This window comes from Streptomyces sp. WMMB 714, assembly GCF_900090125.1.
Taxonomy (GTDB): domain Bacteria; phylum Actinomycetota; class Actinomycetes; order Streptomycetales; family Streptomycetaceae; genus Streptomyces; species Streptomyces daqingensis.
The window spans coordinates 229630-286299 of the sequence record NZ_FMHJ01000003.1; the positions used below are offsets into that span (position 1 = coordinate 229630).

At 71.3% G+C, this 56670-nt stretch carries 48 protein-coding genes, 2 tRNA genes, 1 pseudogene and 1 riboswitch (1 of these 52 only partly in view); of the genes and pseudogenes, 33 read left to right on the plus strand and 18 right to left on the minus strand.

All coding sequences use genetic code 11. The annotated features are described in order from the left end of the window. Positions 1-151: the final stretch of an aldose epimerase family protein gene (locus tag H181DRAFT_RS06365; RefSeq protein WP_254666729.1), read on the plus strand. Its footprint begins 911 nt before the window's first position; 151 of the gene's 1062 nt are visible here — the last part of the coding sequence; its start codon lies off the left edge, out of view; its stop codon occupies positions 149-151. A gap of 155 nt (positions 152-306) precedes the next feature. On the opposite strand, the gene H181DRAFT_RS06370 is transcribed toward H181DRAFT_RS06365, so the two are convergent. Both H181DRAFT_RS06370 and H181DRAFT_RS06375 read right to left on the minus strand, forming a co-directional pair. Further along, entirely contained in the window at positions 307-735 is a 429-nt protein-coding gene (locus H181DRAFT_RS06370; RefSeq protein ID WP_045863247.1) for an organic hydroperoxide resistance protein, read from the minus strand. Positions 736-842: 107 nt separating this feature from the next. Continuing rightward, positions 843-1871, minus strand: a complete 1029-nt coding sequence (locus H181DRAFT_RS06375) for an NADP-dependent oxidoreductase (protein WP_045863248.1) — start codon at positions 1869-1871, stop codon at positions 843-845. Between the two features lie 94 nt (positions 1872-1965). On the opposite strand from H181DRAFT_RS06375, the gene H181DRAFT_RS06380 reads away from it, so the two are divergent. After that, entirely contained in the window at positions 1966-2454 is a 489-nt protein-coding gene (locus tag H181DRAFT_RS06380) for a MarR family winged helix-turn-helix transcriptional regulator (protein WP_045863249.1), read from the plus strand. Positions 2455-2616: 162 nt separating this feature from the next. Here the strand turns inward: H181DRAFT_RS06380 and H181DRAFT_RS06385 are convergent, their stop codons facing one another. The 3 genes from H181DRAFT_RS06385 to H181DRAFT_RS06395 all read right to left on the minus strand — a co-directional run bounded on the left by H181DRAFT_RS06385 (position 2617) and on the right by H181DRAFT_RS06395 (position 5701). After that, positions 2617-3483 carry an SMP-30/gluconolactonase/LRE family protein gene (locus tag H181DRAFT_RS06385; RefSeq protein WP_107068690.1) on the minus strand — a complete coding sequence of 289 codons (867 nt, stop codon included), beginning with the start codon at positions 3481-3483 and terminating at the stop codon, positions 2617-2619. Between the two features lie 74 nt (positions 3484-3557). After that, positions 3558-4331 (minus strand): IclR family transcriptional regulator, encoded by a 774-nt coding sequence (locus tag H181DRAFT_RS06390; RefSeq protein ID WP_045863250.1) that lies wholly within the window; start codon positions 4329-4331, stop codon positions 3558-3560. A 233-nt stretch (positions 4332-4564) separates the two neighbouring features. After that, on the minus strand, positions 4565-5701 hold the full coding sequence (locus H181DRAFT_RS06395; RefSeq protein WP_045863251.1) for a non-homologous end joining protein Ku: 1137 nt from the start codon (positions 5699-5701) through the stop codon (positions 4565-4567). 30 nt (positions 5702-5731) lie between these two features. Between H181DRAFT_RS06395 and ligD the strand changes: the two genes are divergently transcribed. After that, on the plus strand, positions 5732-6622 hold the full coding sequence (ligD, locus tag H181DRAFT_RS06400) for a non-homologous end-joining DNA ligase (RefSeq protein WP_045863252.1): 891 nt from the start codon (positions 5732-5734) through the stop codon (positions 6620-6622). Between the two features lie 140 nt (positions 6623-6762). On the opposite strand, the gene H181DRAFT_RS06405 is transcribed toward ligD, so the two are convergent. After that, positions 6763-7062: a YtxH domain-containing protein gene (locus tag H181DRAFT_RS06405; RefSeq protein ID WP_045863253.1), complete on the minus strand. Its 300-nt coding sequence runs from the start codon at positions 7060-7062 to the stop codon at positions 6763-6765. Positions 7063-7221: 159 nt separating this feature from the next. Here H181DRAFT_RS06405 and H181DRAFT_RS06410 point away from each other — a divergent pair. From H181DRAFT_RS06410 to H181DRAFT_RS06435, 7 genes and pseudogenes are all read left to right on the plus strand, one after another. Further along, positions 7222-7294, plus strand: a tRNA-Asn gene (locus H181DRAFT_RS06410). A 201-nt stretch (positions 7295-7495) separates the two neighbouring features. After that, a tRNA-Ile gene (locus H181DRAFT_RS06415) sits at positions 7496-7569 on the plus strand. A gap of 161 nt (positions 7570-7730) precedes the next feature. Beyond that, entirely contained in the window at positions 7731-7955 is a 225-nt protein-coding gene (locus tag H181DRAFT_RS06420; protein WP_045863254.1) for a hypothetical protein, read from the plus strand. 6 nt (positions 7956-7961) lie between these two features. After that, positions 7962-8066: pseudogene (locus H181DRAFT_RS30135) on the plus strand (Clp protease N-terminal domain-containing protein); the annotation flags it as partial. Next, on the plus strand, positions 8043-8615 hold the full coding sequence (locus H181DRAFT_RS06425; RefSeq protein WP_254666751.1) for a Clp protease N-terminal domain-containing protein: 573 nt from the start codon (positions 8043-8045) through the stop codon (positions 8613-8615). The pseudogene H181DRAFT_RS30135 and the gene H181DRAFT_RS06425, both read left to right, overlap by 24 nt. Before the next feature lie 180 nt (positions 8616-8795). Next, entirely contained in the window at positions 8796-9326 is a 531-nt protein-coding gene (locus tag H181DRAFT_RS06430; protein WP_045863256.1) for a hypothetical protein, read from the plus strand. A 334-nt stretch (positions 9327-9660) separates the two neighbouring features. Further along, positions 9661-10449 (plus strand): SAM-dependent methyltransferase, encoded by a 789-nt coding sequence (locus H181DRAFT_RS06435; protein WP_045863257.1) that lies wholly within the window; start codon positions 9661-9663, stop codon positions 10447-10449. Between the two features lie 157 nt (positions 10450-10606). Here the strand turns inward: H181DRAFT_RS06435 and H181DRAFT_RS06440 are convergent, their stop codons facing one another. Continuing rightward, entirely contained in the window at positions 10607-11785 is a 1179-nt protein-coding gene (locus H181DRAFT_RS06440; RefSeq protein WP_254666730.1) for a MalY/PatB family protein, read from the minus strand. A gap of 105 nt (positions 11786-11890) precedes the next feature. Between H181DRAFT_RS06440 and H181DRAFT_RS06445 the strand changes: the two genes are divergently transcribed. From H181DRAFT_RS06445 to H181DRAFT_RS06460, 4 genes are all read left to right on the plus strand, one after another. After that, positions 11891-13297: an FGGY family carbohydrate kinase gene (locus H181DRAFT_RS06445; RefSeq protein WP_045863259.1), complete on the plus strand. Its 1407-nt coding sequence runs from the start codon at positions 11891-11893 to the stop codon at positions 13295-13297. Between the two features lie 168 nt (positions 13298-13465). After that, the gene (locus tag H181DRAFT_RS06450; protein WP_045863260.1) at positions 13466-15199 is read left to right on the plus strand and encodes an ABC transporter ATP-binding protein; all 1734 of its coding nucleotides are present in this window, start codon (positions 13466-13468) and stop codon (positions 15197-15199) included. Continuing rightward, positions 15196-17118 (plus strand): ABC transporter ATP-binding protein, encoded by a 1923-nt coding sequence (locus H181DRAFT_RS06455; protein WP_045863261.1) that lies wholly within the window; start codon positions 15196-15198, stop codon positions 17116-17118. The genes H181DRAFT_RS06450 and H181DRAFT_RS06455 overlap by 4 nt, the downstream gene beginning before the upstream one ends. 39 nt (positions 17119-17157) lie before the next feature. Then, the gene (locus H181DRAFT_RS06460) at positions 17158-17661 is read left to right on the plus strand and encodes a DapH/DapD/GlmU-related protein (RefSeq protein WP_045863262.1); all 504 of its coding nucleotides are present in this window, start codon (positions 17158-17160) and stop codon (positions 17659-17661) included. Positions 17662-17664: 3 nt separating this feature from the next. Here the strand turns inward: H181DRAFT_RS06460 and H181DRAFT_RS06465 are convergent, their stop codons facing one another. The 5 genes from H181DRAFT_RS06465 to H181DRAFT_RS06485 form a co-directional block, all read right to left on the minus strand. Further along, complete coding sequence (locus H181DRAFT_RS06465; protein ID WP_074467763.1) at positions 17665-18873, minus strand: RNA polymerase sigma factor; 1209 nt, start codon at positions 18871-18873, stop codon at positions 17665-17667. A 241-nt stretch (positions 18874-19114) separates the two neighbouring features. After that, complete coding sequence (gene dnaG, locus H181DRAFT_RS06470; protein ID WP_045863264.1) at positions 19115-21040, minus strand: DNA primase; 1926 nt, start codon at positions 21038-21040, stop codon at positions 19115-19117. A gap of 129 nt (positions 21041-21169) precedes the next feature. Continuing rightward, entirely contained in the window at positions 21170-22501 is a 1332-nt protein-coding gene (locus tag H181DRAFT_RS06475) for an NAD(P)/FAD-dependent oxidoreductase (protein ID WP_045863265.1), read from the minus strand. Between the two features lie 181 nt (positions 22502-22682). Beyond that, the gene (locus H181DRAFT_RS06480) at positions 22683-23963 is read right to left on the minus strand and encodes a deoxyguanosinetriphosphate triphosphohydrolase (protein ID WP_254666752.1); all 1281 of its coding nucleotides are present in this window, start codon (positions 23961-23963) and stop codon (positions 22683-22685) included. A 179-nt stretch (positions 23964-24142) separates the two neighbouring features. Further along, positions 24143-25099, minus strand: coding sequence for a sirohydrochlorin chelatase (locus tag H181DRAFT_RS06485; protein WP_074467737.1), 957 nt, complete (start codon positions 25097-25099; stop codon positions 24143-24145). 341 nt (positions 25100-25440) lie between these two features. Between H181DRAFT_RS06485 and H181DRAFT_RS06490 the strand changes: the two genes are divergently transcribed. The 4 genes from H181DRAFT_RS06490 (at position 25441) to H181DRAFT_RS06505 (ending at position 29939) form a co-directional block, all read left to right on the plus strand. Continuing rightward, on the plus strand, positions 25441-27678 hold the full coding sequence (locus H181DRAFT_RS06490; protein ID WP_045863506.1) for a molybdopterin oxidoreductase family protein: 2238 nt from the start codon (positions 25441-25443) through the stop codon (positions 27676-27678). 104 nt (positions 27679-27782) lie between these two features. Continuing rightward, positions 27783-28526, plus strand: coding sequence for a SanA/YdcF family protein (locus H181DRAFT_RS06495; RefSeq protein ID WP_254666731.1), 744 nt, complete (start codon positions 27783-27785; stop codon positions 28524-28526). 74 nt (positions 28527-28600) lie between these two features. Continuing rightward, positions 28601-29353 (plus strand): SAM-dependent methyltransferase, encoded by a 753-nt coding sequence (locus H181DRAFT_RS06500; protein WP_045863267.1) that lies wholly within the window; start codon positions 28601-28603, stop codon positions 29351-29353. Between the two features lie 175 nt (positions 29354-29528). Further along, positions 29529-29939 carry a VOC family protein gene (locus tag H181DRAFT_RS06505; protein WP_045863268.1) on the plus strand — a complete coding sequence of 137 codons (411 nt, stop codon included), beginning with the start codon at positions 29529-29531 and terminating at the stop codon, positions 29937-29939. A 102-nt stretch (positions 29940-30041) separates the two neighbouring features. On the opposite strand, the gene cutA is transcribed toward H181DRAFT_RS06505, so the two are convergent. Next, entirely contained in the window at positions 30042-30380 is a 339-nt protein-coding gene (gene cutA, locus H181DRAFT_RS06510) for a divalent-cation tolerance protein CutA (protein WP_045863269.1), read from the minus strand. A 49-nt stretch (positions 30381-30429) separates the two neighbouring features. Further along, the gene (locus H181DRAFT_RS06515) at positions 30430-31926 is read right to left on the minus strand and encodes a short-chain fatty acid transporter (protein WP_074467764.1); all 1497 of its coding nucleotides are present in this window, start codon (positions 31924-31926) and stop codon (positions 30430-30432) included. 285 nt (positions 31927-32211) lie between these two features. On the opposite strand from H181DRAFT_RS06515, the gene H181DRAFT_RS06520 reads away from it, so the two are divergent. Further along, on the plus strand, positions 32212-32607 hold the full coding sequence (locus H181DRAFT_RS06520; protein WP_045863270.1) for a VOC family protein: 396 nt from the start codon (positions 32212-32214) through the stop codon (positions 32605-32607). Positions 32608-32619: 12 nt separating this feature from the next. On the opposite strand, the gene H181DRAFT_RS06525 is transcribed toward H181DRAFT_RS06520, so the two are convergent. Further along, positions 32620-33315 (minus strand): helix-turn-helix transcriptional regulator, encoded by a 696-nt coding sequence (locus H181DRAFT_RS06525; protein WP_045863509.1) that lies wholly within the window; start codon positions 33313-33315, stop codon positions 32620-32622. Positions 33316-33556: 241 nt separating this feature from the next. Here H181DRAFT_RS06525 and H181DRAFT_RS06530 point away from each other — a divergent pair, with 241 nt between their 5' ends. The 3 genes from H181DRAFT_RS06530 (at position 33557) to nirD (ending at position 38012) form a co-directional block, all read left to right on the plus strand. Further along, positions 33557-34867 (plus strand): NAD(P)/FAD-dependent oxidoreductase, encoded by a 1311-nt coding sequence (locus H181DRAFT_RS06530; protein WP_045863271.1) that lies wholly within the window; start codon positions 33557-33559, stop codon positions 34865-34867. Beyond that, entirely contained in the window at positions 34867-37545 is a 2679-nt protein-coding gene (gene nirB, locus H181DRAFT_RS06535) for a nitrite reductase large subunit NirB (protein WP_045863272.1), read from the plus strand. Before H181DRAFT_RS06530 ends, nirB begins: the two co-directional genes overlap by 1 nt. A gap of 155 nt (positions 37546-37700) precedes the next feature. Next, entirely contained in the window at positions 37701-38012 is a 312-nt protein-coding gene (gene nirD / locus H181DRAFT_RS06540; protein WP_045863510.1) for a nitrite reductase small subunit NirD, read from the plus strand. A gap of 44 nt (positions 38013-38056) precedes the next feature. On the opposite strand, the gene H181DRAFT_RS06545 is transcribed toward nirD, so the two are convergent. Further along, on the minus strand, positions 38057-38494 hold the full coding sequence (locus tag H181DRAFT_RS06545; protein WP_045863511.1) for a MarR family winged helix-turn-helix transcriptional regulator: 438 nt from the start codon (positions 38492-38494) through the stop codon (positions 38057-38059). A gap of 253 nt (positions 38495-38747) precedes the next feature. Here H181DRAFT_RS06545 and pcaH point away from each other — a divergent pair, with 253 nt between their 5' ends. From pcaH to H181DRAFT_RS06590, 7 genes are all read left to right on the plus strand, one after another. After that, positions 38748-39518 carry a protocatechuate 3,4-dioxygenase subunit beta gene (gene pcaH / locus H181DRAFT_RS06550; RefSeq protein WP_045863273.1) on the plus strand — a complete coding sequence of 257 codons (771 nt, stop codon included), beginning with the start codon at positions 38748-38750 and terminating at the stop codon, positions 39516-39518. Beyond that, entirely contained in the window at positions 39515-40099 is a 585-nt protein-coding gene (pcaG, locus tag H181DRAFT_RS06555) for a protocatechuate 3,4-dioxygenase subunit alpha (RefSeq protein ID WP_045863274.1), read from the plus strand. Before pcaH ends, pcaG begins: the two co-directional genes overlap by 4 nt. Before the next feature lie 139 nt (positions 40100-40238). Further along, complete coding sequence (locus H181DRAFT_RS28285; RefSeq protein ID WP_078895576.1) at positions 40239-41789, plus strand: lyase family protein; 1551 nt, start codon at positions 40239-40241, stop codon at positions 41787-41789. A 33-nt stretch (positions 41790-41822) separates the two neighbouring features. Next, the gene (locus H181DRAFT_RS06575; protein ID WP_045863275.1) at positions 41823-42662 is read left to right on the plus strand and encodes an alpha/beta fold hydrolase; all 840 of its coding nucleotides are present in this window, start codon (positions 41823-41825) and stop codon (positions 42660-42662) included. Positions 42663-42865: 203 nt separating this feature from the next. Further along, positions 42866-43783 (plus strand): oxidoreductase, encoded by a 918-nt coding sequence (locus H181DRAFT_RS06580; RefSeq protein ID WP_045863276.1) that lies wholly within the window; start codon positions 42866-42868, stop codon positions 43781-43783. A 288-nt stretch (positions 43784-44071) separates the two neighbouring features. Then, complete coding sequence (locus H181DRAFT_RS06585; protein WP_074467739.1) at positions 44072-44947, plus strand: response regulator; 876 nt, start codon at positions 44072-44074, stop codon at positions 44945-44947. Between the two features lie 229 nt (positions 44948-45176). Then, positions 45177-45354, plus strand: a riboswitch (cyclic di-AMP (ydaO/yuaA leader). A 5-nt stretch (positions 45355-45359) separates the two neighbouring features. Beyond that, on the plus strand, positions 45360-46562 hold the full coding sequence (locus tag H181DRAFT_RS06590) for a transglycosylase family protein (protein ID WP_045863277.1): 1203 nt from the start codon (positions 45360-45362) through the stop codon (positions 46560-46562). Positions 46563-46742: 180 nt separating this feature from the next. Here H181DRAFT_RS06590 and H181DRAFT_RS06595 read toward each other — a convergent pair whose 3' ends face one another. Beyond that, on the minus strand, positions 46743-48407 hold the full coding sequence (locus H181DRAFT_RS06595) for a thiamine pyrophosphate-dependent enzyme (protein WP_045863278.1): 1665 nt from the start codon (positions 48405-48407) through the stop codon (positions 46743-46745). A 107-nt stretch (positions 48408-48514) separates the two neighbouring features. Continuing rightward, a complete protein-coding gene (locus tag H181DRAFT_RS06600) occupies positions 48515-50014 on the minus strand; it encodes an MFS transporter (protein ID WP_078895539.1) in 1500 nt (499 codons plus the stop codon). A 131-nt stretch (positions 50015-50145) separates the two neighbouring features. On the opposite strand from H181DRAFT_RS06600, the gene H181DRAFT_RS06605 reads away from it, so the two are divergent. The 4 genes from H181DRAFT_RS06605 to H181DRAFT_RS28290 all read left to right on the plus strand — a co-directional run bounded on the left by H181DRAFT_RS06605 (position 50146) and on the right by H181DRAFT_RS28290 (position 56140). After that, positions 50146-50916 (plus strand): IclR family transcriptional regulator, encoded by a 771-nt coding sequence (locus tag H181DRAFT_RS06605; RefSeq protein ID WP_045863279.1) that lies wholly within the window; start codon positions 50146-50148, stop codon positions 50914-50916. 81 nt (positions 50917-50997) lie between these two features. Next, a complete protein-coding gene (locus tag H181DRAFT_RS06610) occupies positions 50998-51729 on the plus strand; it encodes a M23 family metallopeptidase (protein WP_045863515.1) in 732 nt (243 codons plus the stop codon). A 218-nt stretch (positions 51730-51947) separates the two neighbouring features. After that, complete coding sequence (locus H181DRAFT_RS06615) at positions 51948-52355, plus strand: hypothetical protein (protein ID WP_045863280.1); 408 nt, start codon at positions 51948-51950, stop codon at positions 52353-52355. A gap of 290 nt (positions 52356-52645) precedes the next feature. Beyond that, positions 52646-56140 carry a tetratricopeptide repeat protein gene (locus H181DRAFT_RS28290; protein WP_158715418.1) on the plus strand — a complete coding sequence of 1165 codons (3495 nt, stop codon included), beginning with the start codon at positions 52646-52648 and terminating at the stop codon, positions 56138-56140. The last annotated feature ends 530 nt before the right edge of the window (positions 56141-56670 follow it).

Sequence of the window (56670 nt, forward strand, 5' to 3'; positions counted from 1 at the left end):
CTCCGGCGCCGTCTACCGGCAGGGCGACGGATTCGCGCTGGAGACCCAGCACTTCCCCGACTCGCCCAACCAGCCGGCCTTCCCCTCGACGGTTCTGCGGCCAGGCGAGACGTACCGCAGCACCACTGTCCACGCCTTCGGCACGCACTGACGGCGCCGGGCGCCGGGCCGCATCCGCCGCACCCGCACTGCACCCGCGCTCCGCAGGGAGACGGCGAAGGGCCGCCCCGGCGCCTGTCTCGTGCCGGGACGGCCCTCTCGCTGCGCGACCGCGGCGACGCGGCTGACGCGCGGCCGCGCCTCCGCTCAGACGACGGCCAGGTCGACCTCGATGTTGCCGCGAGTGGCGTTGGAGTACGGGCACACCTGGTGCGCCTTCTCCAGCAGCTCCCTGGCGGTCGCCTCGTCGACGCCCGGTATGCGCGCCTCCAGCGCCACCTTGAGGCCGAAGCCGCCGTTCGCGAGGGCGCCGATGCCGACGCGGGCGGTCACCGTCGAACCGGTGATGTCCGCCTTCTCCTTGCGGGCCACCACGCCCAGGGCGCTCTGGAAGCAGGCGCTGTAGCCCGCGGCGAAGAGCTGCTCCGGGTTGGTGCCCTCGCCGCTTCCGCCCAGCTCCTTGGGCGCGTTGACGACGACGTCGAGCTTGCCGTCGTCGGTGGAGACGCGGCCGTCCCGGCCGTTCTCCGCGGTGGCGACGGCGGTGTACTTGACGTCGACGGACTGGATGGACATGGATTCTCCTGTTCGATGAAACGGTTCGAGCCGGGCCGGCCGGGCACTCCCGGCGGCCGGACGGCAGCCGCCGAACACGAGCGCCCGGCGGCAGTGGTGACGCGTCGTCAGTCGCCGAGGGAGACGATCATCTTGCCGGTGTTCTCGCCCTTGAGCAGGCCGAGGAAGGCGTCGGCGGCGTACTCGACGCCCTCGACCACCGTCTCCCGGTACTGCAGTTCACCGGAGCGGATCCAGGCGGAGACCTCTTCGAAGAACTTCGGCATCAGGTCCGCGTGGTCCATGACGAGCAGGCCCTGCAGGCGCAGCCGCTTGCCGATGACCATCGCGAGGTTGCGGGGTGCGGCCGGCGGCTCCGTCGCGTTGTACTGCGAGATCATCCCGCACACGGCGACACGGCCGTGGACGTTGAGCGCGGAGATGGCGGCTTCGAGGTGGTCGCCGCCGACGTTGTCGAAGTAGACGTCGATGCCGTTGGGCGCCGCCTCCTTCAGCTGACTCGCGACGGGGCCGGACTTGTAGTTGAAGGCCGTGTCGAATCCGTACTCCTCCGTGAGGAGGCGGACCTTCTCGTCCGAACCGGCGCTGCCGATCACGCGCGAAGCGCCCTTGAGCCTGGCGATCTGACCGACCTCGCTGCCCACGGCCCCGGCGGCCCCGGACACGAAGACGGCGTCGCCCTTCCGGAAGGACGCCACCTCCAGCAGCCCCGCGTACGCCGTGAGCCCCGGCATGCCCAGCACGCCGAGGTAGCTGCTCAGCGGCGCCAGTTCGGGGGAGATCTTGGTCGCGTACCGCGCCTTGAGCGTCGCCAACTCCCGCCAGCCGAGGTCGTGCAGGACGTGGTCGCCCGGCGCGAAGCCCTCCGCCTCGGAGGCCACGACGATGCCGACGGCGCCGCCCGTCATGGGCTCGTCGAGCTGGAAGGGCGGGACGTAGGACTTCACGTCGTTCATCCGCCCGCGCATGTACGGATCGACGGACAGGTGGAGGTTCCGCACGAGGATCTCGCCTTCCGCGGGGGCCGCCACCGGGCCTTCCCGCAGCGCGAAGTTCTCCGGGACCGGAAAGCCCTCCGGCCGGGAGACCAGGTGCCATTCGCGGCCGGTCGTGGGGAGGTCTTCGGGCGAACTCATGGTGTGGGCCTCTCAGACGGCAAGTGCTTCAGGTACTGAAACAATAGTGGTCCTTGATATTTCATGTTGTCAAGCAAAGCGCTAGACTCGGCCCATGGCGACCCGCTCCTCCACCGGCCCCACCCGGGGTACCCGCGAACCGGCACCCGACCCCGATCCCGTGACCCGGGAGGTGGTCGACCTGATCGGCACGGTCGTCGCCCGCTACCACGCCGAGTACGAACTCGCCGCCGCCGACCACTCGTTGACCGGCGCCCAGGCCCGCGTACTGGCGCTGCTGGCGCGGGAGCCGTCCCCGATGCGGAAGGTCGCGCGCAAGCTCAAGTGCGAGCCGTCGAACGTGACGGGGATCGTGGACCGCCTGGAGTCACGCGGCCTCGTGGAACGCCGGGCCGACCCCGCGGACCGGCGGGTGAAGCTGGCAGCGGCGACGGACGAGGGTGCCGAGACCGCGTCGCGGCTGCGTGCGGCGCTCGGCTTCGCGCGAGAGCCGCTGGCGGGGCTGACGCCCGACGAACGGACAGTCCTGCGCGACCTGTTGCAGCGCATGCTCGGCGAGGAGCCGCCGGAAGGCGAGAAGTGACGGCGAGCGGCCGCGAGGCACGCTGACAGCGCGGGACGCGGCGGCGAGATGTGAGGCGATGTGATGTGTGGCGGCGCGCCGTTGACGGCGCGCTGTTGACGGTGCGGGACGTACAGGGCACGCGGTTGCTGGTGCGGGACGCCGCGGGCGGGACCTCCCAGCTCAGCCGGCGAAGGCGGGCTGCGGGAGTCCCTGCCCCGCACCCGGCAGCACCAGCACGGAACCCGCCAGCGGATGAGCGGAGACGTCCGTGCCGACGCTGGCGGTGGTGACGTACAGGTCCCGCAGCTCTGCCCCGCCGAAGGCGCAGGCAGTCGGACGGGGCACCGGCACGGGCACGGTGAGGTCCAGCCGGCCGTCCGGCGTGTAGCGGCGGAGGGCTTCACCGTCCCAGAGGGCGACCCATACGCAGCCGTCGGCGTCCACGGTCAGCCCGTCGGGGAAGCCGGCGCCGTCCTCGATCTCCACGAGGGGCCTTCGGCCGGACACCGCGGCCCCGTCGCCGTCCTCCGGGGGCGGCACGTCGAAGACGTCGATGCGGCGGGTCGGCGTGTCGTTGTAGTACATGCGCCGCCCGTCGGGACTCCAGCCGATCCCGTTGCTGACCGTCACCTCCGGCAGCACCGTCGCCGCTGCCCCGTCGCCCGTGAGGCGCTTGAGGTCGCCGCCGCCGGAACGCTCGTCGTAGGCCATGGTCCCAGCCCACAACGCGCCGTCGGGGGCGACAGCCGCGTCGTTGCCGCGGCGGCCGGGCACCGCTTCCCGGTGCAGCCACGAGAAGGCCCCGTCCGCGCCGTAGAGCCCGACGCCGTCCCGCAGGTTGACGACGAGACCGCCGCCCGCCCGGGGCTTCGCCGCACCCACGTGCTGCCCGGTGGCCATGACCGTTCGGACGCCGGTGGACGGATCGTAGGTGTGGACGCGGGAGTTGAGGATGTCCACCCAGATCAGCACCTGCCTGCCGCCGTCCCACGTGGGGCCCTCACCGAGCCGGGCCCCGGCCGGTACGGCCACTTCCGCCCTCAGCACACCGCTCACTCCTACCTCACCCTCGTCACGTACCGCGCCGCGCCGCCAGGCCGCCGCCCGGGCGCACGGCCATGTCACGGGCTCCGGCGGTGCCCGAGCCTGTCCGACAGGTCGGCCGCTCCCTTGACCACCAGTTCCTCGAGCCCGGCCCGCCGCTCCTCACTCCACCGGATCATGGGCACCGAGATGCTGAGCGCGGCGACCACTTCCCCCGAGGAGTCCCGTACCGGCGCGGCGACGCAGCTCACGTCCGGGTTCGACTCGCGCTCCTCCACCGCGACGCCCCGTTCGCGGATCTCCCCGAGCTCGGTACGCAGCACATCGGGCGAAGTGATCGAGTGCGGTGTCAGGGCCGCGAGGGGTTCCGGGCCGCCGAGTCGTGCGTCCAGCTCGTCCTCGCTCAGCGAGGCGAGCAGCATCTTCCCGACGGACGTGCAGTGCGCGGGCAGCCGGCGCCCGGTCGCGGAGACCATGCGCACCGCGTGCGTGCTGTCGACCTTGGCGATGTAGATCACGTCCCGGCCTTCGAGGACGGCCACGTGGACGGTCTCGTCGCAGGTCTCCGCGATGCCACGCGCCACCTGGCGCCCCTCCGCGGCGAGGTCGAGCTGTTCGGCGTAGCGGCTTCCGAGCTGGTAGCCGCGGACGCCCAGCCGGTAGCGGCCGAGCTGGTCGGCGGGCTGCACCAGATAGTTGCGAGCGGTGAGCGTGGTCACGAGTTCGTGCACGGTGGTGCGGGGCAGCCCCAGCCTGCGGGTGATCTCGGGCGCGGAGAGGGTCCCGTCGGTCTCGAGGAAGAGCTCCAGGATGTCCAGGGCCCTGGTCACGGCCGGTACGAGTCGGCCCATCTCCCGCCCCTCCCCTCACTCGCCGCGACGCGCCGCACCGGACTCGGGGCTGCGCGGACGCTCTGCCAATGGTTCGAAATACCGGCACTTGGTCGGTATGGCGAACAGCCTAGTCACTGCACCGCCCGGCCGACAATGCCCGGACCGGGCCCGCCGAGTGCGCCACGCGCAAGGGCAGCGGGCCCGCGGAGATCCGAAGTCAGGCCCAGGTCCCAGGAAGACAGGTCCAGGTTCTAGGCGGTCTTGCGGGGGCGGGCCGTCTTCTTCGCCGCGGTCTTCCGCGCCGGCGTCTTCTGCGTCGTCTTCTTCGCGGCGGACTTCTTCGCCGCAGCCGTCTTCCCGCCCCCGGAGGTCTTCCTCGCAGAGGTCTTCGCGGTGCTCTTCCTCTCCGCGGCCGCCTTCTCGGTGCCCGGTTTCGCGGCCGTCTTCTTCGCCGCGGCCCGGCCGCCCCCGCCGCCCGCGGACTTCGTCCCCGCGCCCGAAGTCTTCTTCGCCGCACCGGACTTGGGCTTCTGCGCCGTCTTCTTCCCGCCCCGCAGCTGGTGCACGGTCGCGTCCTCCGCGGCGGGCGCGCCCTCTTCCCCTCGGGACTGCCGTGCCGCCTGCACGCTGCTCTCCAGTACGGCCATGAGGTCCACGACCTGGCCCTTCCCGGATGCGGCGGCCGCTTCCCTCCCGGCACCGGACGTGTCGACACCCTCCATCTTGGCCGTCACGAGCTGCTCGACGGCCGCCCTGTACTCGTCGTGCAGCTCCGACCAGTCCAGCTCTCCGAGCGTCTCCATCAGGGTGTCCGCGAGGTCCAGCTCCGCGTCCCGGATCGTGACGTCCTCCTCGGGTGCGACACCGCTCGCGGACCGGATCTCCTCCGGCCAGAGCATGGTGTGCAGGGCGAGGACGTCCTCGTAGACCCGCAGCAGCCCCAGGCTCTCCCGCCCCCGCATGGCCAGCTTCCCGACGGCCACCTTCCCGGAGCGCTTCAGCGCCTCCCGCAGCAGCGCGTACGGCTTGGCGGCGGACCTGCCGTCACCCGCCAGGTAGTACGAGCGGTCCAGCTGGATCGGATCGATGTCCTCGGCCGGGACGAAGCCCAGGATCTCCACCGTCTTCGCGGTGGGCAGCGGCAGGGCGGACAAGTCCGCGTCCGTGAGCTGGACGGTCGTACCGTCCCCGGTCTCGAATCCCTTGCCGATCTCCTCGCGCGGCACCTCCTTCTCCTCCAGCTCGCACACCTTCCGGTAGCGGATGCGTCCGCCGTCGGCCGTGTGCACCTGGTGGAAGGAGACGCTGTGGCTCTCGGTGGCCGAAACCACCTTGATGGGTATGGAGACCAGCCCGAAGGAAATGGACCCTTTCCAGATGGATCGCATGGTTCGTCCCTTCTATGGGACTCTCAGGGTATGCCGTTCACGGAGGTCGAGGGCCGCCGTCTGGCCCTCAGCAATCTCGACAAGGTGCTGTATCCGGCCACCGGCTTCACCAAGGGTGAAGCGCTGCACTACTACGTGAGCGTCGCCGAGGTGCTGCTGCCGCATCTCCGCGGTCGCCCGGTCTCCTTCCTGCGCTATCCGGACGGCGTCGACTCCACCGCCTTCTTCGCCAAGAATGTGCCGCCCGGCGCCCCCGACTGGGTGACCGTCCACGAGATCACCGAGGTCAGCAGCGCCCCGCTGCGGCAGGTACTGATCCACGACCTCGCCACTCTCGTCTGGGCGGCGAACCTCGCCGCCCTGGAGCTGCACACTCCGCAGTGGCGCGTCGAGCACGAGGTCCACGCGGACCGTCTCGTCTTCGACCTCGACCCGGGCCCCGGCGCCGGAGTTCTCGAGTGCCGGACCGTGGCGCTGTGGTTGCGCGAACGTCTCGCGGCCGACGACATCACCCTGCTCCCCAAGACTTCCGGAGGCAAGGGGCTGCACCTGCTCGCTCCGATCGAGGTCACGCCCTCCTCGGCGGCCTCCGCCTACGCGAAGAGGACGGCGCAGGAGGCCGAGAGGGCGATGCCGGAGCTCGCGCTCAGCCGGATGGCCAAGGCCCTCCGCCCCGGAAAGGTCTTCGTCGACCACTCGCAGAACGCGGCCGCCAAGACCACCGCCGCCCCCTACACCCTCCGCGCGAAGCGGCAGCCCACCGTCTCCGCCCCCCTCACGTGGGACGAGCTCGTGGCCGCCCGCCACCCCGACGAGCTGGTCTTCTCCGCGTCAGGCTTTCCCGACCGGGTGCGGCGCACCGGAGATCTGCTGGGGCCGCTGCTCGATGCCGGCCTCGCCCGTCCGCTTCCCGGCACCTGATCCGGCGGCAGGTCCGTCGGACGGAGCCGCGCCGTCCCGCACGGAGACGGTCCGCCTCAGCTCCACACGGGAACGGCGGTGCGCGGCCGGAGCGGATCCGGCACGCACACCGCCGCGGACACCGCGCGGAGCACGTAGTGCTACGAGTTGCTGGTGCCCCAGCCGTCGTCCATCGGCGTCCTGTGGTCGCGGAGCGCGCGAACCCTGTCGTTCACCGACTCGGGCAGCCGGTGCCCGATCTTCTCGGAGACCAGGCCGGCCGCCTTCGACGCGGCTTCCCGGCCGGACTGCGCGGCACTCTCGGTGGCGTTGCGCACGGCGGGGTTCTCGGCGAACCGCTGCGCGGACTGCCGGAGACGTTCGTAGCGTTCACGCCCGGCACGGGTGCCGAACACGTACCCGACGGCCACTCCGGCGACGAACGTGAGCCGATAGCGCATGGCTCCACCCTTCTCTCGGTTCTCTCGGATCGTTCGGCTTCTCGGTGGGCACGGGGCCGCACCGATACCGATTTCGGAGTACCCCCTGGCATGCGCTAATGTATTGCCCGCAGCGAGGGAACGCCGCCGACTCCATGTGGGCGCGTCCGAGCAGAGCAGTCCCGTGTAGCTCAATCGGCAGAGCAGCCGGCTGTTAACCGGCAGGTTACTGGTTCGAGTCCAGTCGCGGGAGCACCTGAAAGAGCCCCTGAGGGGGCTCTTTTCCTTTGCCGGTTTCCTTTGCCGGACAAGTCTGTTGGGACGCGTGGGAACCGAGCACCCCGTACTCGGAGTCCTCCATCCCGTACGTCTCCACCCGGCACGGGCGGGAGATCGTATGAGCAGCTATGCTGCGGCAGACGCGGCGCGCACAGATGTACGTTGCCCGTCGTACGGGGCGGTAGCTCAGCCGGTTAGAGCAACGGACTCATAATCCGTCGGCCGTGGGTTCGAGTCCCACCCGCCCCACCGTGCACAACAGTCCGGCAGCCCGGCTGCCGGCGAACAGGCCCGTCGCAGGGCCGGCCACAGGCGCAACCAGCGCCCTGTGGCCTCTTTTTTTGCCCGCGAACCCTCCTGGGTTGTCAATGTTGGTTGACAGAACCTGCTTGTCATCCTAAGTTGACAGCATGGCCGCATCGGACGCACGAGAAGCAGTGGACACCGCCGAGGCCGCTCTCGACAGCGATCCCCGTGTGGGGCTCAGAGCCGTCGCCGCGCTGCGGCGGCTGACCGAGCGCCTGGAGGCGCTGCAGGTCGACAGCGCCCGCACGCAGGGATGGTCCTGGGACGAGATCGGGGCAGCCCTCAGCGTGAGCAGGCAGGCCGTACACAAGAAGCACGCGAGGAGGTAGGCGAGGATGTTCGAGCGATTCACGAAGCCGGCCCGGCTGGTGGTCGTCGGGGCGCAGGAGGAAGCCCGGAGCCTGGGCCACGACTGGGTGGGCACGGAGCATCTGCTGCTCGCCGCGGTGGCGCGCCATGCGGAGGCGCCGGGCGCCGCGACCCTGGTACGCCTCGGAGTCACCGCCGGGAACTGCCGCGCGGCGGTCGCGAACGTGGTCAGCAGCGGCAGCGGCTCGCTGGGCCCTGAGGACGCCGAGGCGCTCAAGGCGCTCGGCATCGACCTCGACGAGATCCGGCGGCGGGCCGAGAACGCCTTCGGCGACGGGGCGTTGGACGCACCCCGGCCGCAGCCGGGTGGAGCCGCGGGCCGCCGGCGGCTTCGCTTCCCGCGGCGCCGGCTCCCCCGGAGCAAGGGGAGCCTCGGGCTGCCCTCGGAGGTGGAGACGCCGTCGGGGCACATCCGCTTCACCCAACGGGCCAAGAAGGCACTGGAGTTGTCGCTGCGAGAGGCGATCGCCCGCCGGGACAGGCACATCGGCGTCGAGCACATCGTGCTGGCCCTGCTGCGCGGGGACGACAAGATCTCGGCCGGCCTCTTCCAGCAACTCGGCGTCTCCCCGGGCGACATGCGAGACCTCGTGGTGGCGGACCTGCGTCCGGCGGCCTGAGTCCGCGGCGAACCCCCCGACGAGCGGGGCACGTTGGTCCTCGAACCGGACACCCCGTCAGAAACGGCCCACTCCCCGTACAACCTCTCAGTGCGGACACGTGTCTTCTTGGGAGCCGGAACTTTACGGGCAAGAACCGCAAGATTCGGCAGTCACCTTTTCTGACCACGAGGGGGAAAAATGCGCATTCGCCATGCCAAATCTCTGATCGCCGCGCTGACTTGCGCCGCGGTGGTGATCCCGGCGGGGGCCGCCTACGCGGGCAGCGGGCCGGCACCGAAGCCGTCGGAGCGGAGCGTCTCGAAGTCCACCGCGCCCTCGGCGAAGGGCAATCCGTCGAGCAAGGCCGCCGAGGCCGCCGGGGTGTGCGACGACGCGTACCAGATCGGCACCACCGGGTACGTCAAGCGGAACGGCACCACGATCGCCTCGGTCAAGCAGTTCTACTCGCCGGAGTGCCAGGAGAACTACGGCTACGTCTGGGTGTGGGACAGCTTCCACGGCACCGCCGGCGACTACGACGTGACCACCGGCGTCTACAGCTACTCGCAGGACAAGGTCCTCGGCCGCAAGGCGTGGACGGACACCACCAAGCAGGAGTTCTGGTCGAACGGCACGGCCACCGTGCAGGAGTGCACCGCGGCCGTGGGCTCCGTGCGCAAGGCGGGGGACCCGACTCCCAACAACGCCGCCTCGTCGAAGCGTTGCTGACTCCGCGGAACTGACGGCCGGGCGCTGAGGCTCCCCGCGCGGGCACCGACGCCGTGCGGGGAGCCTGCGCGTCGAGGGGCATCCGCGACGGGCAGCGACACCGGCGCTCCGCACCTGTCGGCCCGCGGCCCGGGACGCTCACGTCATGTGATCCCCGCCGCACAGCCTGATAGTTTCAACTTGACGGCAGCACACCGCAGTTGCCCTCGAAGACCGTACGATTCCCGTCCGTCAGTGCGCACTTCGCCCGCCCTTGGAGGTTGCCCGTGAACAGCCCGGGCCTCAGCTCGCTCCCGCCGGTCCCCGCCGCTCCCCACTCCTCCGAGGTGGCGCGATGACCGGCGAGGGAACCACCGAGATAGACACCAGCAGGCCGCACTCCGCCCGGATGTACGACTACTACCTCGGCGGCAAGGACTGGTACCCGGTGGACCAGGAGGCCGCCGAGAAGGTGCTCAAGGTCCTGCCGACCGCCAAGGCGAGCGCCCGGGGCAACCGCAGCTTCATGCACCGGGTCACCAAGTGCCTCGCCGGGGACCACGGGATCCGCCAGTTCATCGACATCGGCTCCGGCATTCCCACCGAGCCGAACCTGCACCAGGTCGCGCAGGGCGTCGACCCGCACTGCCGCGTGGTCTACGTCGACCACGACCCGGTGGTGCTCGAGTACGCCGACGCCCTCCTGGCAGGCACCCCCGAGGGCCGCACGACGTACGTGCAGGCGGACATCCGCCACGACGACGTCCTGAAGACACGGAACGTACGGGACACGCTCGACCTGGACCGGCCCGTCGCGCTCTCCCTCAACGCGCTGCTCCACTTCATCCCCGACGAGTACGGGCCCTACGAACTCGTCCGCTCCATGGTCGGCAGGCTCGCGCCCGGCAGCTTCCTGGTGCTCACCTACGGAAGCGCGGAGCTGGACCCCTCGATGAAGAAGGTCGAGGAGATCTACCGGGCGGAGGGCACCCCTCTGCAGATGCGGCCCAAGAGCGAGATCGCGCTCTTCTTCGAGGGGCTGGAGCTGATCGACCCCGGCCTGGTCCCCATCGGCGAGTGGCGTCCCGAGGCCGGCGAACTGAGCGCCCCGGGTTACGCGGGCGTCGCCCGCAAGCCCGCCTGACTCCCCCGCCGCGCTTTCGCCGCTTCCGCGGCCCGTGCCCCGGAACGACCGGTGACGGGCCGGCGGAGCGGCGAACGCGCAGGCAGACAGGCAAGGAGACAGGGAGCCAGACAGCCAGGCAGGCAGGGAGACGAGCGAACGGGCACGCGGGGAACCGTCAGACCGCGGAGGCCATCCGCCGCACCGCCTCTTCGAGGATCTCCGGGGACGTCGCGGTGTTGAGCCGGACGAAGCCCTCGCCGCCCGTGCCGAAGGCGGTACCGGGGACCAGGGCGACGCGGCCCCGCTCCAGGAACGCGGCGGCGGGATCGGCGAGGCCCAGCGCGCGGCAGTCGAGCCACGCGAGGAACGTGCCCTGCTGCTGCCGGTAGCGCACGTCCGGAAGGTGCTCCCGCAGAAGTCCGTCGAGCAGCTTCCTGTTCCCATCCAGTCCGGCCAGCAGCGCGTCCAGCCAGCCGGTCCCGTGCCGCAGGCCCGCGACGTGGCCGATCACGCCGAGGTGGCTCGGGCCGTGGCTGACCTCCTCCGGCATCAGCTTCAGCTCCGCGGCCGACTCGCTGCCCGCGACCGCCACCGCCGCCTTCAGCCCGGCCAGGTTCCACGCCTTCGACGCCGACATCAGGGAGAAGGCACGCTCCGTGCCCGGCAGCGACAGGTACGGCACGTGCCGGGCGCCGGACAGCACCAGGGGCGCGTGGATCTCGTCGGCGACGACGCGCACCCCCCATTCCGCCGCCAGCTCCGTCGCGGCGGCCAGCTCGCCGGCCGTGTGGACGGTGCCGGTGGGGTTGTGGGGGCTGCACAGCAGGTAGGCGGCACGGCGGTCCTCGCCCGACGGCTCTCCGGAGGAGCCGGACGCGGTGGCGGTGCGGAACGCCGAGGCCAGCGTGTCCGGATCGAGGCGGCCCTCCTCGTCGAGCGGCGCCTCCACGACGCGGCGGCCCATGTTGGAGACGAACTGGTAGAAGGGCGGGTAGACGGGCGGGTTGACCACGACCGCGTCTCCCGGCGAGGTGATCAGCTTCAGCACCTCGACGACGCCCATCATCACGTCGGGCACGATCGCCGCACGCTCGGGGTGCACACGCCAGCCCCAGCGCTCCGCGGCGAACGCGTCCAGAGCCGCGACGTACTCCTCCCCCATCGCGTATCCGGTGTCGCCCGCCTCGACCGCGGCGCGCACCGCCTCGACGACGGGCTCGGCCAGCGGCACGTCCATCTCCGCGATCCACAGAGGCAGCACGTCACCGGGGTGGACGCGCCACTTCGCGCTCGTACGACGGCGCAGCTCGTCCAGGGAGCACTGCTTCAGCGGGTTGCTCGTATATGTGTCCACCCGGACCACGCTAGGCCGTCACGCGCCGCCGCATCAGACCGCGAGGGCCGGAGGGCAGAGGGGGGCGGGCCACTCGCGGGGGCGGGTAGGGCATCATTCCGCTCCATGGGGATAGTCGCCGGTCTGGAAAGCTCAGCGGAGTACACACGCATCGTCGTCTGCGACGCGGACTCCGGTGCCGTCGTCAGGCACGGCTACGCCGACCACCCCGACCCGCGTGAGGACCCGCAGTCGTGGCTGATGTCGCTGGGCCGTGCGGCCGGTGGCGGGCAGTTCGCGGACGTCGAGGCGATCGGGGTGGCCGCGCAGCAGCAGGGCCTGATCGTGACCGACTCTGCCGGGGCGGCCCTGCGTCCGGCGCTGCTGGGCAACGACAGGCGGGTCCAGCCCGCGGCGGCCGACCTCGTCGACGCGCTGGGCGGGCGGGAGGCCTGGGCGCAGGCCGTCGGCGCGGTCCCCCAGGCCGCCCACCCCGTCTCCAAGCTGCGCTGGCTCGCCCGCAACGAACCGGAGAACGCCGCCAGGGTGGCCGGCGTGCTCCAGCCGCACGACTGGCTGGTGTGGCAGCTGCTGGGCCGGCCGCTGCGCCGTACCACCGACCGGGGCGACGCCTCGGGCACCGGCTACTGGTCGGCGTCGCTGGAGATGTACCGGCCCGACCTCGTGGAGCTGGCGCTCGGGCACCAGGTGGCGATGCCCGACGTCCTGGCCCCGGCGGAGCCGGCGGGGCGCACGCCGGAGGGCCTGCTGATCTCCGCCGGAACGGGCGAGACGATGGCCGCCGCGTTCGGCCTGGGCCTCGGCCTGGGCGACGCCGTGATCTCGCTCGGCGCGTCCGGTTCCGTCTTCGCCGTCCACCACGAGGCGCTCGCCGACCCGACGGGCACGATCACCTCGTACGCGGACGCCACCGGCATGCATCTTCCGGCCGTCCGGACGCTCAACGCGACGCGCGTGCTCCGCGGCACCGCGGAGCTGCTCGGCACCGATCTCGACGGGCTCTCCGAGCTGGCCCTGAAGTCCTCCCCCGGTGCGTACGGGCTGGTGCTGCTGCCCTATCTGGAGGGCGAGCACACCCCGGACCTCCCGCACACGGCCGGGTCCCTGCACGGGCTGAGACGCGAGAGCATGAAGCCGGAGCACATGGCCCGGGCAGCGGTCGAGGGAATGCTGTGCGGGCTCGCCGACGCCCTCGACGTACTGCGCGGGCGGGGCGTGCAGGTGCGGCGGCTGTTCCTGCTGGGGCAGGCCGCGGGCCTTCCCGCGGTGCAGGCGGTCGCACCCGCGCTGTTCGGGGCGCAGGTCGTCGTGCCCCGGCCCGCCGACTACACCGCCACGGGCGCCGCCCGGCAGGCGGCCTGGGCGATGAGCGGCACGGGAATGCCTCCGCGCTGGCCTGCCGCCGAGTGCCAGGTCTTCGACGCGGGCGAGGAGTTGGCCGCCGGGCAGGCGGTGCGCCAGCAGTACGAGGCCGTACGGGAAGAGACGCACCCGGGGGCCTTCAAACGCTGACGGGGCGCCGGGCCGGGAGCGGGTGGGCATGGGCGCTGTACGGGCGGGCACATGTTCAGCCCAGAGCGATCAAGGGCCTCTTTGCCGGGAGTTGACGCCGTCGGCCCGGGAGCTGGCCGAAGATGGACGAGACCGCTTTCGCTCGTCTTTTCCACCACGGGGACCAATGTGCTGATCCGTCTGCTCCGAGACCACGTGCGCCCGTACAGACGGGCGGCGCTCCTGCTCGTACTGCTGCAGCTGGTGCAGACGTCCGCCACGCTCTACCTGCCCACGCTCAACGCCGACGTCATCGACAACGGTGTCGTGCGCGGTGACACCGGCTACATCCTGCGGGTCGGAGGCGTGATGGCCGCCGTCTCCGTCGCACAGATCGGGTGCAACATCGGCGCCGTTCTCATCGGCGCACGGACCGCCGCCGCGCTCGGCAGGGACATGCGGGCGACGGTCTTCGACCGGGTGCAGACGTTCTCCGCGCGCGAACTCGCCCGGTTCGGGGCGCCGTCACTGATCACGCGCACGACGAACGACGTCCAGCAGGTGCAGACGCTGGTGCTGATGACCTTCACGCTGATGGTCTCGGCGCCGATCATGTGCGTCGGCGGGCTGGTCATGGCGCTCGGACAGGACGTGCCGCTCTCGTCCGTGCTGCTCGGGGTCGTCCCCGTCCTCGCGCTCTCCGTCGGTCTGATCGTGCGCCGGATGCGGCCACTGTTCCGCACGATGCAGGAACGGCTCGACGGCGTGAACAGGGTGCTGCGGGAGCAGATCACCGGCACCCGCGTCATCCGCGCCTTCGTCAGGGACGAGTACGAGCAGCGCCGCTTCTCCGAGCACAACTCCGCGCTGACGGACGTGCAGTTGCGCAGCGGACGGCTGATGGCGCTGATGTTCCCCACCGTCATGACCGTGGTGAACGCCTCCAGCGTCGTCGTCGTGTGGTTCGGGGCGCACCGGGTGGACGACGGCCAGATGCAGATCGGCGCGCTGACGGCCTTCCTCGCGTATCTGATGCAGATCGTGATGTCCGTGATGATGGCCACCTTCATGTTCATGCTCGTGCCGCGTGCGGAGGTGTGCGCCGAGCGCATCACCGAGGTGCTGGACACCGACTCCAGCGTCGTACCGCCCGCGCACCCGGTGCGGACGCTGCACGGCCCCGCGACGCTGGAGCTGCGGGGCGCGGGATTCCGCTATCCCGGTGCGGAGGCTCCCGTGCTGCGGGACATCGATCTGCTGGCACGCCCCGGTGAGACGACCGCCGTGATCGGTTCGACGGGCAGCGGCAAGTCGACGCTGATCGGCCTGGTGCCCCGGCTGTTCGACACCACGGAGGGCAGCGTCCTGCTCGGCGGGAAGGACGTGCGGGAGCTCGATCCGCAGCTCGTGGCACGGACGGTGGGACTGGTACCGCAGCAGCCGTACCTGTTCTCCGGCACCGTCGCCTCGAACCTCCGCTACGGGCGGCCGGACGCGACGGACGACGAGCTCTGGGAGGCCCTGGAGACGGCGCAGGCACGGGAGTTCGTGGCCGCCATGGAGGGCGGGCTGGAGGCGGAGATAGGCCAGGGCGGCAACAACGTCTCCGGCGGGCAGCGGCAGCGGCTCGCCATAGCGCGGGTACTGGTGCACCGTCCGGCGGTCTACCTCTTCGACGACTCGTTCTCCGCGCTCGACTACGCCACGGACGCGGCGCTGCGGGCGGCGCTCGCCCGGACGACGGCGGACGCGACGGTCGTCATCGTCGCCCAGCGGGTGTCCACCATCCGCGAAGCCGACCGGATCCTGGTGCTGGAGGAGGGCCGTGTCGTGGGAGCGGGCAGGCACGAGGAGCTGATGGCCGGGAACGAGACCTACCGGGAGATCGTGCTCTCCCAGCTGACCGAGCAGGAGGCGGCGTGAGCGGGCCGGCGCGGATCCTCGGCGGCGGCGCTCCGCCGCAGCGTTCCACGGACTTCAAGGGGGCGGCGAAGCGGCTGCTCCGGCAGTTCGCTCCGGAGCGTTGGACGTTGGCGGGCATGGGCCTGCTCGTCCTGGTCAGCGTCAGCTTGAGCGTGCTCGGGCCGAAGATCCTGGGGCATGCGACCGACCTGATCTTCGCCGGCTTCGTCGGCAAGCAGCTCCCGGACGGCGCGACCAGGGAGCAGGTCCTGGAGCGGATGCGCGCCGAGGGCGACGGAAAGGTCGCCGACATGCTCTCCGGCATGCACTTCACCCCTGGTCAGGGCATCGACTTCGGTGCGGTCGCGCGGGTGCTCGCCGTCGTCCTCGTGATCTACGCGCTCGCGGGTCTCATGATGCTCCTGAGCGGCCGTCTGTCCGTCCGGGCGATCAACCAGACAGTCTTCCGGCTGCGTGAACAGGTGGAAGCGAAACTCGCGCGACTGCCGCTGTCGTACTTCGACAGGCAGACGCGTGGGGAGGTGCTCAGCCGGGTCACGAACGACATCGACAACGTCGGGCAGACCCTGCAGCAGACGTTGGGGCAGATCATCAACTCGCTGCTCACCATCGCCGGTGTGCTGGTGATGATGTTCTGGATCTCGCCTCTGCTGGCACTGGTCGCGATGGTGACCGTCCCGGTGTCCCTGACGGTCGCCACCCGGCTGGGCAAGCGGGCGCAGCCGGAGTTCGTGGAGCAGTGGGCGTCGACGGGCCGGCTGAACGCGCACATCGAGGAGATGTACACCGGGCACGCGCTGGTGAAGGTCTTCGGGCGCCAGAAGGAGTCCGCGGAGACGTTCCGCGAGCACAACGAGGCACTGTGCCGGGCGGGCTTCAAGGCGCAGTTCGTCAGCGGGATCATGCAGCCCGCCATGATGTTCATCGCGAACATCAACTACGTGCTGGTGGCGGTCGTCGGCGGACTGCGGGTCGCTTCGGGCGCCCTGTCCATCGGCGACGTGCAGGCCTTCGTGCAGTACTCGCGGCAGTTCTCGCAGCCCCTCACGCAGGTCGCCTCAATGGCGAACCTGGTGCAGTCGGGAGTGGCCTCAGCGGAGCGCGTCTTCGAGATCCTGGACGCCGAGGAGCAGTCGCCGGAGCCGGAGAACCCGCAGCGCCCCCGTTCTCTGAGCGGACGTGTGGAGTTCGAGAAGGTCAGCTTCCGCTACGAACCGGACCGTCCCCTCATCGAGAACCTGTCGCTGACAGTCGAACCCGGCCGAACTGTCGCGATCGTGGGGCCGACGGGCGCGGGCAAGACCACTCTGGTCAACCTGCTGCTGCGGTTCTACGAGACCCGCGGCGGCCGGATCCTGCTCGACGGCACCGACATGGCGGCCATGGACCGCGAGGAGCTGCGCTCCCACATCGGAATGGTGCTGCAGGACACGTGGCTCTTCGGCGGCACCATCGCCGAGAACATCGCCTACGGGGCGCAGGACGCGACCCGCGCGCAGATCGAGGAGGCCGCGCGGGCCGCACACGCAGACCGGTTCATCCGCACGCTGCCGGACGGCTACGACACAGTGCTCGACGAGGACGGCACGGGGGTGAGCGCCGGTGAGAAGCAACTGCTCACCATCGCGCGGGCGTTCCTGTCGGACCCGGTCATCCTCGTGCTCGACGAGGCGACCAGCTCCGTCGACACCCGCACGGAGGTCCTCATCCAGAAGGCGATGGCGCGGCTGTCGCACGGGCGTACCAGCTTCGTCATCGCGCACCGGCTCTCCACCGTGAGGGACGCCGACGTGATCCTCGTGATGGAGGACGGGGCCATCGTGGAGCAGGGATCGCACAGCGAACTGCTGGAGGCGGGCGGCGCCTACGCCCGCCTGTACACGTCTCAGTTCGCGGCGGCGGCCGTGGAGGTCGACTAGGTGTCCCGTGAGGTGGGGGACGCGGCTGGAGGGACGAGGATGAGCTTCGTGGAGAGAGTGCAGCGCGCGATCCGGCTGACCGAGGAGCTGAACGCGCTTCGCTATGCCGAGCAAGAGGCGATCCGCGAAGGATGGAGCAAGCTGACGGGCCAGACCGTCGACGAGAGTTTCCATCTCATCCCGCCGGTCTACTCCGACCACGGGATCAATATCCGGCTCGGCCGAAACGTCTTCGTGAACCAGAACTGCCGCTTCAACGACATCGGTGGGATCGACATCGGTGACGACGTCATGATCGGCCCCGGCGTCAGCCTCCTCACCTCAGGCCATCCCCTCGACCCGGTACAGCGGCGCACCGGCATCACGTCGGCACCGATCCGCATCGGTCGAAACGTGTGGATCGGGGCCTCCGCCCTGATCATGCAGGGCGTGACCGTCGAGGCGGACGCCGTCGTTGCCGCCGGTGCGGTCGTCACCCGCGACGTGCCCGCGCGAACGCTGGTCGCCGGCGTGCCGGCCACGGTGATCAAGAAGGTCGGTTGACGCTCAGTCGAGGTAGCCGCGCAGCTGGTCGGCGAAGGCGTGGTCGCGGAGCTTGCCGAGGGTCTTGGACTCGATCTGCCGGATGCGCTCGCGGGTCACGTTGAAGAGGGTGCCGATCTCCTCCAGCGTGCGCGGGCGTCCGTCCACGAGCCCGTAGCGCAGCTGGACGACCTTGCGTTCGCGCTCTCCCAGCGTGGACAGGACGGCCTCCAAGTGCTCCCGCAGCAGCAGGAACGCGGCCGACTCCACCGGTGAGGGCGCGTCGCCGTCCTCGATGAGGTCGCCGAGGTTGACGTCCTCCTCGTCCCCCACCGGCGCGTGCAGGGACACCGGTTCCTGGGCGAGGCGAAGCACCTCGCTGACGCGCTCCTCCGTGAGGTCGAGCTGCGCGGCGACCTCCTCGGGCGCCGGCTCGTACCCCCGCTCCTGCAGCAGGCGCCGCTGGACGCGTACGACGCGGTTGATCAGCTCGACGACGTGCACGGGCACCCGTATCGTCCGGGCCTGGTCGGCGAGGGCGCGGGACATCGCCTGGCGGATCCACCAGGTCGCGTAGGTGGAGAACTTGTAGCCGCGGGCGTAGTCGAACTTCTCCACGGCCCGTATCAGTCCGAGGTTGCCCTCCTGGACCAGGTCGAGCATGGTCAGCCCGCGACCGACGTAGCGTTTCGCGACGGAGACGACGAGGCGGAGGTTCGCCTCGATGAGGCGGCGCTTGGCGATCCTGCCCATGACGACCAACTGGTCGAGTTCATGGGCGAGTTCCGTGTCGATCGCGGCGGTGTTCGTGAGCTTCTCCTCCGCGAAGAGGCCCGCCTCGACGCGGCGTGCGAGGTCGACCTCCTCGGCCGCCGTCAGCAGCGGAATGCGCCCGATCTCGCGCAGGTACTGCCGGAAGAGATCTGCCGACGGGCCGCTGCCCGTCTCCTGCCTGGCGGGGCTCCCCCGGTCCGCCTCGCGCTCCCGGGCCGCACGCGGAAGCGGCGCTTCGGCGTCGGGACCGTCCGGAGCCGCGGCCGGCGCCGGCGGTTCGGACGGCGCGGGGCCGTCGGGCAGCAGAGGTGGAAGCGCCCCTGCGGGCGCGGCCCCCGCAGGCGCCACGGGGGCGACGTCCGCGATCGTCGGGGCGGGGGGAGCCGCGCTGGTCAGGGTCCGGGTCTGCACGGGGGCGACCTCCAGTGTGCTCGCTGCCGGTCGGGGGGCGGCGTACATGCTGTGCGGATCCGCGGGGGACTCCGGCCCTCCGGCCGCGACGCCGCCCCGCTCCGAGGACTCAGGCACCGCACACCAGTGTGGGGTACGACACACTTCCGCCACGAGGGTCGTGCGCCCAGTTTTTGAGATGGACGGTGACCTGCCGGATACGCACCGCTACACCGCCGTGCTCCCCGCAGCCGCTCCACGGATCCCCCGGAGGGCTGCCGCGTGCCTGCTCACAGCGCTGCGGCACTCCTCAGAGGGCTGCGGCGCCGCGCTCCCGCAGGGCACGCCCGTACTGCTGGAGAGTCCAGATCTCCTGCCGTACCGACACGGCACGCTCGTCGTCCCGCTGCGCTTCCAGGCGGCGGGCGGTGCTCTCCAGGTCGGCGATACGGGAGTTGACCGCGGCGAGACGGACGGCGACGAGCTGCATTCCCGCGTACATCTCGTCCGGTTCGCGTCCGCGTGCGCTGCGCAGCGGCTCCACGACGAGTTCGTTGACGAGGGAGCGCACGGTGTCGTCGGGAGCGGCGGCCCGCACCCGCCCGATGAACTCGGCGTCCGCGCTGCTCACTCCGCCGGCAGCCTCGACGGCCCTGCGGACAACCGCGTACGGGGGTGCCGTGAACTCGTCGGCGCCGTAGGCGTCGAACGCGGGAGCCACCAGCTCCGGCCGCTGCAGGGCGAGTTTGAGCAGCTCCCGCTCCACGCGGTGCGCCGGGCTGCGCAGGTTGAGGGCGGGCCCGCCGGGCCCTGAGGGGCGGGCCGCCGCCTCGGGCGGAGCCGCAGCGGACGTCTGAGCGGCTGCCGGCGCCGGGGAGCTGCGTCCCCGCGAGGCCGGCGCGGCGTGCCGGCGGCGGGCGAGCTGACCGAGGCGGCGCACCACGAACTGCGTGTCGAGAATGCCGATCAGGCCCGCGAGGCGCACCGCGTACTCGTGCTGGATCGAGGGGTCCTTGATCTGCGCGACGACGGGTGCGGCCTGTTCGAGAGCCGCCGAGCGGCCTTCCGCCGTGTCGAGGTTGTGCTGGTCGACGATCGAGCGGATCGCGAACTCGAAGAGCGGCGACCGGCTCTCGACCACCTTGGCGACCGCCTCGTCGCCCTCCGCGAGCCGCAGTTCGCACGGGTCCATGCCCTCGGGCGTGATCGCGATGGACGTGCGGGCCGCGAACTTCTGGTCGTCCTCGAAGGCGCGCAGAGCGGCCTTCTGCCCCGCCGCGTCGCCGTCGAAGGTGAAGACGACCTCCGACTGGGAGTTGTCCATCAGCAGCCGCCGGAGGATCTTGATGTGCCCCTCGCCGAAGGACGTGCCGCTGGTGGCGACGGCCGTGGTGACACCCGCCAGGTGGCAGGCCATGACGTCCGTGTAGCCCTCGACGACGACGGCGCGGTTGCCCTTGGCGATGTCCCTCTTCGCGAGGTCGATGCCGTAGAGGACCTGCGACTTGTGGTAGATCGGCGTCTCGGGGGTGTTGAGGTACTTGGGGCCGTTGTCGTCCTCGCGCAACTTGCGGGCGCCGAACCCGACGACGTCGCCGGTGATGTCCCTGATGGGCCACATCAGCCTGCCGCGGAACCGGTCGATCGGACGGCCGTTGCGGGCCTCCTGGGCCAGGCCGGAGAGGATCAGCTCCTTGTCGGAGAAGCCCTTGCCGCGCAGGAAGCGCACCAGGTGGTCCCAGCCGGCCGGCGAGTATCCCACGCCGAAGTGCTCGGCCGCCTCCCGGCCGAATCCGCGCTCGTCGAGGAAGCGGCGGCCGATCTCCGCCTCCTGGCCCTGCAGTTGCTCCGCGTAGAACTGGGCGGCGACCTTGTGCGCCTCGACCAGGCGTGTGCGCTCGCCCTGCTGGGAGGCCCGCCCGTACCCGCCCTCCTCGTACCGCAGGGTGATGCCGGCCTGGGCTGCCAGCCGCTCGACGGCCTCGGAGAAGGAGAGGTGGTCGACCTTCATCACGAAGTCGAGGGTGTCCCCGCCTTCCTGGCAGCCGAAGCAGTGGAAGACGCCCTTGCTCGAACTCACGTGGAACGAGGGCGACTTCTCGTCGTGAAAGGGGCACAGGCCCTTGAGGTTCCCGCCGCCGGCGGGGCGCAGCTGAAGGTATTCGGAGACGACGGCGTCGATCGGGACCGCGTCCCGAACCGCCCGCACGTCCTCGTCATTGATCCTTCCGGCCACCAGGGAATTGTACGGCCGGCGGCCGACACCGGTCCGCGGCGGGAGCCGTCGCGGAGCCGGCCGCGTCCGACCGGGTCCCACCGGGTCCCACCGGGTCCGACTGCGCACGCCCTGCGCCCGGCCGCGGGCTCAGGGCTTCCCGGCGCCTTCGGCCGGGCCGGTGAGCGAGGACAGCGGTACGGCCGGGTCGGCGAGGGCCTCCGGGTCGACGCGCAGACCCGAGCGGATCAGCTCCTGCAGCGGAGCGGCGACGTCCCAGATGTTCACGTTCATGCCGGCCAGCACGCGCCCGTCCCGCAGCCAGAACGCGATGAACTCCCGCTTCGCCATGTCACCCCGGCACACCACCTGGTCGTACGTGCCGGGAGGCGCGTAACCGGAGTACTCCATGCCCACGTCGTACTGGTCGGAGAAGAAGTAGGGCACCCGGTCGTAGCCGACGTCCCTGCCGAGCATCGAACGAGCGGCGGCGGGACCGCTGTTGAGGGCGTTCGCCCAGTGCTCGACCCGCAGGGGCCTCCGCTCCGCCGCGCCGTCCTCCCCGCCCGCGACCACGTCAGCGGCCCAGGGGGCCGACTCGTACGTCACCGCGGCGACGTCGCCGGCGGCGTAGATGTCCGGGTCGGAGGTGCGCAGCGCGGCGTCCACGGCGATGCCCCCGCCCGGGCCGGGCGCCAGCTCCAGCCCCGCCGACTCGGCCAGGGCGGTGCGCGGCGCGGCGCCGACAGCGGCCAGCACGTCGTGTGCGGGGTGCTCGTCGGCGTCGTCCGTCCGCACGCCGTGCACCATCCCGTCCTGTCCGACGATCTCCGTGAGACGGGCACCGAAGTGGAACCGCACGCCGTGCTCCTGGTGCAGATCGGCGAAGACCGCACCCATCTCGGGGCCGATGGCACTGTGCAGCGGCGTGGCCTCCGGTTCGACGACGGTGACCTCGGCGCCGTACGAACGTGCGGCCGCGGCGACTTCGAGCCCGATCCACCCGGCTCCCGCGATGACGAGATGGCCGTTCTCCTGTCCGAGCGCCGCGAGCCTCCCCCGGAGCCGGTCCGCGTGGGCGAGCCTGCGCAGGTGGTGGACGCCGGCGAGGCCGGTGCCGGGTACCTCCAGCCGGCGGGGCTCAGCTCCGGTCGCGAGCAGCAGGGAGTCGTACTGCACGCGCGTGCCGTCGCCCAGTCGCAGGCTCTTTCCGGCCCGGTCGAGACCGACGACTGTCTGCCCGAGGTGGAGTTCGATGTCCGCGCCCGCGTACCAGGCCGGAGCGTGCACGAAGACGCTGTTCCGGTCGTCGGAACCGGTGAGATAGCCCTTCGAGAGCGGCGGACGCTCGTAGGGGTGATCACGCTCGTCGCCGATCAGGATCACCCGGCCGGTGAACCCTTCCGCTCGCAGGGCCGCAGCCGCCTTCGAACCGGCAAGCCCTCCACCGACGATGACGAACGTCCGGTGTGCGTCGACCACTTGGATCCTCCTCGCTGACCCCCCGACAGATAACGTCCTGAGTGAGCGTCCCGCATCGGACGTGCAGCGGGAAGAGGCCCCGGACGGCGGCGTGGCGCGGCACCTGGTGGCACCTGCCGTTTCTGCCTGTGCGCGCCGCCGGCCGAGCGCTCCTTTGCCCGCATCCCTCCCGCCCCCGGTCCTACTGGTCGCGGGTCAGACGCGCGTGCAGTGAACGGGCCGAGACATCGGTCAGTGCGGCGATCTGGTCGACGACCACGCGCAGGCGTGCCGTGTCACTGTCGGCGTCCCCGAACAGTGCACGGAACTGCGGGTCGAGGCCGTCGGGCGCACGGGCGATCAGTGCCGTGGCGAGCTCGTTCAGCACGACGCGCTGGTCGGCCCGCAGACGTTCCAGATCGGGACGCTGCAGCACGTAGCAGTCGGCGACCGCCTTGAGCACCGCGCACTCCAGCCGGACGGCACGGGGGACGACGAGTTCCGCCGCGTAGCGGGTCAGCCTCCCCGTCCCGTAGGCGGCCCGGGTCGCGCCCTCGGCGGCGAGGCAGAACCGGCCGATCAGCTGGCTCGTCGCGTCCTTGAGCCTGGCCTGTGCGACGGCCGATCCGTCGTAGCCGTGCGGCCACCACTCCTGCTCCAGCAACCTGTCCAGGGCCTCGGCCAGTTCACCGTGACCGGCGTCGGGGGCGTAGCGGGCCGCCGCGACGGCGAATACCTCGCGCCTCTCGGGCTCGGCCAGCAGCATGTTGGGGTCCAGGTGACCGGCGTGCAGTCCGTCCTCCACGTCGTGGACGGAGTACGCGACGTCGTCCGACCAGTCCATGACCTGCGCCTCGAAGCACTTGCGCTCCGCCGGTGCGCCTTCGCGGAACCACTGGAAGACCGGCAGGTCGTCCGGGTAGACGCCGAACTTGGGCGACGAGGGGTCGGTGGGGTGGCCGCCGCGCGTCCACGGGTACTTCGTCGCCGCGTCCAGTGCCGCCCGGGTGAGGTTGAGGCCCACGGGGACGGGCTGCGGGACGCTTCCCGGGTCGTCCTCGGGGCCGGGCCCGGCCTCCAGGAATCGCTTGGGTTCGAGCCGCGCGAGCAGCCGCAGGGACTGCGCGTTCCCCTCGAACCCTCCGCACGGCTCGGCGATCTCGCTGAGCACGCGTTCGCCGTTGTGCCCGAACGGCGGATGACCCAGGTCGTGCGCCAGGCACGCGGTCTCCACCAGGTCGGGGTCGCACCCCAGCGCCGCTCCCAACTCGCGTCCCACCTGGGCGCATTCGAGGGAGTGGGTGAGCCGGGTGCGGGGGCTCGCGTCCCATGCCTGAGCGCTGGACCCGGGGGCCACCACCTGGGTCTTGCCCGCCAGCCGGCGCAGCGCGGCGGAGTGCAGCACCCGTGCACGGTCACGCTGGAAGGCGGTGCGCCCCGGCCGTTTGTCGGGTTCCGGCGCCCAGCGTTCGATGTCGGACATCGTGTAGGGGCCGGTGCCGCCGCCGGGGGCTTCTGCTTCGTACGTGCCGTGCATACGCCGACCGTAACGGCACCAGGGCGCTGCGGCCCTATGAGCGTATGAGCGGAACCACTGGGGACGCTCCGACCACCGGGGCCGCCACCGCTCTGTCTCCGCAGGCCGGGGCGGCGTCCCACCGTTCACTCCGCGGGTGCCACGGCGCCGGCCGGAGCGGACCGGGTGCCGTGCGGAGCCCGGGAGAGCACGCGTCCGGCAGAGTCGGCGGGGAGCGCCGCACGCGCCTCGTCGTAGCGGTGCAGTACGAGCCTCACCAGCGCGGGGTGGTCGCCGATCGGCGCGGAGCTGATCCAGCCGGACCGGGACGCGCACGCGGCGGCGAAGTGCCCCGGAGCGACGAAGCACGACGCGACGGCGACCCGCGAGTGCCCGCCCGCCCGCAGCGCCCGTACGGCCTCGCCCACCGAGGGACGCGCGGCGGAGGCGTACGCCGCGACCACGGGCACGTCGCCGCCGAGGCGCCGGCGCAGCTGCCACGCGGTGCGCTCGGTGGCCTCGGCAGCGGCGGGACAGCGGGAGCCCGCCGCGGCCAGTACGACGGCGAGCCGCTCCGGGCCGCACGGGGAGAGACGGTCGTGCCGCCGTGCACCCCGGCTGGCGTCGGCCGCCGTGCCCGGCCATCCCGCCTCCAGCAGCCTGTCGTACAGGGCGGCCGCCAGCAGCGGATGGGGACCGAGCGGCTGTGCGGCACGCGCGCCGACGTGGGGCGCGTCCGCCAGCACCCGCGGAAGGTCGTGGTCGACGTGGTGCCCGCGTCCGAAGAGCAACGGCACGACGACGGCCGGCTGCCCCGCGGGGAGAGCCGCGAGTACGCCGGAGAGCGACGGTTCGTTCAGCTCGATGTACCCGGGGACGACGCGCAGTTCCGGACGCATCGCGCGTACGGAAGCGAGCAGCGCCTCGACAGTGCGTGCCGCCTCGGGGTCACGGGAGCCGTGGACGGCGGCCACCAGGACCGGGACGCCGGACGGCGGCTCCGGCGTGACTCGCGGCTGGTGGGGTGCGCGGACGGACAGGAGCTGCGTGCGGAGCTGCGCGGTGAGACGGGCCATGAGCTGCGCCGAACTGTCGAGCGTCATGACGCCGCCGTGCGGGCGGGGGCGGGAAAGGGACGTGGTTCCAGGAGCGACACCGTCATGGCTGGAGTCTGGCCACGGGGTGTTGCCGTGGCGTTGCCTCCGTCGCCACATCTCGTTGCGTCCGGCTCACACCGGGCACCTCACCGGCGGGCGGAGGACGCGCTGAGGGCTGGTTGCCCGGTGCGTAACGCGGGCGGAGGCCGCACGTAACAGACGCACACGACGCTGAGCCCATGCACGTGACCTCCGCAGACGTCCCCACGGCAGCCGGTGCCGGGACCGGGACCAAGACCGGGACCGGGACCGAAACGCACTGCCCGTACTGCGCGCTCCAGTGCGGCATGTCCCTCCGCCCCGTTCCGGCCGGTTCCCCGGCGCGGGAGGACGAGAGCGGAGCCGCCGGAGGCACGGGGGCGGGGCCCGGCACGCACGCGGCGGGGGCGCCCGTCGAGGTCGTCGAACGGCCCGGCTTCCCCGTGAACCGCGGCGCCCTGTGCGGTAAGGGCCGGACAGCGCATGCCCTCCTGAAGCCCGGTGTGCGACTGACCGAGCCGCTCGTGCGCAGTGCCTCCTCCGGGCTTCTGGAGCCCGCCACATGGGAGGAGGCCCTCGACGCGACCGCTTCGGCGCTGGAGCGCGTGCGCAGGGCACGGGGCAGCGACGCGGTGGGCGTCTTCGGGGGCGGCGGGCTCACCAACGAGAAGGCGTACTCCCTGGGCAAGTTCGCCCGGCTGGTGCTGGGCACCTCCCAGATCGACTACAACGGACGCTTCTGCATGTCCTCCGCGGCGGCGGCCGCGACCAGGGCGTTCGGGCTCGACCGGGGCCTGCCCTTCCCCCTCTCGGACGTCGCGCGTACAGGCTGCGTCGTGCTCGTCGGCTCGAACATGGCGGAGACCATGCCGCCCGCCCTGCGGTATCTGACCGAACTGAAGGAGAACGGCGGCAGATTGATCGTCGTCGATCCGCGGCGGACCCGTACCGCGCAGCAGGCTGACCTCCATCTCGCTCTCCGCCCGGGCACCGATCTGGCGCTGGCGCTCGGCTTGCTCCACCTGGTCGTCGCCGAGGGCAGGCTGGACGAGGAGTTCATCAGCACGCGTACCAGCGGCTGGGAGGAGGCGCGTCGCACAGCGATGGCGCACTGGCCGGAACAGGTCGAGCGCGTCACCGGTGTCCCCGTCCCGGAGCTGCGCGAGGCAGTCCGGTTGTTCAGCGACGCGGACAGCGCGATGGTGCTCACTGCCCGCGGCCCGGAACAGCAGTCGAAGGGCACCGACACGGTCAGTGCGTGGATCAACCTGTGCCTGGCCACAGGCCGCGCCGGGCGGCCACTGTCCGGATACGGCTGCCTGACGGGACAGGGCAACGGCCAGGGCGGGCGGGAACACGGGCAGAAGGCCGACCAGTTGCCCGGCTACCGCAAGCTGGACGACCCTGCGGACCGTGCACACGTGGCGCGGGTGTGGGGCGTCGACCCCGGCGTGCTCCCCCGTCCCGGACGCAGCGCGTACGAGCTGCTGGACGCGCTCGGCGGCGATGTCCGTGCGCTGCTGCTGATGGGGTCGAACCCCGCCGTCTCCGCACCGCGCGCCGCGCACGTGGAGGAACGGCTGCGTGCACTGGACTTCCTCGCCGTGTGCGACGTGGTCCTCTCGGAGACCGCTCAGCTCGCCGACGTCGTCCTGCCGGTCACGCAGTGGGCGGAGGAGACGGGCACCACGACCAGCCTGGAGGGCCGCGTTCTGCTGCGCCGCAAAGCGTGCGAGCCGCAGGCGGGCGTCCGCAGCGACCTGGAGGTGCTCAACGGGCTGGCCGCACGCCTCGGTTGGGAGAAGGGCTTCCCGTCCGAGGCGGAAGAGGTCTTCGGCGAGCTGTGCCGCGCCTCAGCGGGCGGTCCCGCCGACTACTCGGGCATCACCTACGCCCGCCTGGCGGAGGAGGACGGCGTCTTCTGGCCTTGCCCGCAAGAGCCGGACCCCCACCGCCGCGGCGGCCACAGGATCGAGGGCACCGGAACCGGCCTCCAGGGCCGGGCCCGGACCCGCCGGTCCGACGCGGGAGACGGTGAGTCCGACACGGGAGACGGTGAGCGCGGCCCAGCGGACGTACGTCATCCCGGCACGCCCCGGCTCTTCCTCGACCGTTTCGCCACACCGGACGGCCGGGCCCGCTTCTTCGCCGCACTCCACCGCCCGGCAGCGGAGGAGACGGACGCGCAGTACCCGCTGCTCCTGACGACCGGCCGGGTGCTGGCCCAGTACCAGTCGGGTGCACAGACGCGCCGGGTGCCCGAACTCAATAGCGCCGCTCCCGGTCCTTTCGTCGAACTGCATCCGCAACTGGCCGGACAACTGGGCGTCTTGGACGGAGACCGGGTCGCGGTGGTCTCCCGGCGTGGACGCGCGGTGGCACCGGCACGCGTCACACGGGACATCCGACCGGACACCGTCTTCATGCCGTTCCACTGGCACGGCGAAGGCCGGGCCAACACGCTCACCAATCCCGCGCTCGATCCGGCCTCGCGGATGCCGGAGTTCAAGGTGTGCGCGGTGCGGTTGGAAACAGCGGCCCCGTGATCTTCCCCGGGAGGCTGTGAACCTGCCGGCGGTCAGCCGGCGTGTGAGGGGCCGCCCGTAGCCGGAGCGCAACCGTGCGGCGGTGTCCCGGCGTCGCAGCAGTCATGCCCGAGGGAACGCCCGACCGCGACCGAGTCGCACTGCGTGGACGCACGGACAGACGCGGAGTCAGACACTGGATCGTTCGCCGGCGCACTGTGCAGGCGCTGATGCTGTGCTGCGCTCTCGCCCTGCTGCCCAGCACGTGGCTGCACGTCTCCACCGACGCCCCGGACACGGACGTGTCACACGCGCCCCGCGCTCCCGTGGCGCTCGTCTTCGGCGCCGGACTCTGGGACGGGGAGCCCTCGCCGTATCTCGCGCACAGACTCGACAGCGCCGTCGAACTGTACGAGCGCGGCAAGGTCCGGGCAGTGCTCGTCTCGGGCGACAACAGCCGCGAGGAGTACGACGAGCCGGACGCGATGCGCCGATATCTCTCGGCGCGCGGTGTGCCCGCCGACCGCATCGTGGCCGACTACGCGGGATTCGACACGTGGGACTCGTGCACGCGTGCGGCCCGCGTCTTCGGAGTCAGGAAAGCACTGCTGGTGAGCCAGGACTTCCACATCCGGCGTGCCGTCGCCCTGTGCGCCGCGGCGGGGATCGATCCGTACGGCGTCGCGGTGCCGGAACCGCGCGACGCCACCTGGTACGCGGGCGGAGTTCGCGAGATTCCGAGCGCCGCGAAGGCCGCCTTCGACGCCGCGCTGACGCCCGATCCGCACTTCCTCGGCCCGCACGAGCCCGGCGTGGAGCGGGCGTTGGCCGACGCAAGCCGTGCGGAGCCGAGCAGCGGCGGTCGGTGACACGGCGGGCAGCGGGTTGCAGGCACGCCGAAATTCACGCGACGCGCGGCATCGCCCCCGACAGACTGCACGCCATGGACCGTCGGCAACTCAGCACTCTCGCCCACCAGAACCACCCCATCGCTGCCCCGCTCAGCGACACGACAGTGCAACGCGTCCTGGACCGTGCCCTGCCGCGCGGGGACGAGCGGTTGCTCGACCTCGGGTGCGGCGAAGGTGCATGGCTGGTCCGCGCACTGTCCGGACGTCCCGAGGCACAGGCCGACGGCGTCGACCTCTCACCGTCCGCACTCGCCAGGGCCCGCGAAGCCTCCGCTGCTGCTGCGCTCGGGGACCGGCTGGTGCTGCACGAGCAGGACGCCGCACAGTTCACGGCGCAGCGCCGCTTCGACCTGGTTCTCTGCGTGGGCTCCACGCACGCGCTCGGAGGTCTGCTGCCCGCTCTCGAGTCCGCGCGGGAGCACCTCGCCGCGGACGGCTGCGTCCTCGTCGGCGAGGGCTTCTGGGAGACGGGGCCCACCCCCGCGGCGCTCGCCGCGCTCGACGCCTCTCCCGAGGAGTTCGACGATCTCGCCACGACAGTCGACCGTGTCACAGCAGCCGGGTGGACGCCTGTGTACGGGCACGTCAGTACGGCCGGGGAGTGGGACGACTACGAGTGGTCGTGGACGGGTTCGCTCTCCCGCTGGGCCCTTGACCACCCCGGCGACCCCGGAAGCTCCACAGCACACGAGACGGCGGCAGCGCACCGGGACGGCTGGCTGCGCGGCTACAGGGGCGTACTCGGCTTCGTCACGCTGCTGCTGCTGCGTACCCCGGGGTCCTGAGAGGCATCGGGAGGCGCCGGAGCGGCAGCGCGCGGGAATCCCCGGTTCTCCGGCCGGACCGATGAGTTACCGCCCGCGTCCCGGTCTCACTTCACAGCAGATGAACCTCGAAGCACGGCGATCGGGGCCCATCCGGCAGAAGAACGGCGTCACTCGAGAGAAAGGCATACCAGCCATGTCGACGAAGATCTTCGTGAACCTCCCGGTGCAGGACCTCGCGAAGTCCAGGGACTTCTTCACGCAGCTCGGCTACTCCTTCGACCCGCAGTTCAGCGACGACAACGCCATCTGCCTCGTGATCAGTGACGACATCTTCGCCATGCTGCTCCTGGAGCCCTTCTTCAAGTCGTTCACGAAGAAGGAGGTCGCCGACGCGCGGACGAGCACGGAGACGATGATCGCGCTCAGCGCCGAATCGAGAGCCGAGGTGGACGAGCAGGCGGACAAGGCGCTCGCCGCGGGCGGCCGCCCCGCCGGGGACCCGCAGGACTACGGGTTCATGTACTCGCGGAGCTTCTACGACCTCGACGAGCACCACTGGGAGGTCGTGTGGATGGACCTCGAAGCCGCGGCGCAGCAGAGCTGAGGCGCCCCGGCGGGGAGGCCCGCGGCGGCGGGGAGGCGCCGGAACATCCGCGGCAGCGGTACTGCCGGAACGCCCGCCGGAACGGGACGTCCGCCCCCGCGGTCACGTACCGGGGGCGGACGTCTCCTCCACGACCCACGCCAGGTAGTCGGCGCCGCCGCGCACCACGCGCGTCGCGATGATCTCGGGCACGTCGTAGTCGTGCGCCTGGCGGATGTACGCCTCCAGGTCGTCGTAGCGGGCCTCGCCCGTCTTGAACAGCACCTGCCACTCGGGATCGCTCTGCACCTCGCCCTCCCACCGGTAGACGGAGGTGACGGGCGCACTGATCTGCGCGCACGCGGCCACGCGCTGCCGGATCGCGCCGGCGGCGAGTTCGCGTGCCTTCGCCTCGTCGTCGGTCGTGGTCAGCACGGTCAGGATGCGGGCTTCGTCGCTCATGGACACACCCTGGCATGTGCGCGTGGGCGGCATCTCCCGTCCGTCCGCCTCACGGGAAGGGCAGCGTCCCCGCGAAGACGGTCACGACCACGAGGACCGCCGGGAAGCAGGCCAGGAACATCGCGAACGTGTATCCCATGATGTCCCGCGCCTTCAGTCCCAGGATCGCCAGCGTCGGCAGCATCCAGAACGGCTGCAGCAGGTTCGCCGACGCCTCGCCCAGGTCGTAGACGACGACCATCCACCCCTGGTTGACGTGCAGTTGGTTCGCCGCGTCGATCACGTAGGGCGCTTCGATGACCCACTTGCTGCCGCCGCTGGGCACGAAGACGCCCAGTACGGCCGAGTACACCGCGATGAGCGGCGCGAAGAGCACCTCGTTGGAGACGCTGACCAGCCAGCTCGCCACCTGCTTCGAGACCCCGGTGAACGCGATCATGCCGAAGATCCCGCCGTAGAGCGGGAACTGGAGCAGCACACCGGACGCTGCGGGAGCGCCGCGCCGGACCGCGTCCACCATCCGTATGGGACGCCAGTGGAGGCACAGCGCGAGCAGCAGCAGGATCAGGTTGACGGTGTTCAGGTCGAGCGCCGCGACCGGGTTCCCCTCCGCGGAGGCGAAGTGCCGCACGAGGTACCAGAGTCCGAGCAGCCCGATCAGGACGGTGAAGACGGGGCTGCTCTCCAGCCAGTCCCCCGGCCTCGACCGCCGCACCTCCTGCGCGTGTTCGTCCACGAGGGGACGCAGCTCGATGCCGAGGTCCTGTGCGGTCTTCGCGCGTGCGGGCGTCGGGGCGAGGAACCAGGCCATGGCCAGTGCGACGACGAAGACGACGGCTGTCGCGGTGAGGCTCTGCCAGGTGAAGATCGTGTCGGTGAGCGGTATGACCTTCTCCCCGTCCCGTCCTTCAGCGATGACGTCCTGCACGGGCGCGGGGCTGGAGACGGTGCTCGCCACCTGGAGGGCCGCCGAACCGGACAGCCCCTGTGCCCAGACCGTCCCGAGCCCCAGGAACGCCATGGCGCCCACCGCCCTGTAGTCGACGCCGCGGACGACGCGGGCGATCTCCTTGGCCAGGATGGCGGTGAACACGAGGCTGAACGCCCAGTTGAGGTAGGAGCTGACCATCGCGACACCGGCGGTGAAGGCGATGGCGGCCCGTGGTGACTTCGGGATACGGGCCAGCCGCGTGATCAGCCGCGCCACGGGGGCGGAGACCGCGACCGCGTACCCCCCGATGATGATCATCGCCATCTGCAGGGTGAACTCGATCAGCGACCAGAAGCCCTTGCCCCACGCGTCGACGAGGGCAGTGGGACGCTCCCCCGTCGACAGCCCCAGCGCGAAGATCAGGAACGTGCCGACGAGTACGAACCCGAAAGCGTCCGGGAGCCACTTTTCAGTGAAGGCGGTGAAGCGCAGCGCCGTCCTCGCGAGGAGCGTCTCGTCCTGGCTCCCCGCGTCCCCGCCCCGGCCCGGGTCCTTCCCGTGGTCCGCTTCCGCCTCCTGCCCCGTGCCCGGGCCGGTGTCCGCATTGCTGGCCATGTCCACCTCGCTCGCTCTCCGTGCCGCCGGTTCCCGCAGGGCTGCGCCTTACGGCCCTGCCTGTCCGGCTCGTGCGGCGAATAGTGGCGAGCAGTAGGCCGGAAGGGAAGAGTCCGCCTGCCGTCGGGACCCGCAACGTTGCACAACCGGAAGCAACCTGGAGGCGGAGACCACTGCGCAGGCCACAGCTGTGGTGCTGCTGCCCATTGCGGCGCATCCCGCCCACGGGCCACCGCGTCCGATTCGTTCAAGACCGGAGGCACGGGGCGGCCTAGCGTGAGGGGCATGACTCCACGCTTCGACCTCATCGGCATCGTCACGGCGGACATGGCCGCCTCCCTCGCCTTCTACCGCCGGCTCGGCCTGGAGATCCCGGCCGAAGCAGACGGCCTGCCGCACGTCGAGGCGGCGCTGCCGGGCGGGCTGCGCATCGCCTGGGACACCGACGAGACGATCCGCTCCTTCAACTCCAACTGGCAGCCCGGGCCCCGCGGCAGCGGCCGCCTCGGCCTCGCGTTCCTCTGCGACTCCCCGGCCGACGTCGACGGGCAGTACGCCGCTCTGACCGGAGCGGGCCACGAAGGGCGCAAGGCGCCCTGGGACGCCGAATGGGGCCAGCGGTACGCCGTGGTGGCGGACCCCGACGGCAACGAGGTCGACCTCTTCGCACGGCTCTCCTGACGCCCGCCCCGGCTACCTGTCGCGCAGGCTCAGCAGCCGGGCGGGCGGCATCCCGGCCAGCGCCCTGAACTCACGCGAGAGATGGGCCTGGTCGGCGTAGCCCGACGCCGCAGCGACCTCCCCAAGGGGCATGGCGCTGTCCGCCATACCGAGGGCGCGCTGCAGCCTCAGCACTCGGGCCAGCGTCTTGGGTCCGTAACCGAAGGCGTCCCGGCAGCGGCGGTGCAGCTGCCGCTCGCTCAGCCCCGCGGTGCGTGCGACGTCCGCCACGCCCCGGCCGCGCGCGAGCAGTTCGACGACGGCCGGGGGCAACGGTCCGGCCGTCGAACTCTGCCGCAGCCTGTCGCGCGAGACGAGCTCCAGCGCGCGTCCCGGCGCCGATGCAGCGGCGACCCGCTCCTCGAGCGACCGCACGGCACGTTCGGGCCACAACGCGTCGAGGGGCACGCGCTGATCGCGCAGTTCGTACGCGGGCAGGCCGAAGACCGCCGGCCCGGTACCGGGCGCGAACCTCAGTCCGGTGATGCGGGAGAGGCTCCGGGGCGAGTGGACGTGCGCCCGCGTGTCAGGCCCCGCGACGACGAGCGCGCCGTCCCACCACAGCAGGTCCATGCAGCCGTCGGGCAGTACGCGGCCCTCGCCGTCAGGCGCGCCGCGGTACGTCCACACGACAGCGCCCGGCAGCTGCGAGCGCCACTCCTCGTACATGGCTTCAGGATGCCGTACCCGGAGGAGGCGCTGCCCGACGTTCCGTTCCGGCATCGGCTCAGTGAGTACGGCTCCGCAGGAACGGCGAACGCGGCTGCGGCGGCTGCGGCCGGACAGAGGCCCGGCACTCGTCCGGACAGAGCGACGCTCACAGAGCCCCCGGCCGTGCGATGAGCACAGCGTTCCGCCGGGGAAACAGCCGTGATGCGGAGGGGTAACAGCCGCACAGGACGCTCACTCCATGACCTTCCGGCAGCGCGTGGTGGTGATCGGCAGCGGCATGGCCGGTGCGCGTATCGCACAGCAGCTCGACCCTCGCTTCGATCTCACCGTCGTCGGCGAGGAGCCCCACATCCCCTACAACAGGGTGCTGCTCGCGGAAGTGCTCGGCGGGCAGTACGGACCGGAGGTCATCGCACTCCCCACACGTGCGGCGGTCCGCTGGATGCACGGAGTACGCGCTGTCCGTGTCGACCGGGCAGAGCGACGCGTCGTGTGCGACGAGGGCAGCGAACTGCCCTACGACGCCCTGGTACTGGCCACGGGCTCCGCCCCCGTGCTCCCGCCCCTGCGCGGCCTGTTCGGGCCCGGCGGAAACGAACTGCCGGAGGGAGTACGTGCGTTCAGGACCATGGAAGACTGCCTCGCCCTGCGCGGTGAAGTGCGGCCGGGGTCGAGTGCCGTGGTCGTCGGGGGCGGTCTGCTCGGCGTCTCCGCGGCCCGCGCGCTCGCCCGCCGAGGCGCCCGCGTCGTCCTGGCCCACCAGGGCGAGCGGCTCATGGAGCGGCAGCTCGACGCGGGCGCCGCCGCGCTGCTGGAGCAGCACCTGGAGCGGTGGGGCGTCGAGGTGCACACGCAGTGCCGCGTGCGCGGACTGCACGCGAAGCCGCACGGCCGGAGCAGGGCGCGCACCGTGCGCTCTGCCGAACTGTCCGACGGCTACCGCCTCGACGCGGACCGGGTGGTCCTCGCCTGCGGAGTACGTCCCCGCGTCGGCCTCGCCCGTGCCGGCGGGCTGGAGGTCGCCCGCGGAGTCGTGGTCGACGACCGGCTGCGCACGAGCGACCCGCGCATCTACGCCGTCGGTGACTGCGCAGAGCATCGGGGCGTCCTGTACGGCCTCGCCGGACCGGCACAGGACCAGGCGGACACCGCCGCCCGCGTGATCGGCGCCGCGCTCACCGGGTCACGCGGCCGCGGGGACGGCGCCCTCCCCGAGTACCACGGCACGCGCGCTCCGACCCGGCTCACGCTCGGCGGCGTACGGGAGGGACCGGCGGCCGGACCGGACGGGCCGGCTCATCCGCCGCTCGATCTGGCGGCGTTCGGCGAGCCGGAGCCCGGCGAGGACGACGACGTCGTCCACCTCGCGGACGCCACGCGCGGGATCTACCGGAAGGCCGTCGTCCGTGACGACCGGCTCGTCGGCGCCGTCCTCCTCGGCGACCTCAGCGCGGTCGGCACCCTCACCCGCACCTGGGAGGACGACGGAGCGCTGCCCGCCGAATCCCTGCTGCACCTGCTCACCCCGCTCCCGACGGAGGCCCGCTGATGACGCTGCCGACGACACCGGTACCGCCCGCGCCCGCCCCGGCCAGGCCCACGATCGTGCTGGTCGGCCACGGGATGGCCGGGCAGCGGTTCCTGGAGGCACTGGCCGAGCGGGGCACCACCCGGCGCGCACGGGTGGTCGTCCTCTGCGAGGAGCCGCGCCCCGCCTACGACCGCGTCCGCCTCACCTCGTACTTCTCCGGCACGACGCCTGCCGAACTGGCCCTGGCCGACGAGCGGTTCTTCACCCGCCACGGCATCGAACTGCACCTCGGCGATCCGGCGGCCGGAATCGACCTGGCGCGGCGGACGGTCACCTCCCGGTCGGGCGGCACCCTCGCCTACGACGCCCTGGTCATGGCCACGGGCTCGTTCCCGTTCCTTCCTCCGGTTCCCGGCCGGGACAGCACGGGGTGCTTCGTCTACCGCACCATCGAGGACGTCCTCGCCATCGAGGAGTACGCCGCGAGCCCGTGCCGCACGGGCGCGGTCGTCGGCGGCGGACTGCTGGGGCTGGAGGCGGCCGGAGCGCTGCGCGGCCTCGGACTGGACACCCGCGTCGTCGAGTTCAGCGACCGCCTGATGGCACTCCAGGTCGACGCGGGCGGCGGACGAGTGCTGCGCCGCACGGTCGAACAGACGGGCCTCCGCGTGCACACAGCCGTGGCCGCCGAGCGGATAGTCGCTGACGAGCACGGCGTGGTGAAGTCGATGGCGCTGTCCGACGGTTCGCGCGTCGAGACCGATCTGGTGGTCTTCGCCGCCGGAGTACGGCCCCGCGACCAGCTCGCCCGCGCATGCGGACTGTCCGTGGGCGAGAGAGGCGGCGTCACCGTCGACGCACGCTGCCGGACCAGCGATCCGTACGTCTTCGCCATCGGCGAATGCGCCAGGGCCGCCGACGGGAACGTCTACGGGCTGGTCGCACCCGGCTACGAGATGGCCGAGTGCGCCGCCGACGCGGTGGCGGAACGGTTCGCGGGGCACGGCCCGTCAGCGCCGGACGGCGCACCGCGCACGTTCAGCGGCGCGGACACCTCGACGAAGCTGAAACTCCTCGGTGTCGGCGTCGCCTCCTTCGGAGACGCGCACGGCACGGCGGAGGGCTCCATGGACGTCGTCTACTCGGACTCGCGCGCCGGCGTGTACAAGAAGCTCGTCGTCGCACCGGACGGGACGCTGCTCGGCGGTGTTCTCGTCGGCGACGCGGAAGAGTACGGAACGCTGCGTTCTCTCACCGGCTCGGTGCCGCCCGTACCGCCCGAGTCGCTGATCCTGCCCGCCGGCGCGGACGCCCCGGGGAGGGGCCTCGGCCCCGCAGCGCTGCCCGACGGCGCGATCGTCTGCAACTGTCACCACGTCGACAAGGGGTCTGTCCGGGCCGCCGTGAGCGACCTCGGCTGCACGGACGTGGCCGCCGTGAAGAAGTGCACCAAAGCGGGCACGGGCTGCGGCAGCTGCCTGAAGGTCCTCGGGCAGGTCGTCGACGCCGAACTGGAGGTCAACGGCGTCAGCGTCGACTCCGGCCTGTGCGGCTGTTTCGCCCGCACGCGCGCCGAGCTGTACGAGATCGTGCGGACGCTGCGGCTGACGACCTTCGGCGCGCTGCTCGACACGCACGGCCGCGAGGAGGCCCGCCAGGGCGACGGATGCGAGGTCTGCAAACCCGCGGTCGCCTCGATCATCGCCTCCCTGGCCCCGGCCATCGGCGCCGAGGGCCACGTCCTGGACGGGGAGCAGGCCGCGCTGCAGGACACCAACGACCACTTCCTCGCCAACCTCCAGCGCAACGGCTCGTATTCGGTCGTGCCCCGCGTGCCCGGCGGCGAGATCACGCCCGAGAAACTGATCACCGTGGGCGAGGTCGCACGCGACTACGGCCTCTACACGAAGATCACCGGCGGGCAGCGCATCGACATGTTCGGCGCACGCGTCGATCAGCTGCCCGGCATCTGGGCGCGCCTCGTCGAGGCGGGCTTCGAGTCCGGCCACGCGTACGGGAAGGCGCTGCGGACGGTCAAGTCCTGCGTGGGCAGCACCTGGTGCCGCTACGGCGTACAGGACAGCGTCCGCATGGCCGTCGAACTGGAGCTGCGCTACCGGGGCCTGCGCTCCCCGCACAAGCTCAAGTCCGCTGTCTCGGGGTGCGCGCGCGAGTGCGCCGAGGCGATGAGCAAGGACTTCGGAATCATCGCCACCGCGTCCGGCTGGAACCTCTACGTCGGCGGCAACGGGGGCGCGACGCCGCGCCACGCGGACCTGCTGGCGCAGGACCTGAGCGACAGCGAACTCGTACGCCTGACGGACCGCTTCCTGATGTTCTACATCCGCACCGCGGACCGGCTGGAGCGCACGTCCGCCTGGCTGGAGCGCATCGAGGGCGGACTCGGCCACGTCAGGGACGTCGTAGTGCACGATTCGCTCGGCCTGTGCGACGAGTTGGAGGCGCTGATGGCCGGCCACGTGGCGAGCTACGAGGACGAGTGGGCGGCGACCCTCGCCGACCCGGAGAAGCTCGCCCGGTTCGTCTCGTTCGTCAACGCACCGGGCGTGCCGGACCCGTCCGTCCAGTTCGTCACCGAACGCGAACAGGTCAAGCCGGACCTCACCCTGCTGTCCGGCCCCGACATCCCCGTACGCACCACTGACCCCGCACTCGAAGGGACAGCCGCACGATGACGCAGACCGCTCCCTGTGACACTCCGCACGCCGAGGCCGCTCCGTCACCCGGTGCCCGTCCCGCGCGCGGCGGGACAGCCGGCCGCGGCAGCGCAGCGGCCCGCCCGTCCCCTCGTACCGGGCCCGCGGACAGCGGCGCCGCGCCCCGTGTCGAGGTGCGCGACGGGCCCGGCTGGGCAGCGGTGTGCCCTCTCGACGTGCTCGTGCCCGGCCGGGGCGTCGCCGTGCTGCTGCCCAGCGGTACGCAGGCCGCCGTCTTCAGGGACCGCGCCGGGCACGTCCATGTGATCGGCAACCGCGATCCGTTCACCGGCGCGTACGTCCTCTCGCGGGGTCTGATCGGCTCCGCCGGCGGCATGCCGTTCGTGTCCTCGCCGCTGCTGAAACACCGCTTCGACCTGCGGACGGGGCGCTGCCTGGACGACCCGGCGACGTCCGTCCCGGTCTTCCGCTCCCGCACGCGCTGACTCCGGCGGCGCCGCTCCCCGCCTCTGGGCCGCCGCGGGAGCCCTCAGCCCCGCAGTTCCTCAGCCGCACCGGCGACCCGGGCGATGAGCCGCAGCAGGGTCTCCCGCTCCTCGCCGTCGAGCGGCGCGAGGAAGACCCGGTTCATCCGGTCGGTCCGGGTGACCAGCTTCCCGTGCACGCGCCTGCCCTGCTCGGTCAGCCTCAGCACGTTGCGGCGGCCGTCCGCCGGGTCGCGCACCCGCTCGACCAGCTCCCGCCCCGCCAGCCTGGCGACGATGTCCGCGATGGTGGAACGGTCCAGGTGCACGTGTTCGCTGAGGGTGCGCTGGTCCATGCCCGGCTTCTCCAGCAGCGCGTTCAACACGGCGAACTGCGGCGACGTGGTCTCCTCGGAGACCATCGCCCCCCACAGCAGCGAGTGCGCCTGCTGGAGCCGCCGGGCCAGATGCCCCGGGTGCGTGCTCAGATCGACCGCTGCCATCCGCTCTCCCTCACGCCCGAGGTCCGTCCCGGCGGGTTCCATGGGTGTACCGACTGATCGTGTACTGAATGATTCTCCCCGGCGCAAGGCACCGGGTGTCGAGGGGCATCCCGCGTTTCCGCTGCTATTGACGCATCTGTTCCACAGTGGCAACGTCAGCAAGACCTCGCAGAAATACTCAGCACACTGAGCAATTCTTGCGCAGAGTGCCCGTCCCGGTGTCCGTCCGCAAGGACCGACAGGAGTACGTCCCATGCCTCTCAGCCAGCAGGACATCGACCGTGAAGTCGCCGAGCTGCGCGACGCGTACGAGAAGTCGCGTGCCGCCGGAGCACCCGCCGCGCGTCACCCCGCACGGAACTACGCGCCCTACCGCAGCAGCGCACTGCGGCACCCCCAGCAGCCGCTCGTGCCCGTGCACGGCGATCCGGAGACCGTCGAACTGCACACGCCGGTGTTCGGCGCGACAGACGTCACCGACCTCGACCACGACCTGACCCGGCAGCACCACGGCGAGCCGCTGGGCGAGCGGATCACCGTCTCCGGTCGGCTCCTCGACAGCGCGGGCAGGCCCGTGCGCGGTCAGCTGATCGAGCTGTGGCAGGCCAATTCCTCGGGGCGCTACGCGCACCTCCGCGACCAGCACCCCGCACCGCTCGACCCCAACTTCACCGGCGTCGGACGCACCCTGACCGGCGACGACGGCAGCTACACCTTCACGACGGTCAAGCCCGGCGCGTATCCGTGGCGCAACCACGAGAACGCCTGGCGTCCCGCCCACATCCACTTCTCACTGTTCGGCAGCGCGTTCACACAGCGGCTGATCACGCAGATGTACTTCCCCAACGACCCGCTGTTCGACCACGATCCGATCCTCCAGTCCGTGACGGACGAGTCCGCACGCCAGGCACTCGTGGCGACGTACGACCACAGCCTGTCCCAGCCGGAATGGTCGCTGGGCTACCGCTGGGACATCGTCCTCGACGGACCGTCCGCCACCTGGTTCGAGGAGGGCCGCCGATGACTTCCCCGCAGCCGACCCCGTCGCACACGGTCGGGCCCTTCTACGGCTACGCCCTCCCCTTCCCCGGCGGCGGCGAGATCGTCCCGGCGGACCGTACGGACGCCGTCGTCCTGCACGGGCACGTGTACGACGGGGCGGGGGCCCCCGTCCCCGACGCCCTGCTCGAGATGTGGCAGGCGGATCCGGACGGCGACCTCACGGGCGCTCCCGGTTCGATGCGCCGCGACCCCGTCGACGGCGGGTTCCTCGGGCGCAACGGCGTCGACTTCACGGGCTTCGCCCGCGTCGCGACCGACGCCGCCGGCCACTGGAGCATCCGCACGCTGCCGCCCGGCGCCCGCCCGGGTCACGCCCCGTACATCAGTGTGTGCGTCTTCGCGCGCGGGCTGCTGCACCACCTCTTCACGCGCGTGTACTTTCCACAGGACGCCGAAGCACACGCCGCGGACCCGCTCCTCGCCTCGCTCGCCCCCGTCCGGCGCGAGACCCTGATGGCGACGGCCGACCGGGTCACCGGCTCGTACCGCTTCGACATCCGGCTGCAGGGCGAGAAGGAGACGGTCTTCCTTGACTTCCAGTGACGCGGACGCAGACGCGGAAGCAGACCCCGGCTCCCGGCACGCCTCCGGGCCGCTCCCGGACGACGTCGGCCTGCTCGCTCCGGTACGGACGGGCCCGGGCGCCGAGTCCGCCTCCGGCGACGCCGCGGTGCTCCAGGCGATGCTGGACGCCGAGGCCGCGCTGACCAGGGCGCAGGCGGCCCTGGGGCTGGCCCCCGCCTCGGCCGCGTCGGCGGTCTCCGCCGCCGCGCGGGCCGAGCGCTTCGACGTCCGCGGCCTGGCGCTGAGGGCACGCTCCGGCGGCAATCCGGTGATCCCGCTCGCGGCGGACCTCGCCGACGCCGCCGGGCCGGACGCCGGCGCCTACGTCCACCGCGGCGCGACCAGCCAGGACATCCTCGACACGGCCCTCATGCTGGTCGCGGCCCGCACGCTGGACGAGGCGCTGCCCGACCTGGAGCGCACGGCACGCGAGCTGGCCATGATCGCGGCGGAGCACCGCGACACCCCCCTGCCGGGACGGACGCTCACCCAGCACGCCGTCCCCACCACCTTCGGGCTGAAGGTCGCGGGTTGGCGCAGCCTCGTACTCGACGCGTACGACCGGCTCGCCGCCGCCCGCGCGGACCTGCCGGTGCAACTCGGCGGAGCCGCGGGCACGTTGGCGGCCTTCGCCGCGCACGCCGAGGCGGACGCGGCCGTAGCGCGCGACGCGGCGGCGGAACCGGACGGCTCACGCGACGCGGACGGCCGGAGCGCGACGGACGACGCCCCGGGTCCGGCGGCGTCCCCGGGCCCGGCGGCGTCCGGCACACAGGCAGAAGTCGCCTCCGGCGAACACGACGGCGGGGACGTCGGGTTGCGGCTCCTGGCCGCATTCGCGCGTGAACTCGGCCTGGCGGAGCCCCGCCTTCCGTGGCACAGCCTGCGCACGCCCGTCGCCGACCTCGGGTCCGCCTGCGGCTTCGCCTGCGCGGCCCTGGGCAAGTTCGCCGCCGACGTACTGGTGCTCTCGCGCAGTGAGGTCGGGGAAGTCGGCGAGGGCGGCGGAGGGACGTCCTCCGCCATGCCCCACAAGGCCAATCCCGTACGGGCCACCCTCATCGCCGCCGCCGCACGCCAGGCCCCCGCACTCGCCTCCACGGTGCTCGGCTGCCTCACCGCCGAGGACGAGCGCCCCGCGGGCGCCTGGCACGCCGAGTGGCAGCCGGTGCGCGAACTGCTGCGGCTCACGGGCGGCGCGGCGCACGCCGCCGCCGAACTGGCGGAAGGGCTGCAGGTCTTCCCCTACCGCATGCACGAACACCTCGCTCTCACCGAGGGGTTGATCGTCAGCGAGCGCTTCACCGTCGCCCTGGGCCCGCTGCTGGGGCGCGCACGCGCGCGGAAGCTGCTCGACGCCGCCTCGCGGAAGGCCGTCGACGAGGGAATCACCCTGGACGAGGCGCTGGAGGAAGAGGAGCCGCGACTGCCGGAGCTGCTCTCCAGGGAACGGCTGCGCGACCTCACCGACCCCACCCACTACACCGGCTCGGCGGGCCCGCTCACCGACCGGGCTCTCCGCCGCGGCCCGGCGGGCGTCCCGCAGGACGGAGCGGCGGGGGACAATCGGCGGATGAGAGAGACCCGGCAGCACGGCGAGCCGGACAGACCGCACGACGCCCGCCGCCCCGGCGGTTCCGCCGGCGCGGCGGACACCGGAGCGCGGTGAGACGCCATCCACAGCATCCCCGGAGACTTCCCCGTGCCCGCTCCCGTCCTGTTCGAGTCCCATCCGCTGCCGTATCACCGCGTGGACGGGCCCGCCGACGGCCTGCCGATGATCCTCGGCCCCTCGCTGGGCACCTCGCTCGCCGTCTGGGAGCCGCAGCTCCCCTCCCTGATCCGCACTCACCGCGTACTGCGCTGGGACCTGCCGGGACATGGCGCCTCGCCCGCGGAGCCCATGGCCGGCTCCTCCAGTGAGCTGATCCCGACCGACGGCAGCGCGACGGTCGCCGACATCGCCGAACTGGTGCTGCGCGCCGCCGACGCGCAGGGGTGGGACGAGTTCGCGTACGCGGGCGTCTCGCTGGGCGGAGCCGTCGGGCTGCACCTGGCGCTGCACCATCCGAAACGGCTCACCGCGCTGACGATGGTCTGCTCCGCGGCGCGCTTCGGCGACCCGGCGGCATGGAAGGAGCGTGCCGCGTCCGTACGGGAGAACGGCACGGAGGCGATGGCCGCCTCACGTCCCGGCGTGTGGTTCGCGCCCGGTTTCGAGAGCACCCCGCGCGGCGCCGCGCTCGTCGAGGATCTGCGCTGGTGCGAGTCCGCCGGCTACGCGGCGTGCTGCGACGCCCTCGCCGTCTTCGACCTGCGGCACCGGCTCGCCGAGGTGACGGTTCCCACGCTGGCCGTCGCCGGGCGCCAGGACCCCGCCACGCCGCCCGCGTACGCCCGGGAGATCGCGGACTGCGTCCCCGGTGCCGCCCTGGTGGAGGTCGCGGGCGCGGCCCATCTCGCCACAGCCGAACGCCCCGACGCGGTCACGGCCGCGCTCCTCGTCCACCACGACTGCCTGCCGGGCGCGACGCAGTGGTGACCGGCTGATCCCACCGCTCGGGGCGGCGTGCACCCTGCCGACGGCTGACCGTACGGACCGCTGACCGCACAGACCGCTGACGGGACGGGCCGCTGGCCGGACGGGCGGCGGAACAGCCGAACGCCGCGCCCCGGCTCACCCGGACTGCGAGGGCGCGCGACGCTCTCTCGCGCTCAGGGGCCGCCCGCCATACGCTGATTCGCATGAGCTGGACTGCGCGCAGCATCCCCGACCAGAGCGGCCGCACCGCCGTGGTGACCGGCGCCAACAGCGGCATCGGCTACGTCACTGCGCGCGAACTGGCCCGGCGGGGGGCTCGCGTGGTGCTCGCGTGCCGCAGCGAGCAGCGGGGCGCCGCCGCCCTCGACAGGCTGCTCTCGCAGGTCCCCGAGGCACAGGCCGAGCTGCGGCTTCTGGATCTCGCGGACCTCGCGTCCGTGCAGGGCTTCGCCGAGGCGCTGCCGTACGAGCGGATCGACCTGCTGATCAACAACGCGGGCGTGATGGCGGTGCCCTACGCACGCACAGCGGACGGCGTCGAGACGCAGTTCGGGGTGAACCACCTCGGTCACTTCGCCCTGACGGGGCTGCTGTTGGAGCGGCTGCTTGCCGCCCCCGGCGCCCGCGTCGTGACCGTCTCCAGCATGGCGCACGCGCTGTCCAACATCGACATCAACGACCTCAGCAGTGAACGCCGCTACCGCCCCATGCTCGCCTACGCCGCGTCGAAGACGGCCAACCTGCTCTTCGTCCGCGAGCTCGCGCACCGGGCGGCCCACAAGGGAGTCGATCTGACGGTCGCCGCGGCCCACCCCGGTTACGCCGCGACCGAGCTCCAGGTCAGAGGGCCGCAACTGGCCGGGAGCGCGCTGTACGAACGTCTCGCGCGGCTCAGCAACAGGGTCTTCGCCGCCTCCCCCGACCAGGGCGCGGCGCCCTCGCTGTACGCCGCCACCGCGCCGTACGTGCACGGCGACTCCTTCTTCGGACCCCGCATCCTCGGCGTACGCGGCGGCCCCGGGATGTCGTGGCGGGCCTCCTGGGCGCGCAACGACATCGCCGCGGGCCAGCTGTGGGCGGCTTCCGAGCGTCTGACGGGGGTCACCTACCGCGGCCTGTGACTGCCGGGACGGTTCGCGGCGAGACGCACGGCTGACTGCCGGGACGGTTCGCGGCGAGACGCACGGCAAGAGGCAGGCGGGAGGCACCGCCCTTGGTCCGCGGCCGCGCTGTCGGCCATAGTGGCCTGCGTCCGGGATCGAAGCCGCGTGCGGTGTGCCATCGCACAGCTCGCCCCGGACACGCCCCGGGCGAGCACAGTACGTACGCCCTGTCGCACCGCGCGGCCGGCAGCACCCGGCGACACCCGCGTCCGGGCGCAGGGAACGGCGCAGGAGAGGAGGCGAGCGGTGATCCGCGTACTCGTCGTCGACGACGACTTCATGGTCGCCCGGCTGCACAGCGCGCTCGTCGAGCAGGTCTCCGGGTTCGAAGTCGCGGGAGCCGTGCACAGCGGAACCGACGCTCTCGCCGCCGTACGGGAGCTCCGCCCCGATCTGGTGCTGCTGGACATGTACCTGCCCGACCTGCCCGGCCTCCAGGTCCTGCGCGAACTGCGCGGCGGCGCCGACCCCGAGGAGGGGCCAGACGTCCTGGTCGTCACCGCAGCCCGGGACGCCGAGACGGTGCGCGGGGCGAAGCGCGGCGGAGCCGTGCAGTACATCATCAAGCCCTTCGAGGGACAGCTCCTGAAGGAGCGCCTGCGCAGGTACGCCGAGCACCGTGCCGCTCTGGCGACCCTGCACGCGCCGCAACAGGACGACGTGGACAGGCTGTTCGACGAGGGAGCAGGCAGCGGGGCCACGCGGGCGGCCCCCGGCGCACCCGGCGCCGCCGACCCGGACCGCGCTGCCGCGACCGGCAGCGCGGCTCCCGGGCCCTACGGCCACGGGAGCCCGGCAGGCGGGGCCGCCCCCGCCAGGCTTCCCAAGGGCCTGACCGAGCAGACGGCGCGGCTCGTGCGGACGGCCCTGGAGGCCGGCACCCGCGGAGCGGGGGTCTCCGCCTCCGAGTGCGCCGCCCGCAGCGGCCTCTCCCGGGTCAGCGCCCGGCGCTACCTCGAGCACTTCGTCACGGCCGGCACGGCGCGCGTCACCCTCCGGTACGGCACGACGGGTCGGCCCGAACGGCGCTACCACCCCCTGGGGGCGGCGGAACGGGGTTCCGTTTCCGGCTCCGGACGAACGGCGGAGGACAGCGTGATTCCCACCACAGACAATTCGTGAGCAGCGTCACACGAATATCCCGGCCGTACGGGGGCTCTGTTCAATTCCCCAGTTCAGCAAGGCGACTTGGCTGTTCATGCGCCGGTAGGTGCCCTATTCAGTGATCTTTTCCTTCTGAGACATCTGTCTGCTTTCTTGTGGTCGCGAATTCCTTCTGCTTAACGTGCGGTCGCCACCGCGACTCCGGAACGGTGGCCCCGCCGCCGGGACGCCGAATCCTGCCGCCCGGCACGGGCAATCACGCAATCCCGGCGGCAGGAGTGGGGGAACCAGGTAAGTGCCGTACGTGGCTGGTCGCACGTACGGCTAGGGGTGAAGCCGTACGCGAACGCCCCCTCGTGTTCGCGTGGGCCGGGCAACTCCAGCCCGAATCCGACAGCTCACCTCGCAGGCGTAGGAGAGGAACTGCCCTATGTCCGGACGCGGTCGTCACCGTCGTCAGTCCAATCGCCGCATCACGCGGAGAATGTCGCGTGCCTCGCTCGCCATCACCGCGGGCGGCGCCGCGGGTATCGCCCTTCCACTCGTCGGCACGGGCAGCGCCCACGCCGCTTCGGTGAGCACCTGGGACAAGGTCGCCGAGTGCGAGTCGTCGGGCAACTGGTCCATCAACAACGGCAATGGTTTCCACGGTGGCCTGCAGTTCACCCAGAGCACCTGGTCGAGCTACGGCGGCACCAAGTACGCGCCGCGCGCCGACCAGGCGACCAAGGACCAGCAGATCGCCATCGCCGAGAAGGTGCTCGAAGGGCAGGGCCCCAAGGCCTGGCCGCTGTGCGGCCCGAAGGCCGGCCTGACCCAGAACAGCGGGGCCCCGGACATCTCGCCCGACAGCGAGTCCGGTTCGCAGTCCTCGCAGAAGGAACAGCAGAAGCCGAAGCCGAAGCCCGAGAAGGACAAGGCCGAGAAGGACAAGGCCGAGGACGCGTCGGAGTCCGAGCCGCAGGGCTCGCGTTTCCACACCGTCTCCCGCGGTGACACGCTCTACCGGATCGCCACCGACGAGAACGTCGACGGCGGCTGGAAGAAGCTCTACGACGCCAACCGCGAGACCGTCGGCTCCGACCCGGACCTGATCCTGCCCGGCCAGAAGCTGACCCTGAAGGGCGGCGGCAAGGCGAAGCCCTCCGCCGACAAGCCCGCCCAGGACTCCGGCGCCACGGCAAAGAAGTCCAGCGCCACCGAGTCCTCCGCGGAATCCGGCTCCCAGGGCGGCTTCTCCGCTCCCGTGAGCGGCGGCACGAGCACCCCGTACGGGGCGTCCGGCAGCAGCTGGTCCAGCGGCAAGCACACGGGTGTCGACTTCTCGGCCTCCACGGGCACCGGCGTGAAGGCCGTCTCGCCCGGCATCGTCGTACAGGCCGGCTGGGGCGGCTCGTACGGCAACCAGGTCGTCATCAGGCACGACGACGGCAAGTACAGCCAGTACGGGCACCTTTCCTCGGTGTCCGTCCGTGCCGGCGAGGAGGTCTCCGCGGGCGAGCAGATCGGCGCCGTCGGCGCGACCGGCAACGCCACGGGCCCGCACCTGCACTTCGAGGTCCGCAACGGCCCCGCGTACGGCTCGGACGTCGACCCCGTCGGCTACCTGCGCCAGCACGGCGTCGGCCTCTGACGCCACCGGACGCACCCGGAGCGCGGCCGCCGGCGGCACCGCACACCGCAGGGGCGGCACCCGCACGTGTCACGCGTGCGAGTGCCGCCCCTTCGGCCTGTCCGCGCCCCTCCCCCGGGCATCCGCCCGGCCGCACCCGGACGTTCGCCCGGCGCTCCCGGGCGCCCCTCACCCCCGGCGTCAGGGCTGGAAGTGCTCGTCCGCCGCCACCTCGACCTCCAGCACGAGCGGACCGCTTCTGTCCGCCAGCTCCGGCAGCAGCCCCTCCAGTTCGGCCCGGAGCATGGCGTGGTCGCTCACGCGGCGGGCGGGGCAGCCCAGAGCGCGGGCGGCGGCGGCGATGCCGACCTCCTCGAACGCGGGCCAGGGCGCGGAGCGTCCGGCCTTCTCCGCGAGCCGGTCCATGATCGCGTACCTGCCGTTGGCGAGGACGACGAAGAGGACGCCCACCCGGTAGTGCGCGGCCGTCCACAGCGCCTGGATCTGGTAGAGCGACGACCCGTCCCCCACCACCGCCACCACGGGACGCTCGGGCGCTCCCATCCGCACGCCCACGGCGGCCGGCAGCGCGAACCCGAGCGCGCCCATCGCCGCGCTGAGGAAGCCCAGCGGTCGGCGTGCGGGCACGAGCGCGTGCAGGTCCGGCCGGCTCGACGGGGTCTCCTCGACCAGCACCGTCTCCGGCGGAAGCAGCCGGGCCAGCTCGGCGAGGACGTGCGCGGCCCGCAGCGGCCCTCCCTCAGCGGGCGGAGGCGGCGGAGCCGGCCTCTCCCGCCGGGGCCGCCGCCGCTGCGGCGCCCGCCCGGCACCGGCGACGCCCGCGGAGGGCCCGCCGCCCGCAGCGGGCTCTGCCACGCCGTCCGCACCGGCCGCGTCCGCCAGCGCCTCGCAGAACGCGGGCAGCCGGGCGACGACGGCCAGTTCGACCGGGGCCCGGCGCGCCTCCGCCGGGTCGTCCGTGACGAGCGCCAGCCGCGTGCCCGGCCCGGTCAGGGCTCCGCTCTCGTAGGGGTACTGGCGGAACACGGGAGCGCCGACCGTCAGCACCAGGTCGTAGGGGGCAAGCACCGCCCGCAGCCTCGGGCGGTCGGCCGGCAGGTGCCCGGCGAAGCGGGGATGGTCCTGCGGGAAGCCCGCCCGCGCACCGAACGACTCCTGCCACACGTCGCAGTCGAGCCGTCCGGCCAGCGCCGTCAGGGCCTCCCAGGTGACGGGATGGTCCGCCCCGGCGCCCACGACGAGTGCCGGGGCGGATGCCGAGCCGAGAAGAGCGGCGACCTCACCGGCCGCCGCGGTGTCGGCGGCGGCCGGCAGGCGCAGCTCCTCCGGGGCGGGGAGCGGCAGGCTCTCGGCGGGCCGCGCCCAGTCGTCCATGGGCACGATGACGAGGGCGGGGCCCCGCATCGTGCGGGCGGCGTGCACGGCTCTGGCGAGGGCGCCGGGGACGTCCTGCGCGCGGGGCGGCGTCTCCGTCGTCACCGGGTAGTCGCCCGCGAGCTGCTCCAAGCGCCCCGCGAGGAAGGGCTCCTGGACCAGGTGGCGCCGGTCCTGCTGACCCACGATCACCACCAGCGGCGCCTTGTTGACGCGCGCGGTGGACAGGGCGCCCACGGCGTTGCCCAGCCCTGCGGTGGTATGCAGCAGGGCGAGGGCGGGGGCGTCCCGTGCGAGGGCGTATCCGGTGGCCGCGCCCACGACGGAACCCTCGTGGAGCGCGAGCACGAAGCGGATGTCGTCGGGGAGGCCGGCGAGGAAGGGCACCTCCGTGGAACCGGGGTTGGCGAACACGGTGGTCAGGCCGTACCGGCGCATGACCTCCAGGGCGGCCTCACGGACGGTCTGCATGGCTGCGGGTCTCCTGGTTCATGGTGCGGCTGCGGTCCGCGTCCACGGCGGGACGGCACGTCGCGGTACGGCGGGGGTCGGGCGCCGTCCGCGAACGCGCGGGCGGGTCAGGCGTCGGACGGCGGCCGGTAGCGGACCTGCGTGAGGATGCAGAAACCGACGACGACGATCACCGCGTCCATCCACACCGCGGCGGCCCACCCGCCGGTCTTGTCGCGGAGCACGCCGCTGATCGCCGGGGAGAGCACGGCGCCCATCTCACCGATGAGGTTCTCCATCCCGAACGCGGAGCCGCGCAGCCGGGGCGGCGCCAGCTCGGCCGTCAGCGCGTGGCCGACCGGCTGGAGGGCGTTGAAGAAGAGGCTCGCGGTGAACAGCAGCAGTCCCATGATCCACAGGGACGGCCGGGCAGCCGCGCTGAGGTACCAGGCGAAGGCCAGCGTCAGCACGGCCTGGACGCCCGTGAAGGTCAGCATCATCCCCTTGCGTCCCCAGCCGCGGCGCAGCCCGTGGTCCGAGAGCCAGCCGCCCGCGGGGAAGCCGAGGATGCCGGCGCCCGCGTTGAACCCGGCGGTCAGCGCGGCGTTCATGAACGAGGAGTCGGCCGCGCCCGCGACGATGGAGACGGACCAGAAGCTGAAGAACCACAGGTTCCAGAGGATCGCGATGTTGCAGACGTACAGCAGGAACAGGTCGCGGTTCTTGACGACCGGACCGATCTCCGTGCCCTTGCGGGCCAGCGCGAAGAGCACCAGACCGACGGCGAGGGCGACTTCGAGCAGCGCGACCCACAGTTCGGACAGTCCCGCGCTCGTCCCCAGCCAGTAGACGGCCATGACGAGGCCCAGCGAGACGGCGGCGTACGCGCCCAGGTGCAGCGTCGCCCGGGACAGCCCGGAGAACGTCAGATGCGCGCGGAACCACCACCCGACGACCACGGCCACCACGACGGTCGCCAGCCCCAGCACCCAGAAGACCATGCGCCACGCGTCGACGTGCGCCAGGAACAGCTCGCCGAACTCCACCAGTTCGGGGGTGAAGACGATCGCGATCGTGATGCCGATGGACAGGCCCGTGATGACGACGCCCATGGCCAGGCTGCGGTCGCGCTCGGGCGTCGTCGCGGTGATCAGCGTCCGGTCGTTCGAGTAGAAGGCGCCCTCACCGAGACCCGTGACGACGCGGACGACGATGAACGCGACGAGACCGCCGACGAAGCCGGTGAGCAGCGTCGCCACGCCCGCCCACAGCAGGCTGACGACGATGAGCGTCCGGTGGCCGTAGCGGTCGCCGAGGTAGCCGCCGGGGAACTGCGTGAGCATGTAGCCCGCGAAGAAGAGACCGCCGACGAGGCCGCCGAGGGCGTGGGGGTTCTCCGCGTCGGCGAGGAACCCCACCCCGTTGTCGATCATCCAGGTCACCACGGGGCCCGTGACCGCCCGGTCCGCGGCGCTGACCGTCCAGCCGAGCAGCAGCAGAACCCACAGGGTGTGCCACGAGCGCCACCGGCGGCGCCCTCCCGGCTCCCCGGTGTCCGTGGTCTCCCTGGTCTCCGCGCCCTCCGTGCCCTGCTCGGCCGAAGAGGGGTCTCCCGGTACGGCTTTCATGGGTTCTCCGGTTCTCCGTGGCTGTTGGTGCTGTGACGGACGCCCGGGCCGCGAACGTGGGGGGACGGCAGGCGGGGCCAAGCTAGGCACACGCAGCGGTCGGCGGAACATGAGAGCTAAACTTTTCTGCTATGCCGAACGATTCGAACGGTTCCGACGACGCCTACGCCGCCAGCTCCGTCGGCAACGCGCTGCGGACGCTCGTCTTCCTGCGGAGCCGTCAGGACGCCCGGCTCACCGACATCAGCGACCACCTGGGAGTCGCCCGCTCCACCGCGCACCGTCTGCTGACGACGCTGCGCGGCCACGGCTTCGTCGAGCAGGAACCCGCCGGCCGGCGCTACCGCCTGGGGCCCGTCCTGCTCGGCCTCGCCAGGGGCCCCGTCGACGAGCCCGCGCTCCTCCGCGTCGCGCGTCCCCACCTCGTCCGGCTGCGCGACACCGCGGCCGAGACGTCCAACCTGCTCGTCCTCGACGGCCCGGACTCACGCTTCGCAGACGGCGTCGAAGGCCCCCACCCGCTGCGCGTGGGTACCCGCACCGGCGACCGCGTCCCCGCCTACGCGACCGCGGGCGGCAAGGCGCTGCTCGCCGAACTCCCCCCGGAGGCCGCACGCACGCGCTACCGCCGCGGACTGCGGCGCCTGACCCCGGCCACGCTCCCCGACGTGAACGCGCTCCTGGACGACCTGATCGCCACCCGCGCCCGCGGCTACGCCCTCAACATCGACGAGAGCGTCAGCGGCGTGCACGGCGTGGGAGTTCCCGTCCACGACCGCTACGGCACCTGCGTGGCCGCGGTCACGGTCTCCGCGCCCAGCACGCGCATGGACGTGGCCCGCGCCGCCGAACTGGCCCCGCTGCTGCGGCAGACCGCCGAACGGTTCGGCGCGGAGCTGTAGCCGTGGCGGCCGGGGCGTCGCCTGCCCGGGTCTCTGTACGGACGAGACCCCCGACGTGGCGGGCCCGCCTACGATGTGGCCATGGCAGGTGAACCGGCGTCACCGAGCGCGTGGGCCGGGGCGATCGAGGTCTCGCTGCCCTTCACCGGGCGGTGGCGCGTCGAGAACAGCCCGGCCAGGCGCGTTCCGAGCCACGGGACCGACATGTTCGGCGGGCGGTACGCCATCGACTTCGTCGGTGTCGACGAACGCCACCGGACAGCCGGCAGCCGCAGCTGGCGGACTTTCCTCGCCACGGAGCCGCCGGACCTGTTCCACGCGTTCGGCCGGCCGGTCTCGGCCCCCAGGGACGGCACCGTCGTCGCCGTCCACGACGGCGAACACGATCACGAAGCCCGCCGGTCCCAGCCCGCGTTGGTGCCGTACGCGCTGGGCCAGGCCGCACGGGTCCGCCGGGGGGTGAACGCCGTCGCGGGCAACCACGTGGTCATCTCGGTCCCGGACAGCGGCACTTACCTCCTCCTGGCGCATCTGCGGGCCGGGTCGATCAGCGTGTCCGCCGGCGAGAAGGTCGTGGAGGGCCAGTACGTCGGCGACTGCGGCAACTCGGGCAACTCCACCCAGCCGCATGTGCACATGCAGGCCATGACCAGTGCCGATCCGTCCACCGCACGGGGTGTCCCGATGCTCTTCCGGCGGTTCCGCGAGTGGCCTTCGGGTCCTGGCCACCCCACGGTCAGGGAGCGGGCGGTCCCGGGTGAGCGCACGGTCGTGCAACCCCTGCCGACACCGACGGCGACACCCGGACGCTGAGCACGTCTACGCGTTCGCCGTACGCCCGTCACGCCGGGGCCGTTCTTCCGCTGCATCACGGGGAAGAAGGGCGGGAGCAGCACAAGCCAACGTCCAGGAGCCCCTCACGCTGAGGCAGCGCGACAGCAACGCCAAGTGGCCTTCACTCAATGGAGCGCCGGTGGCGCTCGCACGGCGGCTCCACGGGGACCTCCACGCCACTAGACTGACACCTCGGCATGATTGAGGCGAAGCAACTCACGGGGGTGGAAATGGACTTGGCCTTCGGCGAGCTGGCACTTGCGGCATTGGGCGGTGCCAGCGGAAGCCTGAGCGAAGCTGTCGTGACTGATCTCTGGCAACGGCTGCGGAGCCGGTTCTCTGGCAACGAGCCCACCATCGCGGCTCTGGAGACGCGGGACAGCGATGATCAGGCTGCCCTCGCTCTACTGAGCGAGGAGCTGCGCCGCGAGGCTGCGGCGGACCCGGAGTTCCGGCGCGAGATGGAAGATTGGTTGTCCCTTCTTGGGCAGCCTGCGGGTACAACCGTCAATGCCGTACGGGACTCCCAGGGCTTGAACGCGCCGGGGGCAACGTTCAACAGCGAAGTACACATGTCCTTCGGTCGGCCTGAGCAAGCGCAATGACGGCGGAGCCGCCCGAGGCCTCTCCGGAGGCAACAGCCAACAGGGTCGTAGGCTCTACGGGCCTCAACGCTCCAGGGGCAGAGTTCCACGCTGCCGTCAACATCAACGTAGGTACCGGCCTCACTGCACCCACGCCTTCCTTGCAGGAACTACTCGCACTCGGATCTGTGGAGGCGCCCTTCGGCCGACTTCCGGAGGCCGTGTTAGGGCGGGACGGAATCCTCACGGCTCTGACGCAACCCAACGAAGTAGATCGTGCGCGTATCGATGTCCTGTCTGGAATGGGCGGAGTGGGCAAGACAACGGTCGCTCTGAGCGCCGCCCAACAGACCAAAGAAGCTGGCGCCGAAGTCTTCTGGATTCACGCCAGCTCCGCGGCTGCCGTGGCGGATGGGATGCGGCACGTGGCCCTCCTAGCCGGGGCACCGGCTGACCATGTCGCCCATGCCTGGGAGAAGGGCGGACGGCCCGCCGCGGATCTTGTGTGGCGCCATCTGACGGCTCTAGACCGCCCATGGCTGCTCGTCTTCGACGATGCCGACGATCTCGACGTGCTGTCCTGTCCCGGTGCTGCATTGACCGATGCTACGAGCTGGGTGAGGCCACCCGTCGGCAGGTCACAAGGTGTGCTGGTCACCACGCGCGATGGCAACAAGCGATCCTGGGGCGACAGAATTGCACGCTTCCATCAACTTGCTGTCCTGGCTGTCGAGTTCGCAGGCCAGGCACTCCAGAAACTAGCTCCGGAAGCAGGAGACACTTGCTCCGCCAGGACTCTGGCCGACCGACTGGGGTTCCTGCCACTCGCACTTCACCTGGCCGGCACATACCTAGCCCAGGCATACGGTGATCCATTGGCCGAAGCTCAAACGTTCACCGAATACATCAACGTGCTCGAAGACTCCCCGCTGTTCCTCGACGACGCGACGGAGGGAGTGTATGGGGATCTTCGCAGCGAGGAGGAACGGGCACGACGGACCATTGCCGGCACCTGGGAACTGTCACTCGCTCTCCTCGAACGTCAGGGCACTGCTCATGCCCGTGGCGTGCTGCAACTGCTGTCTTGCTTCGCTCCAGCCGCATCCCTGCCCAACTCCCTACTCAATCCATCCACGATTGCTCGCCTCACGATGTGGCCGAAAGACCTGGAGCCGCGCGCAATCAGAAAGGCCCTAGGCGGCCTGCGCAGGTTCGGTCTCATCGTCGCCGAAACGCTCGCGGCGGAACCCGAGTACCAGATCCATCGTCTGGTCGCCGAGGTGTCGGTCGCCCCGCTCCTCTCGGGACACGAGGACTACGGAGAGGTGTGGGATTCGGCGGCTGACCTGCTGGTGGCGGCCACTCCACATTCGGAGAATCCGCGTGATCCGAGTTCCTGGCCGGCCTGGCAGGGGCTCGTCCCGCATTGGCTGGTCTTGTTGAACAGGTTGCCGCGATCGGGCGCTCCTGCCGACGATCGTCTTACTGCAGTGTTGCTCTGCGCCGGGGTAGCCGTTTCATATCTGCACTTCCGGGGCGATTTTGAGACGGCCTGCAAGTTGGCGGACGAAGCGTTGGAGCGCTCCGATTCTGCAGCTGCCAACCTCTGGGTCGGAGTCAACCTTCGCAGACACCGAGCAATTGCAGTTAAGGAGATGGGCGATCTGAAGTCTGCCGAGTCCGAGCTGGACCGCATTGCGGAGGAATGCGTAGAACGTCTCGGAGCAGCTGACTCAACCACCCTATCCCTGCGCTACGAACGCGCGAGAGTGGCTTCGGAGAGGGGGAAGCTCGCGGAGGCGGAGCACGAGTACGACGAGGTGATCCGCCATGAGACGCAGCTGTTCGGTGCCGAGGCAGCTCAGACGTTGCGTTCGCGCCACGCCCGTGCCATCTGCATCAGAAGCATGGGCCGCCTCGATGATGCAGCGGCCGAAGGAAAGTTGGTACTTGAGGGGCTGCGAGCCGAGTTAGGGGAAAGGCACCCTGATGTCCTCGAAGCCCAACACGAATTCGCGATCTCGCTGCGTGACCAAGGAGAGAATGAACGTGCCGAGGAAGTTTTCCGCCAGGTCCTCCGGCTGGAAGAGGAGGCTCTCGGGGTTGAGCACCCATCTACGCTGATCACTCGCGCGAACCTCGCGTCCACCCTCATATTGCGTCAGGAATTCACAGCGGCAGAAGTGGAGATTCGGACAGTACTGGATGCGCGAATTCGCATTCTCGGGCCAGATCATCCCGTGACACTCGACGCACGCCACGTCCTGACTGTACTGCAAATGCGGCAAGGGGAACTCGACGCAAGAAGCGCAGCAGCGGTCTTTGGGGAGTTGACCGACGCGCAGAGAGAACAACTCACCGATGACCACCCCAACGTGTTGGTCAGCCGCAATAGCCATGCTGCGGCGCTGCGCACCCTTGGTGAAGTGACCGAGTCCGAATCGGAGTACAAGGCGATCCTGGAGGCGGCTACCGCACGCCATGGCGAGCAGCATCCGGTCACGCTCAATGCGCGTTTCGCGTGGGCAATGGCTTTGGGACGCGTCGCGCGAACTGATGACGCGGTATCTGAGATGCGCAAAGTCCTAGACCTCCAGGACCGTGTACTCGGTAGCTCGCACCGGAACGTCGCCAGTGTCCGTGCCTCGCTCGGTGCCCTCTTACTGCAGCAAGGAAACCTCGACGACGCGGAGGCACAATTGCGGCAGGCGCTAGACACGTTGCCGGATGACGATGCTGGGCGCTTGGATGTCCGACACGATCTAGTGACTGTTCTCCACGCGCGCGGAAGACTGCGAGAGGCCATTCGGCAGCTGAGGGAGATCGCCGACGCGGAGCTTCGGCGATTTGGGCCTGCACATCCCGACACGATCACTGCCCGCAATAGTCTCGGAGTCACCCTGAAGGACTTCGGAAAGATTGAAGAAGCAATCCTGGTCTACCGCGAGGCTCTTAAGGATGCCGCCAGCAAGCACTCCAACGATCAGCCCCTCGTGCTGACGCTACGCCACAACCTCGCTGTAGCACTGCGCAAACAGGGCAACCTCGACCAAGCGGAGAAGGAGCATTCGGCGATTCTGAAAATCCAGGAGCGTCGGCTCGGCCCCGAGCATCCCGAGACACTGGCCACGAGGCATTCCCTCGCCCGCATTTTGGACGACAGGGGAGCCGTCACCGAAGCCGAAGCCGCGTACCGCGAACTCCTGTCAGCAAGCGCCCGTGTCCTGGGGCTCAAGCATCGCCTGACCCTGTTCATCTGGGGCAACCTAGCCTTTCTGCTCAGCGCTCAACAGCGGTTCGCCGAAGCAGAGGCGGAGTACTGCGATGCTCTAGATGCATGCCAGAGATTCCTTGGAGATGACCACCCAGAGACTCTGACGACGAATCACAACCTCGCGATGGCGATGGCGAATCAGGGGCGGGTCGCACAGGCCATTCCGCGGTTTCATGACGTCGTGGAGCGTCGGAAACGCACACTAGGACCTGATCATTCGGAAACTCTCATAGCGCGCAAGAACCTCGGCGAAGGCCTGAGCCGGACGGGGCAGCCAGCAGCAGGTGCCAAGGAGTTCAAGAAAGTGGCAGAGGGCTGGGCACGTACACGCGGCGCGGGCCACGAATCAGTCTGGGACCTACGCTACCGACTAGCCCAACTGCTGTGGGAGGCCGGGCAGCCGCGCGCCGCGCAGCACGAACTCGAAACTCTATTGGACCTCGCCCAGAAGGACGGCCCCGACGGGGACCCACGCATCACCACCCTGCAACGCGTGCTGATGGCTGTGCGTGCCGATGATGGCGATTCCTAACCCTGATCACACGCGAGCGGTCAGCCGCTCACAGTCCGGGAGCCTTGATCGACGGTGTCGCACCCCAGTTCGGTTGTACAGCCGACCGGTAGTCACACGGCGCACAAGTGCTTCACGCTGCCCTGCGGTGGTGAGAAGCCCCGCAGGTGGCACTGATGTCGCACAACTGCTGTGCCCTGTCGGGCATCAGTTCAGCGGCTCGGAGTCGTATGCGCATCACGCCCCCTGGGCGGTTGGAGTGTCATGAAGCGCCTTGTCACATGGCAGCCGGCCGCGGGATGTGCGCCTCCTCCTCTGGCGCGGGGACCACATCGAGCACTCGCCGGGACCACATCGAGCACTCGCTGTATCTGCGCTCCGACGCTTTCGAGGGGCGTCCCCTCCGGTAGGCCCATGCCCCATCCGTTCCGACGCACCTCAGCCAGAACCCGCACGCCCTCGCGTAGCGCCTCGGTCACGGTGAAACCCGCGCTCTTCAGCACTGCCAGGTCGGCGGACATCTCCTCATCGATCCTCACCAAGGTCCGCGC

What these genes read in the sequence shown, in the direction of transcription:
- H181DRAFT_RS06370 (WP_045863247.1), bottom strand. Translation starts at nt 735, where the DNA reads ATGTCCATCCAGTCCGTCGACGTCAAGTACACCGCCGTCGCCACCGCG.
- H181DRAFT_RS06375 (WP_045863248.1), bottom strand. Translation starts at nt 1,871, where the DNA reads ATGAGTTCGCCCGAAGACCTCCCCACGACCGGCCGCGAATGGCACCTG.
- H181DRAFT_RS06380 (WP_045863249.1), top strand. Translation starts at nt 1,966, where the DNA reads ATGGCGACCCGCTCCTCCACCGGCCCCACCCGGGGTACCCGCGAACCG.
- H181DRAFT_RS06390 (WP_045863250.1), bottom strand. Translation starts at nt 4,331, where the DNA reads ATGGGCCGACTCGTACCGGCCGTGACCAGGGCCCTGGACATCCTGGAG.
- H181DRAFT_RS06395 (WP_045863251.1), bottom strand. Translation starts at nt 5,701, where the DNA reads ATGCGATCCATCTGGAAAGGGTCCATTTCCTTCGGGCTGGTCTCCATA.
- ligD (WP_045863252.1), top strand. Translation starts at nt 5,732, where the DNA reads ATGCCGTTCACGGAGGTCGAGGGCCGCCGTCTGGCCCTCAGCAATCTC.
- H181DRAFT_RS06405 (WP_045863253.1), bottom strand. Translation starts at nt 7,062, where the DNA reads ATGCGCTATCGGCTCACGTTCGTCGCCGGAGTGGCCGTCGGGTACGTG.
- H181DRAFT_RS06420 (WP_045863254.1), top strand. Translation starts at nt 7,731, where the DNA reads ATGGCCGCATCGGACGCACGAGAAGCAGTGGACACCGCCGAGGCCGCT.
- H181DRAFT_RS06430 (WP_045863256.1), top strand. Translation starts at nt 8,796, where the DNA reads ATGCGCATTCGCCATGCCAAATCTCTGATCGCCGCGCTGACTTGCGCC.
- H181DRAFT_RS06435 (WP_045863257.1), top strand. Translation starts at nt 9,661, where the DNA reads ATGACCGGCGAGGGAACCACCGAGATAGACACCAGCAGGCCGCACTCC.
- H181DRAFT_RS06445 (WP_045863259.1), top strand. Translation starts at nt 11,891, where the DNA reads ATGGGGATAGTCGCCGGTCTGGAAAGCTCAGCGGAGTACACACGCATC.
- H181DRAFT_RS06460 (WP_045863262.1), top strand. Translation starts at nt 17,158, where the DNA reads ATGAGCTTCGTGGAGAGAGTGCAGCGCGCGATCCGGCTGACCGAGGAG.
- H181DRAFT_RS06465 (WP_074467763.1), bottom strand. Translation starts at nt 18,873, where the DNA reads ATGTACGCCGCCCCCCGACCGGCAGCGAGCACACTGGAGGTCGCCCCC.
- H181DRAFT_RS06480 (WP_254666752.1), bottom strand. Translation starts at nt 23,963, where the DNA reads ATGTCCGACATCGAACGCTGGGCGCCGGAACCCGACAAACGGCCGGGG.
- H181DRAFT_RS06485 (WP_074467737.1), bottom strand. Translation starts at nt 25,099, where the DNA reads ATGACGCTCGACAGTTCGGCGCAGCTCATGGCCCGTCTCACCGCGCAG.
- H181DRAFT_RS06490 (WP_045863506.1), top strand. Translation starts at nt 25,441, where the DNA reads ATGTCCCTCCGCCCCGTTCCGGCCGGTTCCCCGGCGCGGGAGGACGAG.
- H181DRAFT_RS06495 (WP_254666731.1), top strand. Translation starts at nt 27,783, where the DNA reads ATGCCCGAGGGAACGCCCGACCGCGACCGAGTCGCACTGCGTGGACGC.
- H181DRAFT_RS06500 (WP_045863267.1), top strand. Translation starts at nt 28,601, where the DNA reads ATGGACCGTCGGCAACTCAGCACTCTCGCCCACCAGAACCACCCCATC.
- H181DRAFT_RS06505 (WP_045863268.1), top strand. Translation starts at nt 29,529, where the DNA reads ATGTCGACGAAGATCTTCGTGAACCTCCCGGTGCAGGACCTCGCGAAG.
- cutA (WP_045863269.1), bottom strand. Translation starts at nt 30,380, where the DNA reads ATGAGCGACGAAGCCCGCATCCTGACCGTGCTGACCACGACCGACGAC.
- H181DRAFT_RS06515 (WP_074467764.1), bottom strand. Translation starts at nt 31,926, where the DNA reads ATGGCCAGCAATGCGGACACCGGCCCGGGCACGGGGCAGGAGGCGGAA.
- H181DRAFT_RS06520 (WP_045863270.1), top strand. Translation starts at nt 32,212, where the DNA reads ATGACTCCACGCTTCGACCTCATCGGCATCGTCACGGCGGACATGGCC.
- H181DRAFT_RS06525 (WP_045863509.1), bottom strand. Translation starts at nt 33,315, where the DNA reads ATGTACGAGGAGTGGCGCTCGCAGCTGCCGGGCGCTGTCGTGTGGACG.
- H181DRAFT_RS06530 (WP_045863271.1), top strand. Translation starts at nt 33,557, where the DNA reads ATGACCTTCCGGCAGCGCGTGGTGGTGATCGGCAGCGGCATGGCCGGT.
- nirB (WP_045863272.1), top strand. Translation starts at nt 34,867, where the DNA reads ATGACGCTGCCGACGACACCGGTACCGCCCGCGCCCGCCCCGGCCAGG.
- H181DRAFT_RS06545 (WP_045863511.1), bottom strand. Translation starts at nt 38,494, where the DNA reads ATGGCAGCGGTCGATCTGAGCACGCACCCGGGGCATCTGGCCCGGCGG.
- pcaH (WP_045863273.1), top strand. Translation starts at nt 38,748, where the DNA reads ATGCCTCTCAGCCAGCAGGACATCGACCGTGAAGTCGCCGAGCTGCGC.
- pcaG (WP_045863274.1), top strand. Translation starts at nt 39,515, where the DNA reads ATGACTTCCCCGCAGCCGACCCCGTCGCACACGGTCGGGCCCTTCTAC.
- H181DRAFT_RS28285 (WP_078895576.1), top strand. Translation starts at nt 40,239, where the DNA reads ATGCTGGACGCCGAGGCCGCGCTGACCAGGGCGCAGGCGGCCCTGGGG.
- H181DRAFT_RS06580 (WP_045863276.1), top strand. Translation starts at nt 42,866, where the DNA reads ATGAGCTGGACTGCGCGCAGCATCCCCGACCAGAGCGGCCGCACCGCC.
- H181DRAFT_RS06590 (WP_045863277.1), top strand. Translation starts at nt 45,360, where the DNA reads ATGTCCGGACGCGGTCGTCACCGTCGTCAGTCCAATCGCCGCATCACG.
- H181DRAFT_RS06595 (WP_045863278.1), bottom strand. Translation starts at nt 48,407, where the DNA reads ATGCAGACCGTCCGTGAGGCCGCCCTGGAGGTCATGCGCCGGTACGGC.
- H181DRAFT_RS06600 (WP_078895539.1), bottom strand. Translation starts at nt 50,014, where the DNA reads ATGAAAGCCGTACCGGGAGACCCCTCTTCGGCCGAGCAGGGCACGGAG.
- H181DRAFT_RS06605 (WP_045863279.1), top strand. Translation starts at nt 50,146, where the DNA reads ATGCCGAACGATTCGAACGGTTCCGACGACGCCTACGCCGCCAGCTCC.
- H181DRAFT_RS06610 (WP_045863515.1), top strand. Translation starts at nt 50,998, where the DNA reads ATGGCAGGTGAACCGGCGTCACCGAGCGCGTGGGCCGGGGCGATCGAG.
- H181DRAFT_RS06615 (WP_045863280.1), top strand. Translation starts at nt 51,948, where the DNA reads ATGATTGAGGCGAAGCAACTCACGGGGGTGGAAATGGACTTGGCCTTC.